This window comes from Roseofilum capinflatum BLCC-M114 (assembly GCF_030068505.1).
Taxonomy (GTDB): Bacteria; Cyanobacteriota; Cyanobacteriia; order Cyanobacteriales; family Desertifilaceae; genus Roseofilum; species Roseofilum capinflatum.
Window position 1 is genome coordinate 1 of sequence record NZ_JAQOSO010000020.1, and the last position, 53821, is coordinate 53821.

Consider the following 53821-nt stretch of genomic DNA (forward strand, 5'->3'; position numbering starts at 1 on the left):
ACTTTTCTTTTAAAGATTGCCCCGGACTTTGAAAACCCCCTGCTTAAAAAGGGGGGAATAAGAAAGTCCCCCTTTTTAAGGGGGATTTAGGGGGATCAAAACGTACCGCATAACATCGAAAACTGCTGTAATTGTTCATTGTTCATTATTAATTTTTAATTTTTAATTTTTAATTTTTAATTGATTCCAGCCAAGATTGCAGCGCCGAGACCAAGTTCTCCTGATCTGGGGGGAAGCCGCGCAGGGGAGCATCGAGGGGAGTATGGGTAATGCAGGCAATGGAGACGGTGGGAGCGAGGAACTGGCACAGATGCAGGAGGGACTCTTGGGGGTCGCCGTTGTGCAGAATTAGGGCAATGTGGGGGCGGGGTTGGGCGTTGATGAGTTCCGTTTCCAGGTCGCAACAGTCGCTAATTTTCGGCAGGGTTTGCCCAGGGAAGAGCTGCTTAAAGATGCGGTTACTCAAGGCTTTGGCGAGTTTATCCTCATCGGTAATTTTGGTTAAGTGTTGGATATCCACACAGACGGGAGTGGTGTGGGGGGTGGGGTGCAGTTGGTTGGGGAGGTCGAGGAGTTGGGCGTTGAGGGTGTCCGTGAGGGCGGTTTTGCCTACCGGGGTTTGGTCTGCGACTTCCGGATGGGGGGCAGTGTCGAGATGATGCCAAGCGCGGTAGAAGTCGGGGTAGGGGAGGTCTTGGGCAATGTTCCAGAGGAGTTCGTAGCATTTTTTGAAGAGGTCAAAGTTGTTTTCGTAGGTTTCATCGCTCAGGTGAGGTTGGAGAGCAAAAATTATTTCTTGCCGTTGTTTATGGGTAGTGAGAATATCGCCTAGACTCTTAGCTGCATAGTGAACACTTATATGATCAGTAGAAGTTTCTATGATTTTCAGCAAAGCCTGAATAACATCGGTATTTCCTTGTCCCAATTTCCCTAGCCACTGAATTACTTCATGATAATAAATACTATCTTTATGAATTTCTAGGAGTTGAAGAATACTAGATAGCACATATTCATTTCCTAGAGTTATTTTACATAAACTTTCCATTGCCACTCTAAAACTAGAGAACATATGTGGGTTGGCAAGATATTCAATAATTGCGCGGATTGCTTTACTATCATTTTTAGCTATTCTACCTAAACTATCAAAAACCGGTTGATCGCTAATATGGGGAATAGTTGTGGTCTTGAGTATTTTGATTAAACCTTCAATTACTGCGGGGTTTCCAGGATCTATTAATTGTAGCCTTTCACAGGCTTTCCGGCAAATTTCATCTTCTGTTGTTGTGTGTATTAGATTTTCCAATGAAATGATTGCCTGGGTATTTCTAGGATCAAGCTTGCCTAAGTTATAAGCCACCTGTAAACGAGAATCCTCATCTTGAACTGTTTCCATGATTTGCATTAATTTAGAAATTGCATCAGAATTGCCAGGATCAATCAGACCTAAACTAAAAGCTGCACGCCTACAAGTATCAGGATTTTGGTTACTTTTAGTTAATTGACTTAAGACTTCTATTGCATCAGTATGTCCTTTTGCCATATTTCCCAAACTAGATATTGCATAGTGGCGAGTCTTCTCTTGTGAAGTGGTTTTGAGAATATCAACTATTCTAGCGATGGCTATTTTATTTTGTATAGCCACTTTGCCCAAACAAGCAATAACTGTTTGGCGAGTTGTTTCATTTTGCGTTTGCTGCACTAGATCTAGTAATTCAGTAATGAGTTTCTTATTTCCTTGTCCTATATCAGCCAAGCCTAACATTATAGTCCAACGTCTATAATCATATTGAGTTGTTTTTAGTATAGTCATACAATGATCTATAACTTGTATATTTTGATTCGCAATTTTCTCTATAATTCTAAAGATTGTGTTCAATCTATCTGAATTAACACATTTGTCTATGAGATGGATCAGGCAGGTAATTACTTCCTGGTTGTTACTTCCAATCTTTTCAAGAGTATCGATTTTTTGAAAAGGAAGATGTTCAAAATCTTTATCTTCAATTTTTTTGATAAAAAAAGAAACAGCATAAGAATCATATGGAGATATTTGCGCTAAGTTTTCAGCAACCTCTAACTGTATGTCATCTGGAAGATCATTAGATTGAATTAGATCTATGAGTTTATGACTTATATACCTTTTATCTGTTGTCATTAATGTTTTTCTAGAACTTTCTCTGATTTCTTCATAAAAGGCTTGCCAATGCTTGATTTCAGGATTGAAAGCACCAAATGCAAAATGTATAACTTTTGATAAAATGTTGTCTTTCAAATAGCAAGTTTTAAATTCACTGATTCCAACGGCAGCTAAAAAGTAAGCACGATACCAATACAACTGGTAACACCCATCCTCAAAATTCACCAACGCCTTAATAAACTCCTCCTTCTTCTCATCCTCCACATCCTTACGCCCCAACCACAATAAAATGACCTCGCGCCAACGAGATTCAAAGATCCGATAGGGTTGGCTCGAAGGCTGTTCTGGCGAATGATCCGACGGGAGGAAAAAGTGCCCATCTGCCACAGCACAAGCGGCAAAATACTCCTGAAACGTCAAATGGAAAAAGGCATAAACCGGCTCATCGGTGCGAGTATCCCGATAAACCACATTCAACCATCCCACATTTTTCGCTAACTCCACCCATTCCCCCAACACCTGATGCACCAACGATTCGAGCAACGGCACATTCTCGCTCATCCCCCGGAGCGCCAACTCTGCCAACTGTTGATTTAACTGTTGTTGCTGCACAAACGTCGTCGGAAACCGATCCTGTTTCCAAGCATAAATATTGCGGCAAAACTTCTCATATAAATCTGCCTTCGTTTCCGGAATCTCCCCCGGATTCAATCGCCAACTCTGACACAACAAAGACAAGCGCAACGGATTCCTCACCAAATCCAAAATCCGGGCACTTTCTGCTTCCTGCAACCTCTGCGCCAACTGTTTCCCTAACTCCGGTTCCTCCTCCCGCTCAAACCAATCGGTGATAAACTTCTCCACCTGCTCCCGTTCAAAACATAACGTGCGATAGGTTTCAAAACCCTGTAATGTCGTCAGATTACTTTCCCAGACATTCAACCGACAACTCAACACCACCCGCGCTTGCTTCACCCATCCCGTCAACGACTCGCGAATCTCCACCACCGGATTAGCCGCAGACATTTCATCTGCACCATCCAACAATACCCACACCTTCTCTGTCTTAAACCACTCAATAAACTCCTGCTTCTGTTCCCCTGTCGGCTGCAAAACTTGCAAATTTTCCTTTAACCATTTCTCCAGTAAAAACGCCTCCAGCGTCATCCCCTGCAATCGCGCCAAGGGTATCCAAATCGGATAACGTTCTGTCTTAATCAACTCCTGCCCAATCTGGTCTAACCAGGTCGTTTTTCCCGCACCCGGCTCCCCAATAATCGCCAAATTTTTCCCCGCATTACCGATAACTTTCGCTAAAAATTTCTCGTATTCGTAGCGCTCTTCGATCTCCTTTTCCGTCAGTTGATACTGCTGCATCCCCTCTTCTGCTTTGGGTGCTTCCTCTGCTAGAACTTCTTCTCCTGTCTTCTGTTGTTGCACATCTCGTCGCGGTTGCTGCTGGCGCTTCACCAATCCCAAGGGCACATAAACCTGCACCTCGTGACCCTTCTCCGTGGCACGCTTGCGCCGGGTTTTCTCCTCCCAGAAGGCGCGGGTACAGAGGTCTTTCCAGTTGATTCCCTCTTCAGGGGGTTCATTGTCTTTTTCCCATTCCGGAAACTTGACCGTCCATAACCAGTTATAGGCTTTCTCCCAAGGACTTTCACCTCCTTGAGCGCGTCCATGCTTGCTGATAATATTACAGCCATTTTCATTGAAAGCTTTACAAATTTTTTTTAACTCATATTGGATCTTGGCTTCAGGGCGTGTTAACTCGTTTACCCAAGAGAACCTCAATTCATTATGGCGCTTATCCGCATTCGCTGGATCGAAGCGAACTAAAAATGCCTCACGAGTATCCAGATAAAACTTGTACTGGTCTCCGAGATATTCAAGAAACTGCTGTTGACGTTCCCTGTTCATTTTCCCAACAGTTGAGTTTTCTCCATTATATAGATTTTTCAATTCATTAACGAAGTTGTTGCCCTCTCCCTAAATCCCTCTCCCACGGGATTCTTGACTTTACCCCCTTCTCCTGCGGGAGAAGGGGGCTGGGGGATGAGGGGCAGCCATTACATAACTCATTTAGGTTTGCTATAGATTTTTCAATTCATTAACGAAGTTGTTGCCCTCTCCCTAAATCCCTCTCCCACGGGATTCTTGACTTTACCCCCTTCTCCTGCGGGAGAAGGGGGCTGGGGGATGAGGGGCAGCCATTACATAACTCATTTAGGTTTGCTATAGATTTTTCAATTCATTAACGAAGTTGTTGCCCTCTCCCTAAATCCCTCTCCCACGGGATTCTTGACTTTACCCCCTTCTCCTGTGGGAGAAGGGGGCTGGGGGATGAGGGCAAGATCTGGGCAACTCACCAGTCAATTAACAAGAACTACTGCGTTGGTTTTCACTCTGTTCAACCCAACCTAAAAATCTAAATAGAAAAATCCTATTTGAATCCTATTTCTGCCTAATTTTATTCCTATTTGGCTTCTCCTACCGTGATTTCAGCGCCAAAAAAACGTTGAAAAATCAGGAGAAGAACGCAATGGAAAGCCAACCTAAAAATTTCTTTATTAATCCCGAACAACTGGCTAAAAATCGACAACGGGAAGCTCTGGAAAACCTGGGAACCAATTTTGTTGACCCCCATATTCAGCAATGGGTGAGTGTTCCGAGTCACACCCCGCCCATGATTCCGGCTCCTCCGGGTGTTGGCTTCGGGTGTGCTGCGGTTTGGTTGCTGGTGACGTTTGTCTGTTGCTGGATGATTCGGTGTAAAGAGTTCAGAATTTGATCTCAGTAATTTTTACCCCTAACCCCGGCGCTCCTGCCATATATCGGTCATCATTATAGTCATTTCAAATAGCGATGAGACTCCGGTTGTAGGGGCGTTGTAGATAGATTGTGGTGTCTCACTGTTGTTAGGGGTCGAGAGAGATGTCACCATCTCCCCCTCCCATTCAAAACCGTGCTTGAGACTTTCACCTCACACGGCTCCTAGCAGGTGTGACCATTGTCATTGGCATCTTGGTATCCTTAAGATAATACTCTTAATTCCCCCTCGACTAAGTTTCTTGAGGTTCGTCCCTTTTGATCCCTGGTCGTAGTCTTAACCTTCACCGCCTTGATGGTTAACTTGTCGTTCGAGGTATAGCATTCCCCTTTCGTCTGGGCAGTTACAGACTCGACATTTCACCACTGTAGGCATGATGGTTAATTGGCTCGCTATGGGCGTGTTAGGATTAATTCCCACGAAAACTGCCAGCACCTGCTTCAGTTCGTCAGCATATCCGGCTCATTACAAGCAGGCATTGGCTTCTAACTGAATCCTGCCCCCATAGACCTTGCGCTTACATTTGTCACTACCCATTAATGGGAGAATCTATGGGGTTACCTTGTTCCCAGAGATGGGGCGATCTAACTTTAGGTGCTACCTCTCCCCCAAGGTACTTTTGGGACTCCTTTGTAGGTCGGTCGATTATCCGCCTACCTTTCCCTTTATCCTTTTGGATGCAGTGTATCAGCCAATTTTACTGCTTAGTCGTTATGAGGGTTCAAGCCGGTAGTTCGCTTTCACTCACCATTGCTAGTTGACTTGAGGAGATTCTTAACGCCTTGGCTGGTGTCGGTCTCCCCTTTATATCCCGCTTCAATCCTTTGATCATGAGTCTCAGAACTGGGGATATTGTCATCTCGTCTACTTCCTTAATTGGAAGTGGAGTCCAGACGCTCTCACCGATTGAGAACCATCTCTGAGTTATGGGACTATTAGTCCCACTGGATGTACGTTTTGGGTTTTACCCAAGACTTTCCATGCAAACAAATCGCACAATCAATTCAACTATACCAGTAAGGTGGGCAGGGTCTACTGGTAGGATTTGAATGATCTGTGGCCTTCTCCTACCCACCCTACGATAGTTGTCTCATCTATTCGAGAAAGGCTATACTACTTTTCTAAGGGCAAATCAAAATGCAAAATTTCTTGTTTCCTTCCAAGTTTTGTATAGAGATTGACAGCCGGTTTATCTACATACTCGGCTTGCACGAAAACCAGCCAAGCTCCACGAGATTGACCAATTAACTTCACTTTCTCTATGAGTGATGTAGCGATACCCTTTCTGCGATAGGGTTCAGCAACCGCTAATTCATAGAGATGTATTTCACTCCGTTTTTGTTCGATTTTTTTTAATTCATAAGCCGTTAAACCTCCGATTACTTTGTTGCCAACACAGGCAACTACAGCAATGAATGTATCGCTGCTTAATACATCCCGCATATACAGATTATCTGGCCTATTGCTCTGATAGAATTCTCTTTGGTTAAATTCTTCTGCAAAGCAATCGAGAAGACTATGCATCAGTTCCAGGTCATTGGGGCCGAGTTGCTTAAGTTGGTATTCCATTATTATTAAGATCGGTCTCGATTGAGAACAGCCTCACTATAGCGCAAAGAGAAAGGATAAAGGGGTAGAACTAAGGGGATTTATCACCTATCAGTTTCAGCAATAGCGATGTCATATTGCTGACATTGCGCTTTCAGTTCTTCAATATAGCGATCGCGCAGATTCTGCGGTGCAATAATCTCACAGTTTTTCCCATAGGGGCGAATATCGCGCATGAACCAGAAGCTACTATAGATTTGCCGTATTACTTGTCGAGTAGGTGGATCGCCTTCGAGGTTGCCAACGGAGCGATCGCCGGGTTTGCTGCGGTATCCAAAGGCTAATCCTCCAGATAGGCGCAATTCTACGGTGATGTATTCTAAGTCGGATTGCCATTTTTGATTGACAGAAACAACGGCTGCTTCTTGGATGCGCTCTAGCAGTAGGCTCCAATTGTGGCAGAGTTCTTTGATATCGTGATTCCCTTCAGTTTCTTGGCAACGACAGAGCAGATATTCTCGTTTTTCAATGGGGATAATGCGAGCATAAAGAACTGTGTAATGAAACAGGCGATCGGCGGCATCTCGGTAGGAGAGACGAAAGGGTTGTTGACGGTGGATGAAGGTTTCAATTTGTTGCCTCCATGGGGGAATCGGTGTATTGAGAAAGGTTTCGATTTCTTGTCTGAGGGGGATGGAGAGTTCGCCGCGATCGCCTAATATTTTGGCGATTTCTTTGGCTTCTGGCAGTTTTCCGTAATCAACCAGTAGATTTCTCACCCGGTTGAGCAGTTCGATCCGCTCCGGTAACCAGTCGTTGTTGGGAGCGATAGAGAGCTGTTTGCGGGCGATCGCCGTAATTAATTTGGAGATATTCGGCTTTTCTCCCCATGTCATGCCGAATTCTTCAGCCAGTTGCTCTAAATGGGCTTTGTCTCGTTCGGATACGGATAGGGTGATCGATTGTCCTTTACGACTCATATTTGTCCGTACACTTTTTCTGTGTAATTCTTGATTTTCTCTATTTTCAGAACTATTATGAAAGATATCAAGCAGTTACGGACACAAAAATATGGAAATCAAGGAAACGTTAGGCGATCGCCTCTTGCATCTAATGTCTGACGGCAACTGGCACTCCACCCAGGAACTGGTAGACAGAATCAGTCATCGCTTCTCAGCCACCATGCATAGCTTGAAGAAACGGGGGTATCAGTTCGATAAGCGCTATGTGGAAAAGAATCAGTACGAATATCGGCTAATTAAGTAGGAAGACAATAATGAATGAGTATTCCATTACCCTAAAATCCGTTTATTCTTGTCCCGCAACGGAATCAAGCGACAAGATTAAACTACCGGAAAATTGGCGATTATCTTGGCATCAGTTGGAGACGTGGAAAGCCCTACAAAATCCCGATATTAATGTGGTGTTTAATACGGCAATGACGGGAGATGGTAAGAGTTTAGCCGCCTATTTATCCAGTTTGCAAAGTAAAGAATATTGTATCGCCCTTTACCCGACTAATGAATTAGCACGAGATCAAGAGAAGCAGGTTCAAGACTATATCGCCACGTTCCAACCGCGCAACGATCCGCGTGTGGTACGGTTGAGCGGGGCAGATTTGGAGATTTATGCTGAAGAAGAGGGTTTGAAGAAAGCTGGGGCGATCGCCACCCGCATCGGGCAATCTGATATTATTTTAACCAACCCAGATATCTTTCACTATCTCCATCGAGGCGCATATCTCACCCCAAAAGATAGTCCCGATCAATTATGGCAAAGACTCGATAAAAACTTTGACTTATTTATCTTTGATGAATTCCATGTCTTTGCCGCTCCCCAAATTGCCAGCGTCATTAATACCTTACTTTTAATTCGTTGTACGAATCGTCGCAAAAAGTTTTTATTTCTTTCAGCCACACCCAATAAAGAACTGAAAGAGCGTTTAGAACAGGCTGAATTTCGCTGTTGTGAAATCAATCCGATCGCCGAGAACAAGTATCAATTTCCCGATACTCCAGAGCAAGCCCAAGCTCTATCAGGAGAAGGATGGCGCAGAGTTACGGGAGAAATATTGCTGAACTTTATCCCGTTGGAATCATCGGGCAATTCTTCAGAAACTTGGTTAAAAGAGAATAGGGAGTTAATTCTACGGCAATTTCAAGATAAACCAGGATCTAAAGGGGCGATTATCCTCAATTCCATTGCCGCAGTTAAGCGACTGACTCCATTTTTCAAAACCTTACTCTCTCCCTATGGCTTCGAGGTGGGCGAAAATACGGGATTATCGGGAAAAGAAGTGAAATCTCAGTCTCTCTCGGCGGATCTGGTGATTGGAACCAGTACCATTGATGTGGGGGTTGACTTTAAGATTAATTTCCTATTCTTTGAAGCCGCAGATGGGGGTAATTTTATCCAGCGCTTGGGACGTTTGGGACGGCATGAAGGTTATGACAAAGATGGAAACTCTATCCGGTTTGATGGCTTTACGGCTTATGCTTTGGTTCCCCAGTTTCTGGTAGAACGACTGTTTAGTGGAGAAACTGCACCGCTAGAAACTGGAATGTGTTGCGATCGCCCCTTTTTCCACCAGCAGATTACTGACAACTATCGCCAAATCAATGACTTTCGCGGTTACTATGCTCGGTGGGGTGCGGTGCAGTCGATGGTTTTGTGCAGCAAATTGAAGCATAAGACGATTCGATCGGTTTACAAGGATAGTGCGGAAGTGTTTGAAACGACAGCCGAAAGGATTTTTAAGGCACGACTGAAAACCATGTTTGGTGTGAGCAAACGATGGGAAAAAGAATGGCAAGAGTTATCCGGCAATACAACAGGTAATCCGATTTTAGAAGATGCGGCAAGTTTCCGGGGTTCGAGTAGCTTGCAATATGGTTTATACGATCTCACAGAAGCTCATGAGGCAGATCGGTTCAAAACCTATGAGTTACCGGGTATTTTGGCAAACTTGGAGGTGGAGGTGATGACGGAGAAGGCGTTTATGTATTTGCTTCGGGAAACGGGCGATCGCCTCAATACCGTGATTCCCAAAGGACAATTTCGCCATTGCTTGGGATTTATGAAACTGCACGCTTATCGAGAAGAGCGCCTTAATTGGCGGTTTACTTATCCCGGAGATCTGCAACCCGTGGCAGATGCATGGAAGGTTCAGGTATTGGTGGGTTTGGAAGTTTGGCAACCCGAAAATCCTTGGATCGATGGCATTAATCAGCGTCTGAAGCGTCAGGGGTTGGTGAGTTATGTGTTGCGGTTTCCAGTGGGTGAAGTGCGATCGCGTCTACGTTTGCCGATGCACTTCCAGATTTACCCCATCAGCGATGCCAATAGTCTGCTCGATCCTAGCGCACCTTATTCTATTGCCTTCGGACAATCGGCACTCCTGATTGATACTCTCGCGTACACCTTAAAGAGCAAAGGAGATGAACTATGGATAGCTTAGAGTCTTTATCCCTCATAGGGATTAGGCTACTTGGAAGAGTAGGGGGAGGGAAACGATCGCCAGCACGTAGACAAGGCATTTTTTCAATCCCTAATAGGTATTTATACTACTTAAGTGTAAATAAGTATTTGCACTTAAGCATTGTCCATCCCAGTGTAGATCTTAGGGGAAAAGCCGATACAATGGCAAGAGTGTCCCCAAAAAATGGTCAATGCATTGTCAAACGTGATAGACACTTAGCAAAAAAACATCTATACTCAAGATGTAGGGTGAAGACGTTCAACCAATCTATGGGAAACGAACGCGAACAGGTAGATAAAGCTACAATCCTCGCTCTCCTCAGATGGGTGTTAATCTGGCACGAATACTGCAAATCCTTTCGAGATGGACGGTTTGTAGAAAGAGGTCGATTCCAATTCAATCTGTCAGGACAGTTGGGTCAGCTATACAGTAGTCCTCTAAACCAGAGGACTAACCTTGCAAGTTGTCTTATAGCAAGGGTTGAACTTCTTCACCTATAGACCTCACTATGGAGCATCTTCACATGAAGAAAGCACAAGAGTCTGAGCAACCTCGATTATTTATTCCTTATTGTCGGCAGCCATTCTTAGAATACAAGAAGAAGACTCGCGGAAAAAATAGGGAAGGGTTCAAACTGATTGAAGAAGCTGTGAGTTTGTTTGAAGTACAACTTCAGAGAAATGACATCCAGTCTCCGGAAGTTCAAGCGGCAGTTCATGAGTTTGTTCAGTTTGTTCAAGGCAAGTAGGCTTACTCTAAGAAGGGATAAAATCACCCTAATTTAGATAGCGCAGAATACTTGCAAACTCAAATGTTCATTTGTGGATAGATTCTTAGCTTTATTGGCTGAGGATCTGTCCCAGCATGGAAAAAATATTGAAATTTGATTTTAGTAGAGATTAAGATATGGATGCAGAAATACAAAGTTCTCTCCAAAGTCTTCATGAAAGTTCCCAACAAATACTAGCTAAAATGCCCTATCTTAAAATGCTGGTTTTGTTTGGTTCTCGCGCTAGGGGAGACAATCAAGAAAATAGTGATTGGGATTTTGCCGTACTCTATGATGAAGAACTCAGAGAACCCATCCTAAAACAAAATGCCTGGAGATGGTTAGAAGCCTTTCACATTCTCGGAGAAATCTTTGGATTAAATGACGATAATATGGATATTGTCGAACTCAATCACTGTTCTCGCTTAATTGCTCATTATGTGGCACGAGATGGAAAAGTCATCTATGAGCAAACACCAGGAGAGTTTGAAAACTTCCAGCGTAATTATCTGATGAGTGATACAGAATTAAAACAAATGCGTCGTGATCTTCGGCAAAAACTAGAACGTTCTTTACAGAGGAAAGGAGTATGACTGAAGTCGATCCTAATATTGTTTTAAGGAAGCTGGATTTTCTGGATGATTACCTTAATCGACTAGAGCCTTTTTGTGCCATCTCGTTCACAGACTATCTTGCTGATTCCAATACTCAATTAATTGTTGAGCGATTATTACAGCTTTCCTTTCAAGTCGCGATCGATGTTAATCGCTATTTGTTGAAGACTCTCAATATACCCCAACCAGAGAAGAATTTTGATACATTTGAGGAAATGAGTCGCTGCGGTATTCTTACTCCAGAATTGGCGAAAATATTAGCACCATCCGGTAGCTTAAGAAATCGATTAGTCCATATGTACGATGAAATCGATCCGGTAAAAATCCACGAGTGTATTCAACTCGCTCTACAGGAATATCCCAAGTATCAAAGACAACTGATCCAATATTTAGATACCCTAGAGGACGATCATGGCTAAAAAACGGAAATCTGAATCTGAAACACATCAACTTTCCTTATTTGATACGCTCCCTAATCCAGAAATAGAGGAAAATCTAGAAATAGACGAAGATCTAGAAGAGGGATGGGAATCAGAAGAAATCGATCTCAGTTTAGACAAAACGACTCGCGAAACAGCCTCACCCCCTGCCGAACTGCTGACGCTGAAGCTACTCAAACAAGCCATTTCAGCCGAAAATCCAGGCGATCGCATTATGGCTGATTTTGCCGAGTATGTGCTTCCCAATTTACTCAAATATACGATTGGCGTAACGGCTAAAGGGGGGAAATATTTCGATCGCCTAGATGAAGAGCGCGAAGAAGGGTATAATCGCCGCAATGCTGCCGATCAATCCTTAAACACCCATCTACTCAACGGCTTATTCCCCGCAAACTTAGTAGAACGAGAACTGCAAAAACTGAATACCACCGTGCGCCGGGAAATTGACGAGCCAGAGCGCCGCTTACTCATTGCTGGCTTTATTCTCCATGACTTTGAGAAATTTGCCGATGTGCCAGGAGACTGCCGGGATCTGGAGAAAGAAGAACATCGCCAGATTATTGCCGATAAAATCATCCAATTGGGATTAGATCGGTTTTTAGATCCCGAAAATTCCCAGGGTTATCAAGACTATATTGATGATTTACTCTGTGTTGCCTACAACGCTCAGAGACGATGGGGAACAAACTGGAATTTTTCCGAATTTGGACTTAATCCGACTTTACGCGATCGCACTCTCATTTGCCTAGCCGAGCTTGCCTGTTTAGCCGACTCCCTTTCCTCCATCATCAAACATCCCCAAGATGCAGAAACTCCGCGCCTACAACAACTCATTCATAACCTCAGCGATGGACAACTAAAATTTACTTATCACAGCATTTCTGAAAACCGAGGCGTGCTAACCAATGTTGTCAACAACGCCTTAATGGAAGCCCACACAGCTCTAAATGCCCCCTCTCCCGTGGGAGTTGACGGAGAAGGCAACGCAGCTCTAAATGCCCCCTCTCCCGTGGGAGAGGGGGTTGGGGGAGAGGGCAACACATCTCCCGTGGGAGAGGGCAACTATTACAAACCCTTACTCTACCTTCCCACAGGCGTAATTTACCTCGCTCGTCGAGATGCTCCCCCCATTTCCAGGGAAAACTTACCCAACCGAGTCGTAAACAAAATTAAAGCCTTATGTCGAAATCAATTAGTGCTGCGACAAACCGGATTTAGTCGCGATGGCAAAGGCATGAAATATGCCGACTACTACGAACAATTCTTTGATATCGCCGGTTTAATGCAAGTCGCACTAAAGGCAACCTTACGGATTTTACATGATAAAAAACCTTCCGTTGCCAAAAGCCGCAGCGATAACTTAATCAAGTTTCAGCACAAACAGGTACTCTCAGCCGACTATGACTTTAACTTCAGCGATGATATCAGATGCGATCGCCTCGCAGAATTTGGAGATGCCCTCACCCGCAAGATTTGGGGCGAGCAAGTGGGCAAAATTGAAGCTACTCGCAAAAAAGATAAGACATTACCCCCATTACCCAATCTCGATCTAGTGCATGAAGTCGCCAAATTCTGGCAACTGGAACAATACTTACCCCAAATTCGCGAAATTCAGCAGATTAACCAGAGCTTAAAAGCCTTAAAACTCAAAGGAAATACCGGAGGCGTTCCCTATGAATGGTACTTTCTCGCAGCTAAATATCTCCAACATCATCCCGGTATCGAAGACGTGCGAGAAACCTGTGAAAAGCTAATTTCCCATATCGCCAAACTGATTAATCCCATTGTAGAGCAATATTCCCTAGCCGATGGTTGGGAAGATGTGCGCTCATGGGTAGAACAAGTGGTGATGTTACCCGATAATCAACCCCAAGAATTGGCAAAAGCTGACATCTTTTTCAAAGAATTGGAGCATTACCAACTGGCGAAAAAACCTGGACGCGGAAAACAGCTCATTTGCTCCATTTCCCATTCCCCCTATAGTGTCAGCGAACAAATGGAGTCAGCCGTTTTATTTACTCCCCAAGTCTACACCAATAAACAGATGTTAGGCGGCTCTAATGCCAAGCGCAATATCTCCAGTATTTCCGGTACAGAGATGATGCTCAGGCAAATTTTGATGAATCAAACCCAAGCCGTGGGTAAACGTTTTGAGGATGGCAAATATCGCTATCTCTACTTTTATCCCACCTACTACTTCACCCCAGAAACCAACACATTTTTGCATCAAGCTTACCGGAATATTGCCCAAACTCGCTTTAATACGAGTCTGCGTAACCATTTTATCAATGATGACTTACAAGCCGATTTTAGCCGAGAGAACTACCAAAGCGCCGATATTTTTCTGATCGAGGAAGATTTAGACATCAAAAAAGCCTTACCCGAAGATGATAAAAATCGCAAATTTGACCGCACGTTTAAGCTCTCCTATCCCGAAAATCAACCCCTCACCTTCTACTTTATGGCACTCCCCCCAGGGCGAGATCCCACCGATACCGAATCTTGGGTAATGCCAACTTGGTTAGCCTTCGCGTTTCCCCTAATTTTAGATGTGAAAACCGTTGTTTCTGAATCTCCCATTCCCCCGTTCAAAGATGGGGCAGAATTCGAGCAAACCGTGTTCCTCGATAGCGCCCCCCAAGCCTTTCAATCCTTAGTTCAAGCCAATTATTTTCGCCTCGACTATATCCTCGAAGGCTGGAAAGAAAAGCACGGAACCAAACTTTATCCTGCACCGCTTAAAGTTCTCACTGCTGCCTATGCTATTCACCTTGATGTTAACGCCAAACAAGTCAAAGGAAAATATGATGCCAACTGGGGCAAACTCTCGGAACTGGCGCGAGATTTACAAACCAGTCCTCTGACGGTTTTTCATTCACTCAATGCCTGGATACGCCGTCAAAGTATAGAGAATATTCCCCTGAAAAAAGTCCGTCTCTATGCCTATGCCTTTTATCCCTGTTTCGATCCCTATTGTACCTATGAAAATCAGGAGTTAATTGTGTCTGAAGAATCTCCGTTAAACCATCCCAAAAAACTGACCGAACTCTATCGCCAATTTTATCGCGCCAAGCAGCGATATAATCCCAAAGCTAATGCAGTATTGAAACCCATTGATATTGCGGCTGATACCATTCTCAATGCTGAATCAATTGTTTTTCAAGGAGAAGCCCTAGTTGAGGCTGTTGCAGCTAAAGTTTTTAAACTTATGGATCGAGTACATGGCTCGACAGCAGACGGTTATCCTCCATTGAAAAACAGAGAAGAAGAACGACAGAAAATATTGGAGTTTGCCCAATATTTTGTCGTGGAAGTTTTCGAGAAGTCTTTTTCGGGCGATCGCGCCCGTTTAGCCGGACGACAAATTAACTTGATTCGCGATACCTGCGAATTCCTCTATCGCCTCGAAAATGACCAAGAAAATCAAAAAGATCGGGAAAGCAAAGAAGACTCATAGGGGCGGGTTTTATATCAAGTCCGAACTTCTTTCTTTTTACATGGACATTCAGATCCCCCCGAACCCCCCTTAAAAAGGGGGGCAGTAGAGAAAGTCCCCTTTTCTAAGGGGGATTTAGGGGGATCAACCCACCCAAACTAACCCATTTACACATTTATCAGGAGACCAAAATTATGTCTTTTCTAACCACTGTCGATAGCAAATTTTTCCATGATGCTATTCCCTATAAACCCATGGGAAAATATGCCCATTTTCTCACCCTCCGCGTGACTGAATCCTATCCTCTCTTTCAAACGGATGGCGAGTTAAATAAATCACGAGTCCGTGCCGGGATTCAAGATAAAACTCCCATTAGTCGCCTGGCAATGTTCAAGCGCAAACAGTCTACCCCAGAGCGTTTGGTGGGACGGGAACTCCTGCGGAACTACGGATTGATGACGGCTGAGGAGTGCGAATACAATGTTAAATTTGCTATGGATAACCCGGACTGTATTATCTATGGATTTGCGATCGGAGATTCTGGTTCAGAGAAATCAAAAGTTGTGGTTGATACTGCCTTTTCCATCACCGATTTTGCCGAATCCCATGAATCTTTTACCCTCAATGCTCCCTATGAAAATGGAACTATGGCTTCTAAGGGAGAAGGAGATAGCAACAAGGGAGAAGTTACCAGTCGAATTAATCAGCAAGATCACATTAAACCGCAAGTCTTTTTCCCCAGTATCGTCACCCTAAAAGATCCCACAGAAGCGGGTTTTCTCTATGTCTTCAACAACATTTTACGCACCCGCCATTATGGAGCGCAAACCACTCGCACCGGACGGGTTCGGAATCACTGTATTGGTGTGGTTTTTGCGGATGGCGAAATTACCAGCAATCTGCGCTGGACTCAGGCGATTTATGATGTTTTAAAACAAGGGGATAAACTAGGAGGATATGACCCCTTGAATGAAGATGATGTGATTGAAGCAGCGCAAACTACTATGGTGGATTTGATGAGAGATGAATATCTGGTACATCAGGATTATATTGGCGATACTTTTGTGCCCTTGTTAACTGAAGTCAAGGAGATTATCGGTAATGAGGAGAAGTTGAAAGAGTTGTTGACAACCGCAGATGGTGAAGCCAAGACCTATGCTTCAGCTCATATTAAAAAACCGAAGAAACCTGCTGCTGCCAAATAATATCAAATCCGTTTAAACCGTTGTCATTGCGACCGCAGGGAAGCAATCTCTAAAATATCGCTAATCTTGGCGATTGCTTCATTCCACTGCGTTTCATTCGCAATGACTTACCATCACTTATTTTCCGGATTTGATAGAACAACAATTATGGCTTTTATTTATCACCTGCAACTGGAACTTCATGATAGTCTCTATTTCGCTACTCGTGAAATCGGAAGACTGTATGAAACTGAACCGATTATTCACAATTATGCCCTCTGTTATGCCTTGGGATTGGTGGATAATCCCCAATATGCAACAACGGTTAATGAAACCGAGTCTTATCGCTACTTTTGCCGCAATCAAGTCCCCCAGTATGAGGAACATCTCACTCCATTGAATCAACAGGGAATTTATGTGACTCCTGCTAGAGCAGTGCATTATCAAACTGTCCTCACGACTTGGAAATATGCTAATAACAACTACCATGTGGAGATGGAAAAAACAGCGAAAAACTGGCCGAGTTTTGGACGCAATAAGGAGGTTGCGCCAGAGAGCAAGTTTGAATGCTTTGTGATTAGTTCCAAAAAGATTAGTTTTCGGAAATGGGTTCGTTTGGGGAAATGGCTCAGTAAGGCAGAAGTTACTTGTACAAGTGTGCAAGAGGTGAAAGCTTCAGCTTCGGAACAGGAGTTTGTTTATTCCCACCCTCTTAATCCTTTAGATGTGATGTTTTCCCATCAAGTGATTGGCTATGATGTGATTAACATGCCTCCAGTGAGTTTAATTCGCAATGTGCGCTTGCGGGGTTCTTATTATCAGATTGAGAGTGAGAAGATTAAGCTCCCTGCTGGTATGGCATACCAATTTGCTCCAAGATGAAGTATGGGGTTGAGAGAGCTAGTTTGAAAAATGTGAATCATACAGGATTGACTGGCTCTCTCTAAAATTCGTTAAGGATGATGAAAGAGGGATATATGAGCATCTTAAATCGCCTAGAATACACCATCAACCAGATCGACAAAATCCTCGGCATCCTCCTCCATCCCATCCAAACCTACCTCAGCAACCACTTGCCTGAATAAAGATCCCCCCTAGCCCCCCTTAAAAAAGGGGGGAATTAAGAAAGTCCCCCTTTTTAAGGGGGATTTAGGGGGATCGAAACGTACCGCAGTCAAAGTTTTAATTTTTAATTGAACCATGCCCTATAGCCTCGTTCTCAACCTCACTCCCCTCTCCCCCATCCCTCTCGGATACCTGAGTGGACGGCATCTGCACGCGCTTTTCCTCAACCTGGTTAGCTCCGTCGATCGCACCCTCGGCGATCGCCTGCACGACTCCCAAGCCGATAAACCTTTCACCCTCTCCCCCCTGCAAACCCGTCGCCACTTCAAAACCCTACAGTGTGAACATCAACACGCTATCCCGGCTGAAACCGGCTGCTGGTGGCGGATCTCCCTGCTCGATGATGCGCTCTTTGGAGAACTCACCCAACTTTGGCTCCATCTCAACCGGGATAAACCTTGGCATTTAGGCCCTGCGGATCTGATGATTACCAGTATCCTTGCCACTCCCCAGTCTACCCATCCCTGGGCGAACTCCTGTTCCTACAGCCAACTCTATGAGCAAGCCTCAGAGCGCGATAATAGCTTTCGCTTCTGCATTGCCACCCCCATGGCTTTCCGCCAAGGCAAATATGATACGGCGCTGCCCAGTGGCGATCGCCTCTTTGCCAGTTTGCGCCAACGGTGGAACAAGTATAGCGGTATTGAGATTCCCGAACTGGCTCTAGATACCGTATTTCCCAGTTTTTTCGACATCCAAACGGCGATCGTTGCCGATAAACGCAGTAAATTTATTGGCTCTATTGGCGAAATTACCTTCCGATTTCTCGGCGATGCCCCCCCTACCACTCTCAAACACCTGAACACCCTCGCTAACTATGCCCTCTACTGCGGCATTGGACGCAAAACTACCATGGGAATGGGCATGGCAAGACGGATCAATTAACAATGAACAATGAACAATGAACAATTTTCATGTTGGCAATAGCCCAAACAATTGATTCTACTCTCCCTATTCCCCATTCCCTATTCCCTATTCCCCATTCCCCATTCCCTATTCCCCATCACCATGAACACCGAAGTTCCTATTTCTGCCCTCAATCAATATGCTTATTGTCCCCATCGCTGTTGGCGGATGTTTTGTACTGGAGAATTTGAAGACAATGCCTACACCATTGAAGGGACAACCATTCACGATCGCGTCCACACACTCAGTCAAGAGATGCGCGATGATACCTGGCAAGTGCGATCCATTTGGCTCAAATCCGAACAGTATCACCTGATTGGTAAATCCGATTTAATTGAAGCCCAAAATGGCCAACTTTATCCCGTCGAGTATAAGCGAGGCAAAGTTGGCGACCATGAAAATGATGCCCTGCAAGTCTGCGCTCAAGCCCTGTGTCTCGAAGAAATGACCGGCACTGCGGTGACTGAAGGCTTTGTCTATTATGCCCAATCTCACCAACGGCATCCTGTGAAGATCGATGAGGGGTTGCGGCAAGAGGCGATCGCCACCATCCAAGCCATTCAAAAACTTTTTTCAGGAGACCTCATACCCCCACCCAAATATAGCCCCAGATGCCGTGGATGTAGCCTCTACGCCGCCTGTTTGCCCCAAGCCACCAAAAAACTCAAAAATTACCAAGAAGTGAGCTAATAAAGCCTTTGTAAGTCTATAGCATTTTCCCCTCATCCCCCGACCCCTTCTCCCGCAGGAGAAGGGGAGAAGAAGTCCCTCTCCCGTGGGAGAGGGATTTAGGGAGAGGGCATCCCCCTCTCAAACCACCACCACTACAACGGAGAAACCACCATGGGAACCCTTTATGTCACCCAAGAAAACGCCTTCATCGGTAAAGTCGATGAACGCATTCATGTCAAAGTTGAAAAACAAAAAATTGCCGACGTTCCTCTGATTAAAGTTGATGGAGTCGTCGCTTTTGGAGCCGTCAACTTTTCCCCTGACCTAGCTGAAGAATTACTCAACCGTCGCATTCCCTTTTCCTTGGTCACCTCTACCGGAAGATATCGAGGAACTCTAGAACCAGAACTGAGAAAAAATATCTTTCTGCGCCAACATCAATGGGCCGCTGATGGCAATACGCCCCAAGCCATTCACCTGGTGCAAGCCTTTGTACGGGGGAAACTGAAAAACTACCGCACCACCTTACAGCGCAGAGGGCGACGAGCAGACATTGATCTGAGCGAAGAGATTGAACAATTGAAAGGTATTATAGGGGCGATCTCCACCACCGATGCTATCAACTCCCTACGCGGACTCGAAGGAGCCGGAAGTGCCACCTACTTCCGCAGCTTCAACCAACTCATCCAAAACCCCAACTTCACCTTCACCACCCGCAACCGTCGCCCCCCTACCGACCCCGTAAACTCCTTACTCAGTCTCGGTTACGCCCTCCTGCGCCACGACATCCAAAGCGCCGTAAATATTGTCGGTTTCGACCCCTATCTCGGCTATCTCCATGTCAAACACTACGGCCGTCCTGCCCTTGCGCTCGACCTAATGGAAGAATTTCGCCCCTTAGTCGTCGATAGCATGGTTCTCGAAACCCTCAACCGTCAAGTCCTCAGCCCCAACGACTTCATCCAACAACCCATCAGTAAGGAAACCTCCCTTACCCGCGAAGCTCTGAAAACCTTTCTGCGCTGTTATCAAGAGAAAAAACAGTCCTCTTTCAAACACCCGGTGATGAAAACCCAATGCACCTACCAAGAGGCTTTTGAAATTCAAGCTCGTCTTCTGGGCAAATACCTGATGGGCGAAACGGAACAATATCCTCCTCTAGTCCTGCAATAACTTCACCCTATCGATTGGGTTAAATCGGATGAGTTGGAAAACGACTAGAAACCCGGTTTTCAAGAAACCGGGTTTCTGAACACCCTACCAATTGGGTTAAAACCGTTGGTACAGTCCTTGAGGGATAATTGGCTCTAGAGCAACTTGTCAGCGTGCAGGTTAATAGGGAAATGATATTACAATGTCGAGTGTGGAAAGCTATTAGAGTAGGCGACAGGGCATGAGCCAACTGGCGACCAGCCCAGATCAATGGTTAATTGTTTCGACTGTCGCCGACATGAAAATTATGAATTGTTCATTGATATAAGATCCAATTATGGCACTGACTCAAATTACTCCTTCTGGGGAAATTGTTCTACCTCCAGAAATTATCAACTGGTTGCAACTCAAACCCGGTGACTCCATCTATGTTGCCATTTCTCCGGATGGTAAAGTGTATTTAGAACCGGCTAAAATTGATGTTCGCACCTTATCGGGTATCCTCTATCAAGAAGGGCGCACACCGGTTTCGTTAGAAGAGATGGATAGGGCAATCTCAGATTGTGCAGGAGAGTCAGTTTGAAGGGATTAGATACTAACGTTATTGTGCGTTTTTTAGTCCGAGATGATGAACGGCAATGGCAGATTGCCAATCAGTATATTGAGCAAGCATTACAAGAAAATGAACCCTGCTTGATTAATAACATTGTGCTGTGTGAAGTCGCTTGGGTTTTACGCAGTCGCTATAAAGTCAACCGAGAAACCCTGATTACAACCCTAGAAAATCTTATCAACGCTAATCTTTTTGTTTTTGAAAATCGAGAAGCTATCGCATGGTCAATTCAACAAATGAAGCTAGGAAATGCTGATTTTTCTGACTATCTGATTACCCGTATTAATCAATTATCTAGTTGCCATGAAACTGCTTCATTTGATGTAAAACTGGGTCAGTCGGAAGGAGTCAAGCTACTTGATTAACGGAACAATATCCTCCCCTAGTCCTGCAATAACTTCACCCTACCGATTGGGTTAAATCGGATGAGTTGGAAAACGACTAGAAACCCGGTTTTCAAGAAACCGGGTTTCTGAACACCCTACCAATTGGGTTAAAACAGATAGTTTAAATGCAATCATCCCACCTATGTTTATCGTCATCAGTTACGACATCCCGGAAGACAAGCGCCGCACCCGCATCCACAAGATTCTCAAATCCTACGGCCAATGGATGCAATATTCGGTCTTCGAGTGCGATCTTACGCCTACTCAGTACACCAAACTGCGCCAGCGACTGAGTAAGGTGATTAAACCGGACACGGATAGCATTCGGTTTTACTTCCTCTGCGCCTGTTGCCAAGGTAAAGTAGAACGTATCGGTGGCGAAATGCCCCGCGACGAGTCCATCTTTTTCGCCTAAAATCCGACGCTAGGGGGGTGTGGAAATCGCCCTTGAGTCCAAAATCGCTGTATCGCTTACTCAGTCTGCCTTACAGCGATTTTAATTTTAAAGGTAGCGTCGGACTATACGGGGCAAGGGTTTCAGCGATTTGGACTTGCTTTTTAGTCTCTGGTGAGCTATGATTAGGGGTGTGCGTCGGAAATGTACCTTGAAAACCAAATATCGTAAGGGTCTCAGGAGCCAGCAGTTGAAATCAACATAAATCCCTATTAGGGATTGAAACGCCTATAAAAGGGGTGTTAGTCGAGCTACGTTCACCGTTGAAATCAACATAAATCCCTATTAGGGATTGAAACATCTTTAAACTCAACCTCAAACCGGAGAGAATGGTTGAAATCAACATAAATCCCTATTAGGGATTGAAACGTACGTCCCATTGTTTATCGGGTGATAGATCGCTAAATGTCGTGTTGAAATCAACATAAATCCCTATTAGGGATTGAAACTGAATGTGATCCTGCCTTGTAGTCTTCTCTGGATCTGTTGAAATCAACATAAATCCCTATTAGGGATTGAAACTAGCTCAAGAAGAGCCTGTTGAGTTGCTTTTATTTTTGTTGAAATCAACATAAATCCCTATTAGGGATTGAAACGAGGATTCCCATTTTGTAGAATCGTCTCCATCCGTTGAAATCAACATAAATCCCTATTAGGGATTGAAACTAGGGCCTCCCGGTTTTTTGGGTAGTTCTAACTTCGGGTTGAAATCAACATAAATCCCTATTAGGGATTGAAACTTCCCATTTTGGTTTTTAAAAATGACTCAAACCTTTATTGTTGAAATCAACATAAATCCCTATTAGGGATTGAAACGCCATAAGGAGCGCGGCGGGCGGTTCCCTCCTGTTGAAATCAACATAAATCCCTATTAGGGATTGAAACATGAGTGAATAAGTGCCCACTAACTCCCTCTTTGCAGTGGTTGAAATCAACATAAATCCCTATTAGGGATTGAAACAAAAGAAGCTGAACAAGCCGCTACAGATTACAATAGTTGAAACCAACATAAATCCCTATTAGGGATTGAAACTGGCGCGGGGTTTCCAAAAATCTAAGAATAAGGCTGTAATGTTGAAACCAACATAAATCCCTATTAGGGATTGAAACGAAATTAATCCCCCCTATCAGAAATTGGAGCGAAGGTTGAAACCAACATAAATCCCTATTAGGGATTGAAACTGTGCCCCACAAGAGAGTTTTACCCAGTACCTGGTTGAAACCAACATAAATCCCTATTAGGGATTGAAACACAAGAACCAAACACCGATAGAACCGGTGCTACATGGGCAGGAGAGGTTGAAACCAACATAAATCCCTATTAGGGATTGAAACTAACAAGTGGATTGAGTACAATAACCGGATCGATAGTTGAAACCAACATAAATCCCTATTAGGGATTGAAACGCCTGTCCAGACGGCGATCTAAGTGACCAAAGATCGTTGAAACCAACATAAATCCCTATTAGGGATTGAAACTCATTGATGAAACCTTTGGGAAGTTTTTTTACCGATTACCCATTACCGATTACGCATCACCACGCGAAGCGCTATAATTAATTGCTCACTCTTACCTAGGACTGTTTTCAACGGCTTACTCATTACTCATTACTTCTGACCCATTGCGAATGTCCAACATTACCGTTATCAATCATCCCCTCATTGCCCATAAACTAACCCTGATGCGTCGTGAGGAAACCAGTACAGCCAAATTTCGCTCTTTGCTCAAAGAAATCAGCCTATTGCTGGCCTATGAAGTCACGAGAGATTTACCGTTAAAATCAGAAAAAATACAGACTCCTTTAGGGGTTATGCAAGCGCCGGTTTTAGCGCCAGAAAAGAAAATGGTCGTGATTTCCATTATGCGAGCTGGACAAGGAATTTTAGATGGCATGTTAGAATTAATTCCTTCTGCACGGGTAGGACATATTGGCTTATATCGCGACCCTAGAACCTTAATTCCGATTGAGTATTATTTGAAGGTTCCCCATGATGTAGAAGAGCGAGATATGTTTATTGTTGATCCCATGTTAGCGACCGGTAATACGGCTGTTGCTGCTATTGGTCGTTTAAAAGAACTTAACCCAACATCGATTAAATTTGTGTGCTTGTTAGCCGCTCCGGAAGGATTAGATCATGTTCAAGAAGAACATCCGGATATTCCAATTTATACAGCCGCTATTGATGAAGGCTTGGACGAGCAGGGTTATATTTTACCTGGCTTAGGAGATGCGGGCGATCGCCTCTTCGGAACCAAGTAGATATGGAGGATTCAGGAGCAGAACGCTTGAAATTACAAGGATATTTTTCCTTAACGTTATAGTCTATAGAACAAAAAACAGGGGTGGCTCCAACCCCAAATAAAAAAGATAGGCTAGAATAGGCTCGTTAAGTTGCGAGTCTTTTGTATCCTATCTTACAATTATTTTTCAACTGAGTTAGTGTTTTTATCTTTTCCTCAGCCTATTGTTGCTGGTTCAAAAAGCTTAATCATGCCTTAAACTTAAAACACGGATTGTCCAGATCATCCTTCAGGTTTATGTTGAAAACCTCCTTACCCATTACTCATCGGCCTAAACTGCCCTTACGGTGGGTTCTGGTCATTCCCTTCACGATCCAACTCTTTGCGGTTGTTGGATTCACCAGTTGGTTAAGTCTACGCAATGGAGAGCAGGCTGTGAACAACTTAGCCCGTCAGCTCCGCAACGAAGTGGTGGCTCGCATTGAGCAGAAATTGCTAGTTTTGATTGAAACCCCCATTCGAGTGAGTCAAAATAATGTGGACTCTATTGAGCTAAATTTACTCGATCTGGAGGATATTCCCACCCTAGAGGTGTATTTCTGGAACCAACTGTATCAGTTTGAGGAGTTGGCCTTCATTGGACTAGAAACGGCAGATGGTCATTTAGTCAGTGCTGAACGGCAGGTGAACGGAGAGATTACCCTAACGGTGGCTACTGCTGAAACGGGTTTTCTGGCCGAACAGTGGCAAACCAATGACAAGGGAGAGAGAATAGACAAGTTGCGATCGCTCCCCAATTTTCATTTACATCTTCCCTATCAGCTCCCCCCGACCAAGCCCACAGAATCTCCTACCTGGAACGATATCCATATTCTGCAAACCAGTCAACGGCCGGTTCTTTCCACCTATCATCCCCTGTATGACTCCCAAAATCGGCTCCTAGGCACGATCAGCGTCGATCTAGCTCTAGACCAAATTAATGATTTTCTGAGCGACATCAAAATTGGCCAAACCGGACAAACTTTTATCCTCGATCTCTCTGGAGCATTGATCGCATCCTCAACGGATCGCCCCTTCTCTGAGCCAAATACCCCTCTCACCTCTCTGAGTGTAAATAAAGCCATCCATAGCCGTTCTGCCCTAGTTCGAGAAACCACTCAATATTTAATCGACCATTTTGGCTCCCTAGCAGACATCGACCGTACCCATCAACTGCATTTTTCCCTAGAATCTCACAAGCAATTTGTACAAGTCACCCCCCTTAATAATGAGTTTGGGATTAATTTACTGATTGTGGTGGTGCTTCCAGAATCCGATGTTATGGGCCAGATCTACACCAATACCCAACAAACCATTATCCTCTGTCTACTAGCGTTAGGCGTAACCACAGGATTTGGAGTCCTTACCGCCCAATGGATCGCCCAACCCATCCTTCGTCTGTCCAGAGCATCCGAGGCGATCGCCAACGGCAATTTCGATCGCCAAGTCCACTTCAAAAATATTAAAGAATTAGATATCGTTTCTTCTTCCTTTAACCAAATGGCCGGAGAAGTAAAAGCCTTGGTTAATTCTTTACAGCAGGAAAACGACAAACTAGAGAAAAAAGTCCAGCAACGGACGCAAGAACTTGAGCATCAAAAAACCTTTCTACGTCTAATCATTGACACCGATCCCAATATCATTTATGTCAAAGACTGGGAAGGACATCTCGTTTTAGTCAATCAAGCCCTAGCCAATTTATTTAATACTCCTATTGCAGAAATTATTGGCAAAAATCAAGCGCAATTCATTCATAACTTAGAAGATTTAGAGCAATACCGACGACATGCCCGTGAAGTCATGATGCAACAAGTGCCCAAAGTCTTTGAAGAAAGATTCACAAAACCGACAGGAGAAAAAATTTATTTTGAAAGTATTAAGCTGCCTTTAGGAAGTCGAGAAAATGGTCTCCCCCTCATGTTAGTAGTGAGCATCGATATTACCAATCATAAATCAATCGAGGAAAACCTAAAAATGGCCAAAGAAGCGGCTGATGCTGCTAATCAAGCCAAAAGTGATTTTCTGGCCAATATCAGCCATGAATTACGCACGCCTCTCAATGGTATTTTAGGCTATGCCCAAATTCTACAACGGGCCCATGATTTGAATCAATATCGGAAAGGAGTCAATGTTATTCAACAAGCTGGCTCCCATCTTTTGAACTTAATTAATGATATTTTAGATTTGGCTAAAATTGAGGCCCGTAAACTAGAATTATTTCCCCACAACTTCCATTTAAACTCATTTTTGTTAAGTGTGTCCGAAATCATTCGGATTCGGGCAGAAAATCAGGGGATTGAATTTTATTATATGCCGGGTAAAAATTTACCTGGTAGTATTGTAGCGGATGAAAAGCGGCTGCGCCAAGTCTTAATTAATTTATTGGGAAATGCAGTTAAGTTTACGGAAAAGGGATCGGTTACTTTTTTGGTCGAGAGTACATTCTCCTCTGATTCTAAGACAGTGAATCTAAAATTTGAAATTCAAGATACAGGGGTAGGCATGACACCAGAAGAATCGGAAAAAATTTTCATGCCTTTTGAACAAGTGGGTAGTCACTCTAAACGTTCTGAAGGCACAGGATTGGGGTTATCTATTTGTCACCAAATTTTACAGATGATGGGCAGTCAAATTCAGGTTGAGAGTGTTTTAGGACAAGGGAGTACCTTTAGGTTTGAGCTAGAAGTTCCGATCTCTGGGGACGCTTCAAAGTCGGGTGACTCTTCAAACTCTGGACAAATTGTGGGTTATCGGGGTCAACCCATAAAACTAATGATTGTTGACGATCATCAAGTCAATCGCTCTGTTTTAACTGACCTATTAAAGTCTTTAGGGTTTGAAATTATTGAGGCCCAAAATGGGCAAGCGGGTTTGATTTTACTGGAAGAATTAAAACCTGATTTGATTATTACGGACTTAATGATGCCGGAATTGAGCGGTTATGAAATGGCCGAGACTATCCGTAATTTACCTGGTTATCAATCTTTTCCCATTATTGGTTCATCGGCTAGTGTATCTCCAGAAGAGCAAGATCGGGCAATTATGGCAGGTTGTGATGAGTTTTTGCCTAAACCGATCGATCTGGAAAAGTTGTTGGCTTGCTTGCAAAAGTATTTAAAATTAGAGTGGAGGTATGAACCTATCCAAGATTCAGAAATAGTTTTAGAAGAACATAAGGTATCCGTTGTTTATCCATCGTCTGAAGAATTGAAAAATTTGTATCAAGCGTCTAGAATTGGAGATATTGAAGAGATTGAATATCAAGCGCAGTTATTGAAAGAGGCAAACGAAGAGTATACTTATTTCGCCGATCGCATCCTCAAACTGACTGAAGATTTTGACGATCGAGGGATTGTAAAAATTCTGGAACAATTGATGTAGATATAAAAAGAGAAGGGTAAACTAAGGCCGGTTAGCCGTAAATCGCAGAGGATTAGGAAACCGCCACAGTACAATATAATTGGGGTCAATGTCTGCTAAAAAGCTCCCCTTCGAGGTGGCAGCGATCGCTCCACAAAGCTGACCTTTGAATCCGTCGATCTGTTTACTGTTGTGTGCGTTTAACCACCGAGATAAGGTTTCACAAACCCGATCCGTTGGGCGATCGCTAACACTCCAGGGATCTTCAGCCAGATTAGAGCCTAAAAAATCACCAGTCAGGGGATTCCAAAAATGGACAACATCGCGATCGCGATAACGAGTGACCAGGACTCGACCATCTTCACTATAAGCAACTTCCACCTCTGACTGAATGGGCGTACTAAATTCTCGTCTTTTTTTACCCGTATTTAAGTTCCAAATCTCTACCGTACCATCCTCATTACCACTGGCAAAGGTTTGTCCGTGGGGACTCACCGCTAACGAATGAATTTCACGATCCGTATAAATGGTCATTTTTAGCCGTAACATGGCTAAATTCCAAATTTTAATCGTTTTATCCATACTGCTACTGACAAACGTGCGACCATTGGGACTAAACACCACAGAAGTCACTTTTGCCGTATGACTGTGCAAACTGCGAACCACTTGTTGCGCTCTGATATCCCATAAATGAACGATCGCCTCTTCGCTCCCCCCCACCACAAAATCTCCGGTTGGACTAATGTCTAGAGCAGTAATGGTTTGATCTTGCTTCGAGAGTCTTCTCCATACCATCGGTTCTGACATCACAGCATAGGATTGAGTCGCTGAGGTCAAATTCTCTTCCACTGTTGTAGAATGAGCGGGTTGCCCAGCCGCGAAGCTGGTCGAGAGACTTAAAAGAAGGGCAAAAATAGAGGAAGCTTTCATAAGATACAATCAAAACAGTTTTTCCAGGGGTTTCCGAAACCCCCGATCTATCTATTACGATAAAAGGGGACATCCTTAACGGTTCCGGAATCACTGACAGTATAAGTTTTGGCATAGTTTCCCGGACAGACCGTTTGGGCGAGTTGTTCCTAGCTCACTGTGCCGTCAGAGCTACCTTTCAGAGCAATAAGGGGCAGATCGGGAAAATTTCTCAAGTCTGCGTTGGTATAGGACAGTTTTAACGCTGGTATCGCATTCCGGGTAACTGGGAGACGAATCCGAGTAGCTCTAATTCAATTAAAGTAGAGGAGACTTCTGGGGCACTTAAGCCGCTTTGGGCTACGATCGCATCTAGGGAAGTAGGTTCCATGTTCACTGCCGCTAAAACTTTTTGTTGCAATGGGGGTAAGGAGGGCATCGGTGCAGGAGAGGGAGAGGGAGAGGGCGAAAACAAGGAGAGCTGTTGAGTGGGGGCTATCTCCCTAGGAATCGCCGGATCGAGTTCCGGAATCTGGGATAACAGTTCTAATAAATACCCTTCATGAATCAACACTTGTGCCCCTTTACTGATTAAAGCCAGACATCCTTTAGAATTGGAATCGTCAATGCGACCGGGCAATACATAGACATCCCGGCCAAATTCATTGGCTAATCGGGCTGTAATCAAGGCTCCTGACTGGGTAGGCGCTTCGGTAACTAATACCGCTCGACTCAAACCTGCCACGATCCGATTCCGTTGGGGAAAATGGGCGCGGTTGGGCTGGACTCCGGTGGGATATTCACTCACGGCTAACCCTTGTTCGAGGATCTGGTTATAAAGCGATTGATTTCCTGGAGGATAAATAATATCAACTCCAGTTCCCAAAACGGCGATCGTCCGTCCTCCCCCCTCTAAACAACCCCGATGGGCTTGAGTATCAATCCCTTGAGCCATGCCAGAAATAATCGTAAATCCCCGTTCTGCTAACTGTCTACTAAGGCGATACGTCCATCGTCTGCCATAGTCGGTGGGTTCGCGAGTGCCCACAATGGCTACTGCGGGCCGGAGTCCCTGATTGTCTTCTGGTTCGACTGTGCCCCGATAATATAATACGGGTGGCGGATTGGGGATTTCTAGTAATAATCGAGGATAAAGGCGATCGCTCGGAGTCCAAAACTGAGGATTGGTTTGTAAATGCTGCTCTAAAAAGGCGATCGGATCGATGGCTCGACGATGACGCACCAAGGATTCTGCGGTTTTGAGACCCACACCTTCCACCCCACTGAGGGCGATCGTATCTGCCTGCCAAGCTGCGGCCAAGCTCCCAAAACGCTCCTCAATCCGTTGTAACAAAATCGGCCCCATCTTTGGCAATTGTGACCAGGCCAACCAAAACGCACGTTCTGTCATCCAAAGTTGAGTTTAAAGCTTTTTTCTTCCGTAGTCCCTCTAGATTCTAGTCTAACATCTAGGCATGTGCTATAGTAAAGGATGGTAATTGCCGATGTAGCTCAGTGGTAGAGCAACCGATTCGTAATCGGTAGGTCGTGAGTTCAAATCTCATCATCGGCTTTTCTAGCAAGCTAGATCCTCCTGAATTGCCACTCTTTTCCTATCGGTACAACTCACTCATTACTCATTCACTGCTATCCCTTTAAGATTCAGCCTCTGATTTCCACAGGGGTTCGCGCAAATTTCCCTCTAAACCTCGCAATTTTTCATACAGTTCTCGTTGTTCTGGGGTTAATTCGGTGGGAAACTGAATCTCAATTTCCACCACCTGATCCCCCCGTCTTCCCCGGTTATCGGGATATCCCTTATTGGCTAATCGTAATTTTTGCCCACTTTTGACTCCTGGGGGTAAATTCATTTTCACCAATCCATCCAGGGTGAGGACTTCCACTTGTCCCGATAAAATCGCTTCGACGGGAGTAATAGGCAGTTTACAATAAATTTCATTGCCCTCAATCTTGAGAAAAGGGTGGGGGGCAACGGTAATTTTTAGGTATAAATCGCCGCCATTCATGCCCAACTTCCGCAGGCGCATTTTTTCCCCGCTCACCATACCGGGGGGCATTTCTACTTCTAAAGAGCGACCATCTTCTAGGCGGATACGCTCTTTTCCACCGCGATAGGCTTTTTCTAGGGGTAAGGTTAATAGGGCTTCGATATCCCGCTTCACGGGTCGGGATTCACTGCTCACCGTGTTATAAACTTTAGAGCGGCCGGGACTGTAGGCTTGGGCATTACGCTCTACAGGACGCGATCGCCTTCCCGTCGGTTCTCCCTGATTCACTTCTCGACGACGATTGAGCAAGCTATCGAGAAAACTATCGAAAGTAGGAAACTGACTAAAATACTCAATTTCTGCCGAAGAAAACTTCGAGCCACTATTACGTTTACGGTTATTTTGCCGCGCTCTTAAAAAGAAGCTCAGTTGATCGTATTCCGTCCGTTTCCCCGGATCGGAGAGGACTTCATAGGCTTCTAAAATATCCTTAAATCGTTCCTCGGCTTCCTTATCACCAGGATTGAGATCGGGATGATATTGACGAGCCAAGCGGCGATAAACCCGCTTGATCTCTTCAGTGGGGGTATCGGGGCTAACTCCCAGAATCTCATAATAGTTCCGAAAGTTTTGCATAGTCTTGTTCACTTAGGGTTCTGGGAGAATAGGGAATAGGAAATAGGGAAGAGGGAATAGGGAAAACTTACAGCCATTCATCATCATCTCCCCAATCTTCATCATCATAGGCATTATATTGATTATACCTGCCTCGGCTGGGCGGTTCTGACGGACGGCGAGAGTCTCGGATGGGTGGGCGGTTCGGTTCCCTTGACCGGGGGGGTGGATAGTCCCTTGTCGGGGGATAATCTCGCCCTGGCGGTTCATAGTCTCGTGGGGGTGGATAGTCCCTGGTGGGAGGATAATCTCGCCCTCGTGGAGCATTGCGTGCCGGGGGATAATCCCTTGGGGGCCCATAGTCTCGATCGCGTGGAGCATTGCGTGCCGGGGGATAATCCTGGGCGGGCGGATAATTTCTAGCGGGGGGATAATCTCGCGCTGCGGGGGGATAATTGCGTTCTCCCGGCCCATACTCCCGTCGAGTTTTATAGGCGGGGGTATTATAATCGTAGGCTTCACGGCGATCGAATTCATCCTCATCATCCCCCAAGAACGTGCGCCGCAGAGTTCCCAAAAAGCCATCATCCTCTTCTTCACTCATCCTTAAGCGCACTTCCCGATTGAGATCGTAGAGAATGTCTTGTAAATCGGCTCCCGCTTGGTCAATTCCTCGGTCATCCCCTCGGCGCAAATATTCCCGCAGTTCCTGGACAATGGGATCGATATCCCGGCGGTATTGGTTGGCAAACTGCATCCCAAAGTCTAGGGTGGCTTCCCGCAGTTGGCGCTCGGCTTGGGTAATGAGGGCTTCGGCGCGGTTGAGTTTTTCTACTCTTTCCCGACGCTCCCGGTCAACCTGGGCATAGCGTTCGGCATCCTGGATCATTTGATTGATTTCGTCGGAGGAGAGGGTGGAGGCTCCTTGAATGGTAAGGCCTTGTTCTCGGCCAGTGGTGCGGTCTAGGGCCGCGACTTGGAGAATGCCGTTGGCATCAATATCGAGGGAGACCTGAATTTGGGGGATTCCCCTAGGAGCGGGGGGAATGCCGGAGAGTCGGAAGCGACCGAGGGATTTGTTATCCTTGGACATTTCCCGCTCCCCTTGGAGAATGTGGACTTCGACGAAGGTTTGGTTGTCTTGGGAGGTGGAGAAAATATCCGATCGCCGCACGGGTATAGTCGTATTGCGGGGAATCAGTTTTTTCATCACGCCACTGGCGGTTTCGATACCGAGGGACAGGGGAGTTACATCCAGCAGCAGCACATCTTTGACAATACCGGAAAGAATACCGGCTTGAATGGCAGCGCCGACGGCAACCACTTCATCGGGGTTCACGTTTTGGTTGGGTTCTCTGTCGATGAAACTGCGAACCAGTTGCTGAACGATGGGAATGCGGGTAGAACCGCCCACGAGTACCACTTCATCGATTTGCACGGGGCTGAGTCCGGCATCATACATGGCGCGTTTGATGGGACGGCGCAGACGGGAGAGCAAGTCACCAGAAAGCTCTTCAAATTGCGATCGCGTCAATCGAGTTTCTAAATGTTTGGGCCCATCTTCCGTTGCCGTGATAAACGGTAGATTAATCTCCGTTACCGTCACCCCCGACAGCTCAATTTTGGCTTTTTCTGCTGCTTCGGTGAGTCGTTGCAGCGCTTGGCGATCGCGTCGTAAATCTACTCCTTCCGTCTCTAAAAACTGTTCCGCCAACCAGTCTACAATTTTTTGGTCAAAGTCATTGCCCCCCAACTGAGTATCCCCACTGGTAGACCGGACTTCAAACACCCCATCGCCCACTTCCAGGATCGAAACATCAAACGTTCCTCCCCCCAAGTCAAACACCAGGATCGTTTGCGCGGCTCCCCGCTCTAACCCATAAGCCAGGGACGCAGCCGTAGGTTCATTCAGAATCCGTTTCACCTCCAACCCGGCAATTTTCCCCGCATCCTTTGTCGCTTGCCGTTGGGAATCATTAAAATAAGCCGGAACCGTAATCACAGCCCCAGTCACCGGTTCCCCCAAGTAACGACTCGCATCATCGGCCAACTTCCGTAAGATCATCGCCGAGATCTCTTCTGGAGCAAAATCTTTCTTCAGCCGAGGACATTTAATCTTAATATTGTCCACTTCATCTCTACGGATGGTGTAGGGCACTCGTTTGGAGTCCGCGTTGAGTTCTCCATATCTGCGTCCCATGTACCGTTTTACGGCATAAAAGGTGTTTTGCGGGTTCAGGACAGATTGGCGACGGGCCATTTGCCCAACCACAAGTTCGCCATCTTTACTGAAGCCAACCACTGAAGGCGTAGTCCGCATCCCTTCTGCATTGGCGATCACCATTGGCTTACCGCCCTCCATAATGGCAACCACTGAGTTCGTTGTCCCCAAGTCAATGCCGACTACTCTACCCATGGATTCTGTCTCTTCCTCGTCTATCTGTTCCGATAATGATGACTCTATTTGCTCAGTTTATTCTATCGTGCTTCTGGAAGTGCAAGAGCAATAAGTAATGAGCGATCTCCCCATCTCCCCATCCCCCCATCTCCCTATCTCCCCATCTCCCTATCCCGGACTCCCTGTTGCAAAACTGCCAATACCTGGGCTAAATCTCCTGCCAGCAGTGCATCTTTTGCGAGCCACAAGCCAGGAAAAACAAGCGAACGGCAGATTCCATCAGCATCGGCATTTAATAGCACATACTCCCCATTTTGCCAGCAGAACCAGTCGAAGGCTCCATCATAGGTTCGCCAGACTAAATATTCTTGGACTTGGTTGCGACAGTAGATGTTGCGTTTTTGGTTGAGGTCAATGGAAGCGCTACTAGCGGCAATTTCCACAATGAGTTCCGGGGGGCCTTCTACATAGTCATCCTCGCTAATGGTACTTTGGCCGTCAGTTTCGATGCGAAGGAGAGCATCAGGTTGAGGTTCATTGTTGCGATCGAGACGAACTGTGGCATTATCCAAGAGTTCCACTCCAGGAGTCGCAGCCCAGTAAGCTCCCAGCCAAGCCATAATCTGGGCGTGGGGTTTTCCGTGGGATTTGGCACGTAGGGCAGATGCCATATAAACGGTTCCTTCGATGAGTTCGGCTTTTTTGAGGTGAGGCATGGTGGCGTAGCGGCGCTCAAATTCGCTGCGCGTTAGGCGATCGCCATTTTCCAAAGGCGGCAGGGTCAGAGTTGGGGATAGAGTCATCAGCAATTAATAATGAACAATTTAATCATCACTTTTTTGTAAGCAATTATTACAATATCCGCGATTTTGCATAAAATCGCCCCAAAAAAACTGACTAACTTATAGGAGGGTGGTTCAGTTTTCGGGAAAATCCGGGCGGGAAATTACCCAGAAACTGAACCCTAACGCTCTCCTATGTCCATCCAGAGAGGGATTCTACTTGACTTAACCCCCTGCTCTGGAACTGAAAACGATTAGGAGAATAAATCCATGTTAACGAACCAATCTGGGATTAGTGCAGTTTCTCGCACCGTTAAGCGCGTTGCTCTTGGGGTAACCTCTGTGGTTCTCTGTTGGAGCGGTTTGAACCTGGACTCGAAAGCGAACGCTGCTCAGTTTTCGGTCTTGTGGTGGGATACAACAACTCATCCCAATGCTCCAAGTCCACTGCGTCAAGAAATGTCTGATTTTCTAGACGCTTTTACCGTTGATGGCGAAGATCTCTTTGATAGCACTTATGTAGTTGATCGCACTCCTGGAGGACTCGCTACCCATTTAGACTCTCATACCTATGATGTCATTGTCTTGGATACTGACTATTTTAGGCGGGATATGGCTTTTCCATTTGGAACCGCAGACCAGGAAGCTTTAAAACAGCACTATAAAGACAAGTCCAATTTGATGTTGGATGGTTCGTTCCTGATTCGTAGTCTGAATTTTTTCCCCCAAGTCGATTTTCCTGGGCCAAACAATGCCTTTGGCAATTTTACAGCTAATCAAGTCTATACAATCGCCAACAGGGGAGGTGGCATCGTAATTGGTAATGATGACTTTAGCCATCAACTTGATGCTAACTTTATGTTAGGGGCAATCCTACCAGGTGCAGAATTTAGTGGAGCTAGTAATCCTTCTACTGATGGAGTGTTCTACGGTGCAGACTTGCTTAATAGCGCGGTAGCCGTTTCACCTAATGATATTTTCACTAATTGGAGTAGTATACCTAATCAAGGAGTTGCTCCCACGGGGGATTTTATCGACTTCTTGGGCAACCCGGTCACTCTTTACAGTCAAGTGGATGTTGCCAATAAACCCGGTGGTGGGCAAAAGTATTCCTATATTTCCACCAGTTGGAAACCGGATGAATGTACGACTGCCGTCACCGGGACAAGCCCTGCCTGTCATAAAAAAGTGCCCGAACCTTCCGCACTTTTGGCACTTTTGGCGGTTGGGGGTGTTGGTTCCCTGTTGAAGCGGCGTTAACATTCATACCGTAGGGGCAGGTTAGGTGATGATTGTATCGTTGACCCGATCGCCCCATCAGGGATTTGCCCGCTTCCCGGTGAGCATATAGGTGTCCATTTCTCCTTTGCCTTTAATGGTAATCTTGCCGCGATGCTGAAGATAGTAGTTTAACTTCAGATGCTCATAGGTGGCTTGGGTAACTTGGATTTGTCCAGGAATACCGTGGGATTCCATACGGCTGGCTGTGTTGACGGTATCCCCCCATAAATCGTAGCTAAATTTCTTTTTACCGATTACGCCAGCGACCACAGGGCCGGTATTGACACCAATGCGGATCTGGAAGTTGGTGTTCATTTCTTGGTTGAGTTCGGCCATGGCGGCTTGCATACTTAAGGCCATTTTGGCGATCGCCTCCGCATGATCCCGGCGCGGTGTTGGTAGTCCTCCCACCACCATATACGCATCGCCAATGGTTTTGATTTTCTCTAAGCGATAGTCTTCGGTTAATTGGTCGAATTTGGAGAAAATCAGGTTCAGCAAGGACACTAATTCAGAGGCAGATTTTTCTTCGGAGAGCTTGGTAAACCCGACAATATCGGCAAACAGAACGGTCACTTCCTCAAAATATTCAGCGATCGCCCCTGAAGTCTGTTTAAGCAATTCCGCAATTCTCGCAGGCAGAATATTATGCAGCAGCTTTTCCGTTTGTTTCTTCTGATAGAACAGAGAAATCTCAATTTTCTTGCGCTTAATAAATTGGCACAGTTGATTCCCAATTCCCGCCAGCATTTGCACCAACTCTTCATCCATCGGTTGGGGAGTTTGGCTAAACAGGGTAATCATGCCCAATTTCTCTTCATCACTCGACACCGGAAAACCCACGATCGCCGTAACATTCTCAATTAACCCTAATTCCTTCTGTAGCGTTTCTCTCTCCGATTCGACATGGGTAATCCATCTCGGTTGATTATCCCGATAAATTTGTCCTAACCATCCCTCCCCTGGCATGAGCTTCACTTCTCTGAGTTTAGATACCTTGGGAAACTCAGCGTCAGGCATTTTCCATAGGGTTTGTCGTAATAGTTTATTCGTCGAAACCGGGTTGCCATTGTGGTCTTTAATCTGCTTGGGAATCCAATAAATCCCCATATCCCACTCTAAATTTTCCACCAACACCCGCAGGATATTGGGTAAAGCTTCATCCAGCATCAGCGATCGCGACAACACCCGCGCCACACTATACTGAATATACAGTCGTTTCTGTGCCTGTTTGGTTTTCGTAATATCCCGACCCACATACAACACATCTTTCAAGCTCGGTACATCCGTATCTAAAGCAGCACAAGAAAAAGCAATTGACAGTTTCTCTCCCTGTTTATTGGCAATCACAACTTCAATATCCGTTAAAACTTTTCCCTGCAAAAAGGCTTCATCTGCAACCCACTCATGACTTAAGGGATGATCGCCCAAAAGATAACTAATCGGTTGACCAATTAGCTCCTCCTGACTATACTTAAGTAAATCATATACTGCCGGATTAATGGTCTTAATTTCTCCCAAATGATTCGTCACAATGAGTGCTTCCGCCATCGAGTGAATCAGTTGTTGGATATAGTTTTCTGATTTAGCTAAAGCATTAATAGCAATACTATTTTCATTCGTGGCTTGGACTAAACTTTGTTCTAGATTCATCCGGTCTGTCACATCTTCCAGGAATACGATCAACTCCTGACATTCAGAACCGTGAGAATTAGCCAAAAAATATAGATCCACATATAGAGAACTATGCACATCCGATGAACGAGAAATTGCCTTAATATCAAAGCTCTCTTGTTCCCCTAAAAAAATCAACTCTAAAATTTCTTCTATTCCATAAGTTTCCGGAAAATAAAATTGAAATGACTCCCCAACTCTGAGCGGTTCTTCACCACCAACCAATCGATCTGCATCGTCAGAGAACTCTAAAATCATTAGTTCTCGATCCAAGATTACATATTCAAGATGTTTAGGAACAATCATATCTGACATATTCTTAACTTGGGGGTCAAATCAATCCTAGTTTTCATTCGACTATCAACTCCAAATTCGGCAAAAACTTTTTTAAGTTCTTCAAAGATTTACTTTGCCAAGGCACATCGACGGAACCTTCTACAGTTAACTGAATATTCGGTTTTTTTCGCAAGCCAATCACAAATTTGGTAATCAAACTAATTCCTGAACTATTTAAAAAACTTAACTCTCTTAAGTTTAAAGTTAAATGGGAAGGCTCGGACTCAGCAATGCGATCGAGAAACTGCTTGATCGGATCGTACTCAGATGCTCCATTAAGACTGAGTTCACCCCTAAACTGAATGGTTGTTGATTCAGGATCGTAATCAATTTTATAATCTTTGGTTTCTATGTTCTGAAAATCCATGTTTATCGCTCTCCATTGGGTAATGAACTAACCATCAAACATCAAACATCAAACATCAAACTTTGACTTTAGCCATAGTCGTAATCGTTGCAAAATCAAGACCTGCGTTAGAATCAGTGATTTTCCACCCTAAAATCGCTCCATAATCTTTAATCATACTAATTAACCCTAGTCCAGATGCAGTGCTATCCTCTTCTAGGCTCTTTTCCACTTGATCGATATATAGCTCCTCTAAGTCTTCATTGAGTAACTGATCGATAAACACTTCCAAAGGCTTAATCTTTTGAGTCATTACTGTATTTGTGGCAAAAATAGCGGCAATAACACTTTCATTTTCTTGTCGAAGAAAATGAATGCCGAAAATTACTTTAGCACTCACCGATGTATCATGAAATTTGATCGCATTTTCCAGCAGTTCATTGGCAATATAACTGACTGAAGCTTTACTTTCTTCAACGCGACGCTGATCGTCATCTAAAGGTAAAAAACTGGAGAAATATTCCGCCAGAAAGTAAGCAGATAGTCGATTGTTCTTCCAGCGTTTTTTTAACGGTTGTGATGTAGGTGTAAAAGTTAACTCTAAGGAGTCGTGTTCTGGAGGAAATTCTTTAATAAAATCGCCTAAAATCTTTTCCATATGCTAATAAAAATATGTTATAGAGATCTCTATTTTGTGTAATCAATCACCATGAAATAAACTAGAAGATTCATTGAATAGATTATGCTGATAATTTTGCTTCAAGACAACTAAGGTAATATCATCCAATATTTTTTCAGCTCCGATAAACTGCTGTAAATCCTCTATAATCGCTGTTTTGATTGGCTCAGAAGTCTTTTGCCAGTTCTCGCTAATGATTTGACACAATCGTTCTATTCCATAGCGCTGGTTTCCTCCATTTCTTGCTTCTGTAATCCCATCCGTATAGAGTACCACACCGTCACCTGGATTTAAATCTATTCCAGTATAACTAATAAACTCGGCAATGTTGTCATCTAAACCAATGGGTAAACCTAAATCGAGGGTATCAATGCGTTCAATTGTGCCCCCTTGACGTACAACAATGATTTCTTCATGTTGGCCGCTTACCGTTAATTGACCTTCCGCATAATTCAAGATCGATAAAGTTAAATTTTTATCTATTCCCATGCTTTGCACATTTTTATAAATGGTGCGGTTAAGAATGTCTAAAAAGTGAATGGGGTCATGTTCTTTGGTTTCCTTTAGGGTACGAACGGCGGTTTGAGTCATGAGCATCAGAATACCACTTTCTAGCCCATGACCGGTCACATCACCAATGCCAATTGTAATTACCCCATCCATGGAAATGACATCATAATAATCTCCCCCCACTTCGTCGGCTGGTTGCATATATCCCGTAATATCAAGTTCTTGAATTCTGGCTAAATCTTCGGGTTTGGGAAGAATTAATTGCTGCATTTCCCGGAGAATTTCTAGCTCTGCTGACAGACGTATGTTTTCTGACTGAAGTTGTTGATTGAGGTGATCGATTTCTTGGTTAGCAGCCGCTAATTGTGTGGTTTTCTCTTGTAGGCGATGGATGACGATCGCGTTTTCATTGGTCGCTTGCACTAACCGTTGTTCGAGTTCCATCTGGGGAGTCACGTCTTCGAGAAACAAAATCAGACGTTGATTCTCCCTAGAGTGGGGATCGGGGATAAAATAGAGGTCGATATACAAGTGGGTGTCTGGATTGGGAGAACGGGCGATCGCCTTGAGATCGAAGCTATCGAGTTCTCCGCTCAACACTGACACTAAGATATCTTCTAGACCGACTGTTTCGGGGAAATACTCGTCTAACATTATCCCCGTCTTTAAGGGAATCTCTTCTCCAGTTAACCGTTGGGCCCCCACAGAATAGTCCTGAATGATTAAATCCGGGTCTAAAATTAAATATTCAATATGATGGGGGACAATCAGTTGGCACATGAATTACTTGATCGCCAGAATTGCCTGGGCTAAATCTTGGAAGAGTTGATTAACGTTGTCTCCACTTTTGGCTGAAGTGCCATAGGTTTTAATCACTGGATAATCTGAATCCGAATATTGATGGTGCTTTAAGAGTGCCTCTAGCTTTTGAGCGTCTACTAAGTCAGCTTTGTTGAGGGCGATCGCCATTCGACCCTTGGGGTTGACCTTACTGAACAACTCCAGATGATTGATGATGTTGCCCAAGGTTTCTTCCCGACTGACATCCGCCACAATGATGGCTCCTTTGGCTCCTTGCAGGTAACTGGGGGCGATCGCCTTAAATTTGGTCTGCCCTTCAATATCCCAGATCAACAATTGTAACTCTGAGCCTTCAGGAAGTGCCACATCTTTACGGGAGATTTTTACCCCCACCGTAGATAAATACTTGTCATCAAATTGACCATCGACAAACCGGCGGATCAGGCTAGTTTTACCTACGCTAAAGTCCCCAACCATACAAATTTTCTTAGAAACTTTACCCATGTTAATTTCCTACTTTAATCGGACGAAACAACTCAAACCGGACACAGCGACTTAAAGCCAGGGCATCCGTAGAGTTGATTCCTGGCGGGGGTTCAGTGCTTCCTCGGATTTTGAGGCGCTGGGATGGAATGCCTTGTTGTTGTAAGGTAACTTTTACCGCTTCTGCCCGTTGCCAAGAGAGTTTTTGATTTTCACCCCAGCCTCCTACTTTATCACTATGTCCGGTAATCATTAAATCAAACTCTGGATACTGGTTTAAAAATTGGGCAATTTTAGGAATTCCTTCAGCGAGATCGGCTGGATGCAGTTGGTCTGAGCCAGACTCAAAGTAAAACTTCATCTCTAAAGGAGAAGATTGCAGTTGAATCCGACTAAAGACACTACTGACTCCGGTCACTCCCTCCAAGGAATCTAATATTTTCTCTAAATCATCACCTTCAACTACTGTTCCGGAAACCGTAACATTTCCTTGGTTATAGGTCGCGCTAATGTCAACCCCATCGAGTTGATTTAGCACTTGAATAATTCGATTGACTTCTGTGGCGGCTGCATCTAAATCGGGAGGTAAGTTAACTGCTACAATGTCGTTATCTAAAGTTAAATCTGGGGCAACTTCGGAGGCTACTTTTCCAGCTTTGGCGCGTAAATATTCATTGGGAACTCGTCCTTTCAATTGGAGCGTTTCCCGATCGACATCGGGTTGAATGGCATACACGGACAGTTCTGGAGAAGAGAGTAGAGCTTGACGAGTTTGGACTTCTAGGCGATGTTCTTTGTGCCATTGGTGAGAAGTCCAAATCCAAGGAATAGCAATGACTCCAACTACTCCTAGAATGAGGAGAATTAAGGCCCAGGGAAATTCATCATCCTGTTTTTTCTCACTTTCGGCAAAGAGTTTTTCTAATGCATCTGGGATGGGTTCGGGGACTGTATCGGAGTCACCGTCAAATTCACTGATGGAGTCGCCAAATTTTTGTAGGAGGAAGGAGTAGGTGGTTTGGATTTCTTGTAAGAAGGCTTTTGAGGGTTCGCCTTTAACGACAACGGCCATATAGGAATAACCGGCTACTTCGAGGAGTATTTTACAATCATCATATTCAATTTCGTTGAGTTCTGAAGCGGCTTGATCGGAGGAAATACAGTCATTGACAAAACTGCGAATGGCGGTGAGCATTCCGGCCAGCATGTCTGATTCTAGACGTTCTACTTCTGAGGGTTGGTATTCGCTAATAACGAGACCAGAGGCTTTGTGAATCAGGAAAATGGCCCGCACACTAAAGGGCATGGATTCTTGAAAGATCAGTTCGGCCTCGGAAACGCCCCGAACTTTGGCTTTGATTTTCCGTTGAACTCCTTTTAAGGTGAGGGCGCTTTCGACTTTCTGGTTGATGGATTGAATCACATCGTTCATGTATTTGGCAATGGTGTTGCCAATGACGGGATAGAGAGCATCAACCATGGAGTCCCGTTCGCACTCGATTTGTTCTTTAATGGCGGGGCCCATTTCTGGGCCGAGGGCTTTGGCGATCGCATGGCGATCGATCCGAATTTGCTCTTCAATGGCTAAACTCACCTCTGGAGCGAGGGCTTTGGCGACTTGCCGGGGCGATCGCCGGATTTCTTCGGCAATAGCAGCCGGAATCAAATCTGCCAATACCCCACTCATGGCTTCCGCATCCTCTTGAGCGCGATTTTGAATGATTTTGTCAATGATGGGAGTCAGTACCCGAATACTTTGCTCGTGAGAAACGGTTAAATCAAATCCCAAGAGTTCAGACACTAAAGGCATGAGGGGATTAATCAGGGCCGTTTGTTGTTCGAGTTGGCTTAAGCGCTCTTCTAGACTCAGATCTGATGAACGATTCAAGGATGATAGATTAGAGGCTCGATCTGAAGGGGGAGATTGGGCTAAAGAGGAGCTAGAGTCTGGGGGTTCTGCGGGCAATAATAAATTTTGCAGAGAATTGAGAGACCCCTCTAGCTCTGGAGCCGTTTCAGGTTGGGGTTGAGGCGGTCGATCTTCCGGTTCAGATTTGGCTTGGATTGGAGGAATGGGGGTTTGAGGAGAATTGGAGGGAGATTGGTCTTCCTCCAATTCTGCTTGCAAGACTAAAGGGGGTAAATGTTCGTCTGAAATTTCAGACGAGGATCGCGATTCAGGTTGCGGATCGAGGAGCAGATCGGACAATAAATCTAGGGTACGCTCCAATCCCTGGGGGGAATCAGGGGATTGAGATGAAACGGAAGCCTTGGGTTTTCTTGGGCGTTCTACTTCTGTCATTGGCTGATCTCGATTCAACCAATTAAAGAGGTTCTCTTCCTCCAAAGTGGATTCTAATCTAGTCTCAGAAGAGGATTGAGAACGCTTTTCTTGTGAATGTCGATCTGATAAAACCATGATGCACCCCGATCGCTGATTCCTCGTTCACACTTAACTTAAGAGTGTTGTTCCGGTAACAATAAATCTGCCTTCATTTCCGATCCTTCAATTTCTTGAACGAAATCCGTTTTCTTGACTTTCATGCACAGGTCAAATAAGACTTCTGCGAATTCATCACGGGAAATCTTATTATCTTCGAGTCCATTGACATACTTATCCACTTCGGTCTGGATTTGCCCGGTGATAGCATGTAGCTCTTTTTGCAAAGATTCTTTAGTATGGCGAATGTTTTGCTCTAAACTTTCCGTCTGGTTATGTAAGGTTTTATCTAAACCTTTGATTTGTTCATTAAAGTTTTTCTGAGTCCGTTCTAGGTCTTGTTTAAATTCGGTGAAGTCTTCCGTATGGGTGACGGTCACATACTGAATTTTTTTCTCTAGGGCATAGGAATTGGATCGCAGTTCATTGGAGAACTGTTCATTCAGTCGATTCAGGCGATCGCCCATCTCTTGCTTGAGATCTTTAATCATGCTCTCCAATGCTTCTAGTCGGGTATCGAGTTCCCGTTGCTGTTCTCCAAAGAGCAAATCGCGGATCTGTTCGACATTTCCCAGGCGATCGCGCATATCCTTCTGTTGTCCTGGATCGTTCATCATCGTTTTCCTCTCACACTCGCGTGAAATAGATGCTTTATGAGCGCTTAAAACTCATAGCTTAGTGCTTCAACAAATCCCTTTGATTTTACTGGAATTTTTCGCCAATACAAGCTTAAATTGCAAATTTTAATCTCCCTGAGAACAAATGTGGCCATCTTGAACCCGTAGAATCTGGGAAGAGTGTAACCAGTTTTGCTCAAAGGCACTTAAGTGGGTGGTAGTAATCAGGGTTTGGAACCGGTCGGCGATCGCTTCTAAAAGCTGATTTTGGCGCATTAAGTCCAATTCTGCTAGTACATCATCGAGTAACAACAAGGGGGATTCTCCCACGACTTCAGAAATTAATTTTAATTCCGCTAATTTTAAAGATAACACTAGGGTTCTCTGTTGTCCTTGAGAGCCATATTGACGGGCGGGAGTCCCATTTATATAAAAGTCTACCTCATCTCGATGGGGGCCGACCAGGGTAGTGCCTTGAGCGTGTTCGGCGATCGCCCGATCCCTCAGTTTCTGGAAAAAGGCTCTCTCAATAGTTTCTACCGGCGATCGAGAATCTCCATCCCAAAATACACTGGGATTATAGGCGATCGACAATTTTTCCCTCGATCCACTAATACTGTCATGCCAAGCCTGGGCAATAGGTGCCAGGCGCTCTAACACCCTAGCGCGTCGGCGAATTAAACGCAGTCCCACTGACACCAACTGGGCATCCCAGAGGGCTAACTGTTGGGAAGCGTCCCGCCCCTCGACCTCTTGAAATTGCCGCAGTAGGGCATTGCGTTGGCGCAAAATTTGCTGATATTGACGCAACATCGGATCGTAAACCGGTTCCAACTGCGTCAGCAGCGTATCGAGCCACAAGCGCCGGTTTTCTGGAGATCCGCGCACCAAATCCAGATCCAAACTAGAAAACTGCACTACATTGAGCGCCCCTAGAAAATCCCGCCGTCGTCGCTGGGTTTCCTGATTTAACACCAATGTCCGGTTACCACTGGCTCGCAAAACCACTTTTAGGTCAATTTCCCCCGTTTGTCGCTCCAAAACGGCGCTCACTTGAGCCATAGAAGCTGAATACTCTGGTGATTGCAGTACCAAATCGCGATCGCTCTTAGCTCGATGCGATCGTAACGTAGACAATAGCTCCACCGCCTCCAATAAATTCGACTTCCCCTGAGCATTGTCTCCCACCAAAATAACCTTCGGAGCTAGAAAACTCACCGCTTGCTCCACATAATTGCGAAATTGCTTAAGATAGAGGTGCTTCAAATACATTCTTACTACATTACTGATTACTTAACAGCACCAAGCACTGTAAACCCATGCCCACCGATCTGATTCTGCTCCTTGCTGCCCTGATTATCTCCTGGCTCATATTTACCTGGCTCGTGAAAATTGTTAAACTAACCGTAGGCACAGCCCTAACCCTTGCCGGAATCGTCCTCATCCTGCAACTGCTCTTTGGCATCAACCCTAACCAACTTTGGCAACAAATCCTTAACTTACCCCAAATAGTCCTCAACTGGATCTCCAATTAACCCCTGCATCTCCCCTCAAGCCCCCCTAGTCCAGTTTATCAACCGCCCTCCAACTGTGACCTCCACAGGCACTGAACCCTCTCAATTATTCGACATCTACCCCAACCATTTGTACAATTGGCATTGATCCCCACGGTTTTCTCATCTCATCTGTGGCATTCTAAGAACAATTATCCCTTTTAACTTTAGATCGTGCGAGGCAACTCCCATGAACCCTAAGAAAAACTTCTCTAACATCCACCCCATTTGGAATTGGATTAACTGGTTTAGCTTTCCTATCCTCCTATTTATAGGGATTCATCTTCTACAAGTCCAAGACTCTGTGCCTCAATCGACCTTTTCCGTCCCACCCCAATCCCTAGAACTGCAAACTTCCTTATCTAAGCACTCGTGAGCGCTACCAATGGTAGGCTAAACCTATCGAAACTTCATCCATTGTCTTATGTCAGGGCATCAGTTACGCCACCTTCTTGACCAACCCGGAACCCTTATTGTGCCTGGAGTCTATGATTGTTTGGGAGCGAAGTTAGCCGCCCAAGTGGGCTTTGAAGCCGTGTTTACCAGTGGGTTTGGGATTTCTGCCTCTACCCTGGGATTACCCGATTATGGGTTATTGACAGCCACGGAAACGCTCCAGAGTGTAGGCAAAATGGCCCAATCGATTTCTATTCCTCTAGTGGCGGATCTCGATACCGGTTATGGCAATCCCCTCAATGTGATTCGCACGGTGACTGAGGCACTGCGGTGGGGGGTTTCTGGGATTATTTTGGAAGATCAGGTTTGGCCAAAAAAGTGCGGCCATTTTCAAGGAAAACAGGTCATTTCGGCTGCCGAACAGGTGGAGAAAATTAAGGCAGCAGTCCATGCTAGGGGCGAGAGTGGTTTGGTGATTGTGGGGCGCACGGATGCGAGAGCGCCTTTGGGGTTGGAGGAAGCGATTCGTCGGGGGCGGTTATATGCGGAAGTGGGAGCGGATATTGTGTTTATTGAAGCGCCCCAGTCTTTGCAGGAGTTGGTGGCTATCTCTAAGGCGTTTGCGCCCACAGGTGTCCATTTGTTTGCTAATTTAATTGAGGGCGGTAAAACCCCTTGTTTAAGTCGTCCTCAGTTAGAGGAGTTGGGGTTTAAGGTGGGGGTGTATGCCCTGTCGGGTTTGTTTGCGGCAACTCAGGCGATGCGGGAGTGCTTCGAGCGGTTGAGAGCTGAGGGGACGACGGGAAGGACGGATGGGGATCTCTCCTTCCCGGAATTTGAGCAAATTATAGATGTGGATCGATATCGAGATCTGGAACGGCGGTTTACAACTGCTGATCGATCCATTAACAATTAAATTAGCGATTACCGATTACCCACTCATGACTGAACCTTCTGCTGATCTGAATGTCCAATCTTCTATGGCAACGCGCATCCGTAATTTGGTGGTGGCATTAACGGCGATCGCCTTAAGCGCAGCGTTATTTTTAGGTCTACAAACCCAAAATCCGTCTACCTCTTTGTCTGAGTTAGCTGAAACCTCGACCCCCTTAGACGTGGCGCTAGAGAATAAGAAGCCTACATTAATGGAGTTTTATGCCAATTGGTGTTTAAGTTGCCAGGCTATGGTTCCCGATATGGTGACGTTGCGAGAAAGCTATGGGGAACAGGTCAATTTTGTGATGTTGAATGTGGATAATACTAAGTGGTTGCCAGAAATGGATGCCTATCGAGTGGATGGGATTCCCCATTTTGTGTTTTTGGATCGTCAGGGAGAGGCGATCGCCGAAAGTATTGGCGAAGTCCCCAAACCCATTCTACAAGATAAATTAGAGGCTCTAGTCGCAGGTGTCCCCATTCCCGATGCTGGCAAGATTGGCAAAGTATCGAGCCTAGAATCGGGTTCAGGAAGCCCAGTCCCCAGGGTTTCCGATCCCCGCAGTCATGGATCTCAGGTGGTACAGTAGATGGGGCGATCGGATTCTCAAGGGATATCAATTCTGTTTCCAGGAAACAGCTTGTATTTCGTTGCGTGTAGTTTCGGATAAGCGTGCAGCAGCTTCTCCAACAATAATCATTTTTGATAAATGGGTTGAGCAGTGTTCAAAATTGCCTCGCGGCGTAGTGGGTTGTTGCTGCTTTCAATAGCGCGTTTACTGACAAGATCAACTGGGCGGTTTAGAAGTTGAGCAAAGTCTTCATGCATTTGGGCAAAATCAAGTAATGTCCAATGGCTTTGTTCATCCCAGGTAATGAGTAAATCAACGTCACTATCGGGGCGGAAATCATCGCGCAGAACGGAACCAAACAGGGCAAGCTCGATAATTTGCCACTGCTGGCACAGTTCCCGCAAGCGATCGCGATCGATATCAAGGCTAGGATGAATCGTCATCATCTTGGATATAAAACATTATTCAATAATTTCATCATATTGTTGGGGATTGTCTGGGGTTTGTTGTCTCATAGTTTCAAAGATCTCTGGTAGAGTGTGTTGACTCAACCATCGATCGCGATCTTGAGTGTAATTTTCCTTACCAGGGTTAAGATATTGAATAAATCGGATCGCGTCTACGATGCCGAGGGAATCAATCAGAGCTTGATAGCCTTGGTTTACAATTTCTTGGTAGGTTTTAGTCATGATTGTTAGGGTCTGCTTGGGTCATTTCCATTAACCATTGAACAGGATTTTCAACGGAGATTTTAAGGATTTCGTGATAACGTTTTGCTTTGCGATCGCCAGAATCGCTTTAATGTTGTTAAGTTTTTCAAGGTTGGGCATTTGGGCAAGTTCCACTTCTAGAGCAGCACTGGCGATCAGTTGCCTTTGTCCAGTTTCGCATTGGTGAACAATGGTGAGGATTGCTTGAGCTTCCAGGGCAATGCGGGGCTGGCTAAGGTCATCAAAGGGACGATTGAGACAACAAGCATCCAGATAAATTCGGGAATTCAGGAAGTTTTCGCGATCGCAGCTCATTGTGGATAAAGAGGGTAAGTGTGGCTGAGGATGTTGTGGCGGCGGATGGGGTTAAGGTGATTTGGGCGCTTTCAGCAAATTGTACCAGTAGATCAACGTCACCCTACCAGTGAGCCATTCCTCTATCATGCTTTTGTCCACTCTGATGACGATCCACTAAAATTTAAACTATCCCTACTCTCTGAAGCCAACTAAGTTCATGTACGTTTATCGCACAGATCAAGTTAAGCACAAAGCCAAGCAACATAATCTGGAGAGCCACATTAATCGATTCTGTGATGAACTGTTGCCTCAGAGTGTCGATCAAGCTCAAGCTCATTTTAAGCGCCTGTATCCTTATCTCAAGCGCAAGGTTGACCATAATTATCGCCTGATTGCTCGCATGGTGCGGGTCGAGGGCCAGAGACAGGGGGAGGATGTTTTGGTGTTGTTGGATATCCTCAAACGGGGATCGAAGGACTATGAGCATTTTCTCAGAGACCGGGAGGGCTTTGGTCAACAGTATCTCGATCCTCAGATTCAGCCTGGGGAATTGGAAAGTTGGCTGTTGGGAGAACAGAGTTTAGATTCGGTTCCCCATCAGGTGCGACCGTTAATCCAGGAAAATCCGGATTTATTGCCTTGGTTGGAACCTCCGGGATGGAAACGAGAGAACCAGGGGGCGTTAATTTATGAAAGTGAGATTTGGTCTACAGAGTTAAATAGTGTAGCGATGCGATCGCACGCTTCCCAGTATACCCAATTGGTGGAGGTGATTCAGGCTCGGCAACCGACGGAACAGACAACGGAGTGGCCGGGGGTCTTGCTTTATGGAGAAGGCGATCGCTATATTCTCTTTAGCCGCATTCTCTCTTCGGATCAATCTCCGTCGATTCTGTTTCTACTCTGTCCGTTTTCCCATTATCCCACGCCAGAAGAAATCACGGCGATTGGCGATCGCACCTATCTCTATAATCAACAAGTTAATTATCTCAACGGCCATTTTAATGCCAACTCCATCACCGCTCTCGCTCGCCGAGCCTATCCCAACTACTTATTAGCTCATGAGGATTGGCTGATCCTTGAGGGGTCTCCCAAGGTCAATTTAGCCCTCTCTGCCGAAGAGGAAAGCCTGTTAAACTTTGTCTCTACACCGGGGAACCATGCACTCCCATTGTTCTTAAACGGACAAGCAGGAAGCGGAAAATCAACGCTCCTCTTCTATCTGTTCGCTGATTACTGCTATCGAAAATTCTATTATTATGGCGATCGCCTGTTACCCGGCAATCCTCTCTTTCTCACCTACAATGAGCGCCTGCTAGAAGTCGCCAAAGACCGGGTACAAAAACTCTTAAAATTTCATCATCGCTTTGTCTCCCAACAAACGAACGATGAGCCGATTCCCAATATCGGACACTTTTTCCGGCCCTTCCAGCGATTTTTGCTCAATCGTTTACCCCCAGAATATACAGAAAAGTTTGCCTTAGATCGCTATATTTCTTTTCATAAATTCAAGGTTTTATATCAACACTGTCCCCTGCCCCTTGCCCAGCATTATTCTCCCGAACGTTGTTGGCATGTAATTCGCACGTTTATCAAGGGATATGGGTTAGAAGAAATGACCTTAGAGGACTACGAGTTTGAAGTCCCACGTAAGGAAAGAACTGTTCCGATTCAGGAATTCAAAGATATTTATACGATTTGGCAACATTGGTATCAGAGAAAGGCTGAAGAATCTGGATATTGGGACGATCAAGACTTGATTAAACAGGTCTTGAAATTGCCCCTAGATTTAGCTCGTTATACAGCGATTTTTTGCGATGAATCCCAAGATTTTACCCGCATTGAACTACAACTGATTTTGAGGCTTTCGATTTTTTCGCGCTACGATCTTGGATATCAAACCTTAGACAACTTTCCCTTTGTCTTTGCGGGCGATCCGTTTCAAACCCTGAACCCTACAGGATTTCGTTGGGATAGTTTTAAGGCTGCTTTTTATAGTGAAGTGGTCATTCAACTCGATCCCACCCGCCAATTGGGATTAGAAATGAATTTCCAAGAATTAGAATGTAACTATCGCTCCTATGCGCCCATTGTTAAGTTTAATAACTTGATTCAATTTTGGCGCTATTTGCTGTTTAATCATCGAGACCTCAAACCGCAAAGAGTTTGGAAACAAGGCGACTTGTTACCAGAAAAATTTGTTTTAGAAGATAATTTACCCAGGGAAACCCTTAAGGAATATATCCAAAACACAATTATTATTATCCCTTGTGAAGAAGGGGGGGAAATCGCTTATATTCAAAAAGATGAAGTGTTATCCGAAGTCATTGAAGGATGGAGCGACGGGGAACCGCCCAAAAACGTCCTCAGTGCGATCGCCGCTAAAGGTCTCGAATTTAAGCGAGTGATCTTGTATAAATTTGGTGAAGCCTGTCATCATCGGTTTTGGACGCTCCTAGAAGCCGATCATCCCGAATTGAGCATCGAGGTGGAATACTTCTTTAATAAGCTCTATGTGGCAGCGAGTCGCGCCATTGAACGGTTATTTGTCGTCGATACCCCTTCAGGCGATCGCACCCTATGGCATCAGATTAATGATCCTCACCAAGTGGAAACCCATTGGGAGCGAGTAAAAAATATTCAGGACTGGCAACAACGGATGCAATTTTTGCAAACAGGAACTAATGAAAGTGCCAAAGAGTTGCAAGAAGACGATCTGCCCTCCATTGCTCTAGCCTTTCAAACCCAAGGCTTAAACGCTCAAGATCCCAAACTGTTGCGACGAGCCAAACAATATTATCAAACCATTGGCAATTTAGAAGAAGGCCACCTCTGTGAAGCTTGGGCGCTTAAATTTGAACAACAGTATCAAAAAGCCGGGTCAGAATTTTGGCAGCTCGGAGAAGAAGAAGAAGCCTGGGATTGTTTTTGGCAAGGCTCCTGTTGGGCAGATTTGTATCAATGGTATCAGGACGTGGCCGATCGCCCAGAACTCGGCGATCGCCATAGCCTCGAACAACCCCTAATTCACTTCATGGTCTCAGACTTTGCCCCAGAAGACCTACAAACCCTCACCCAAGCCCTACAGGTTTATCACCATAACCAGACCCAAGTTTTAGAGCAACATCGCTTTAGCCCCCAATGGACAACGGCGATCAAAACCTATCAGCAAAACATCGAACAAATCAGTGATGAAAACACCCTACAACCGGCCACTTGGTACAGTATGGGTGAAGTTCTACAAGCCTTATCCGATGCTGGATATCCCGGTCTCTTAACATCAGCCGGACTCTGTTTCTATCGAGGTCAAGCCTATCAAGAATCCGTAGATTGTTTCACCTGTGCCCAAGCAACCGGACAACGGGAATATTATCTCGCCAAAGCCCAATTGGTCGGACTCCCCGAAGGCTTAGAATATCTCAAACTCGCCTCCAATAGCGGATCGTCAACTCAAGCACAAATCCATAGTGATTTAGAACAGTTGATTTTTAAGGCTTGGGAGGAAGCGGGATCGCCCAAAGATCCCGCCTGGTTAAGGTATGTCGCTCCCATCTTAGAACACCAAAAATCCTACTATCATGCCTTTATGGCCTATCTGTATTTAGACGATACAGAAGCCCTGAATCGCTGTTTTGACCAAATTTCTGAGCCTCAAGAGCAGCGCCAACTTGTCTCCCTATGGCTACAATATTTAATCCGTCGGGAATCTTGGCCCGATCTGCCCACAATTTTTGAGCAATGCAGTCGCCAACTGTTAACTGATGAGATCGAAAAAACTCAAGTTTTAGCCTTACTCATTTATGAATTAGCCCATTCTAATCTACACCCCGATCGCCTCTCCATTCCCGATCGCCAGCGCTATGAGTATCTCATTAAAGACCAGTTTCTGGCTCAACCCAACTGGCAAACCTACCTGTTGATGGAACAGGTGGGTATTGCCCTAGAAAAAATCGGCGGCTTAGGCGTTACCCTAGAGTTTTATCAAACCTTCTGTGAGGGCAATTATCCACCCAATACCCAACAGTTTGCCCGCACGCGCTGGTTAGCTACCAAGAAAAAACAGGAAGACTATTACACCACCAAAGGCAAAACCAATCGCCTGATCCGCATTCGCTCTGAACTCGCACAAAAATCCCGCAGTTGGAAACTCGCCCTAGAGACAATTGCCGCGACTCCTCCTGCTCCTCCCCAACCCCGTCCCTCCCTTCCCCAACAGCAGCAAAAAAATCGCCCTCCTGCACCAGAGTTTACCGATATAGATACTGCACCTGAATCTGTCGATCCATCCCTAGATACGCCGGCGAGCGATGATCGGAATCTGCACGACGTGAATATTTTGGGATTACCTGATGATGTAGAGGTTCATCACATTAGCCATGGGGTGCAATGGTTCCGGTTTAAGAACCTCGTGATCAAGCTCGATCCCAAGGTGCAACAAGTCTTAATTGCCGATACCCTCAGTGGCGATCGCCTGCGGGTCGATTTAATCCACTCTAGCCTATTGTTCAAAAACATGGAAATTAAAGGCACAAGCAAGGAACCCCTAACCTTTAACTGTTTTAATGCCAGTTATGAAGGACGCTTAGAACCCGGTAATACTCCCCAATTATTTCTCAAAATTGCCGAGCATGAACTGTGCTTCACATTTTGATTAATGACTGCCTCGATAAAATCAGGAAACACTCAACACAATCGGAGTGTCATCCCTTAAAGAAGGATTGCCAACTCTGGGTAAACAACCATGATCCAACCAAAAACTTTATTCCTGTCCACCTTAGCAGCCGGGTTGATGCTTACTCCACCCGCTCTCAGTCTACCCGAAGCATCGATACTAGCTCAATTTAGTGGCGAAGAACAAACCCGGATTCAAGTCTATCGTCAGGCAAGTCCTGCGGTAGTAACGATTAAAGCGGGACGAGGGTCAGGTTCTGGGAGTATTATCCGCTCCGATGGTTTAGTCTTAACCAATGAGCATGTGGTGTCTGAAGCGAGACGGGGACGGGTGGAGGTGAGAACATCCCAAGGAAATCGCTATCAAGGGTATGTGATTGCTGTCGATCGCCGCAATGATTTAGCTTTAGTTCGTCTTGATACCAACGATAGCTTACCCACCCTTCCGATCGCCGATCGCCAGGGGGTACAAGTGGGTCAACAAGTCTACGCTATTGGTAGTCCCTTTGGTCTGTCCGGAACCATTACCACCGGTATCCTCAGTCGCATCGATCCGGAAAATGGAGACCTACAAACGGATGCAGCCCTGAATCCGGGGAACTCTGGCGGCCCCTTACTCAACTCCCGTGGGGAACTGATTGGGGTCAATAAAGCCATTTTAAGCCGGAATGGAACCAATAGCGGTATCGGCTTTGCTACTAATTCGGCTATTGCCCGTGAGTTTATCGTAGCCAATGGCAATCAACGCGATCCGGGTTTTCCCGACGATCGCCTAGCGCGACGCGATCCGACTTTTCCTGAAGATAACCGCAATAGCGGCGATCGCTTTTCTGACCGTCCCCGTTTAGGCGTAACTGTGGATCAGGACTTAATTGTATTAGAAGTCGAACGGGGGTCTCTAGCCGCAGATATCGGCTTTCGACCCGGCGATCGTCTGTTGGCCATTAATCACCGTCGCTTACGGGGAGTTAACGATCTGATCGGCTTCCTAGAAACCCGTCCCCGTTCCATGCTGCTCACCGTGCGGCGCAATCGCAGAATTGCCGAAGTCTTGATTGAATTTTAGTCATGGGTAATGGGGAATAGGGAATGGGTAATAGGCAATAGGCAATAGGGAATGGGTAATAGGTAATAGGCAATAGGGAATGGGTAATAGGTAATAGGCAATAGGCAATAGGCTATAGCAAACCTAAATGAGTTGTGTAATGGCTGCCCCTCATCCCCCTGCCCCCTTCTCCCGCAGGCGCTGTCCTGCTTGCCCTGAGCGAAGTCGAAGGGAGCGAAGTCGAAGGGAGAAGGGGGTAAAGTCCCTCTCCCAGTGGGAGAGGAATATAGGGAGAGGGCGGTAAAGTCCCTCTCCCACTGGGAGAGGGATATAGGGAGAGGGCATTTCCAATTGCACAACTCATTTAGACTAG

Annotated in this window: 43 protein-coding genes, 1 tRNA gene, 1 pseudogene and 1 CRISPR repeat array; of the genes and pseudogenes, 25 read left to right on the top strand and 20 right to left on the bottom strand. The window is 45.3% G+C overall.

The window, feature by feature from the left end:
• Nucleotides 1-169 precede the first annotated feature (169 nt).
• A complete protein-coding gene (locus PMG25_RS04530; protein ID WP_283765720.1) occupies nt 170-4060 on the bottom strand; it encodes a HEAT repeat domain-containing protein in 3891 nt (1296 codons plus the stop codon).
• A 622-nt stretch (nt 4061-4682) separates the two neighbouring features.
• On the opposite strand from PMG25_RS04530, the gene PMG25_RS04535 reads away from it, so the two are divergent.
• Nucleotides 4683-4931 carry a hypothetical protein gene (locus tag PMG25_RS04535; RefSeq protein WP_283765721.1) on the top strand — a complete coding sequence of 83 codons (249 nt, stop codon included), beginning with the start codon at nt 4683-4685 and terminating at the stop codon, nt 4929-4931.
• A 1152-nt stretch (nt 4932-6083) separates the two neighbouring features.
• Here PMG25_RS04535 and PMG25_RS04540 read toward each other — a convergent pair.
• Together PMG25_RS04540 and PMG25_RS04545 are read right to left on the bottom strand one after the other, a co-directional pair.
• On the bottom strand, nt 6084-6539 hold the full coding sequence (locus PMG25_RS04540; protein ID WP_283765722.1) for a GNAT family N-acetyltransferase: 456 nt from the start codon (nt 6537-6539) through the stop codon (nt 6084-6086).
• A gap of 83 nt (nt 6540-6622) precedes the next feature.
• On the bottom strand, nt 6623-7498 hold the full coding sequence (locus tag PMG25_RS04545; protein WP_283765723.1) for a WYL domain-containing protein: 876 nt from the start codon (nt 7496-7498) through the stop codon (nt 6623-6625).
• Nucleotides 7499-7589: 91 nt separating this feature from the next.
• On the opposite strand from PMG25_RS04545, the gene PMG25_RS04550 reads away from it, so the two are divergent.
• From PMG25_RS04550 to PMG25_RS04630, 17 genes are all read left to right on the top strand, one after another.
• Nucleotides 7590-7784 carry a hypothetical protein gene (locus PMG25_RS04550; RefSeq protein ID WP_283765724.1) on the top strand — a complete coding sequence of 65 codons (195 nt, stop codon included), beginning with the start codon at nt 7590-7592 and terminating at the stop codon, nt 7782-7784.
• A 10-nt stretch (nt 7785-7794) separates the two neighbouring features.
• Entirely contained in the window at nt 7795-9975 is a 2181-nt protein-coding gene (gene cas3 / locus PMG25_RS04555; RefSeq protein ID WP_283765725.1) for a type I-D CRISPR-associated helicase Cas3', read from the top strand.
• A 544-nt stretch (nt 9976-10519) separates the two neighbouring features.
• Nucleotides 10520-10744 (top strand): hypothetical protein, encoded by a 225-nt coding sequence (locus PMG25_RS04560; protein ID WP_283765726.1) that lies wholly within the window; start codon nt 10520-10522, stop codon nt 10742-10744.
• Between the two features lie 158 nt (nt 10745-10902).
• Nucleotides 10903-11358: a type VII toxin-antitoxin system MntA family adenylyltransferase antitoxin gene (gene mntA / locus PMG25_RS04565; protein ID WP_283765727.1), complete on the top strand. Its 456-nt coding sequence runs from the start codon at nt 10903-10905 to the stop codon at nt 11356-11358.
• Nucleotides 11355-11798 carry a type VII toxin-antitoxin system HepT family RNase toxin gene (hepT, locus tag PMG25_RS04570; protein WP_283765728.1) on the top strand — a complete coding sequence of 148 codons (444 nt, stop codon included), beginning with the start codon at nt 11355-11357 and terminating at the stop codon, nt 11796-11798. The genes mntA and hepT overlap by 4 nt, the downstream gene beginning before the upstream one ends.
• Nucleotides 11791-15276 (top strand): type I-D CRISPR-associated protein Cas10d/Csc3, encoded by a 3486-nt coding sequence (gene cas10d / locus PMG25_RS04575; protein ID WP_283765729.1) that lies wholly within the window; start codon nt 11791-11793, stop codon nt 15274-15276. Before hepT ends, cas10d begins: the two co-directional genes overlap by 8 nt.
• Before the next feature lie 173 nt (nt 15277-15449).
• Complete coding sequence (gene cas7d, locus PMG25_RS04580) at nt 15450-16460, top strand: type I-D CRISPR-associated protein Cas7/Csc2 (RefSeq protein ID WP_283765730.1); 1011 nt, start codon at nt 15450-15452, stop codon at nt 16458-16460.
• A gap of 147 nt (nt 16461-16607) precedes the next feature.
• Nucleotides 16608-17321: a type I-D CRISPR-associated protein Cas5/Csc1 gene (gene cas5d / locus PMG25_RS04585; RefSeq protein WP_283765731.1), complete on the top strand. Its 714-nt coding sequence runs from the start codon at nt 16608-16610 to the stop codon at nt 17319-17321.
• An 80-nt stretch (nt 17322-17401) separates the two neighbouring features.
• Nucleotides 17402-17524, top strand: coding sequence for a hypothetical protein (locus PMG25_RS04590; RefSeq protein WP_283765732.1), 123 nt, complete (start codon nt 17402-17404; stop codon nt 17522-17524).
• 115 nt (nt 17525-17639) lie between these two features.
• A complete protein-coding gene (gene cas6 / locus PMG25_RS04595) occupies nt 17640-18449 on the top strand; it encodes a CRISPR-associated endoribonuclease Cas6 (RefSeq protein ID WP_283765733.1) in 810 nt (269 codons plus the stop codon).
• 123 nt (nt 18450-18572) lie between these two features.
• The gene (cas4, locus tag PMG25_RS04600; RefSeq protein WP_347178743.1) at nt 18573-19160 is read left to right on the top strand and encodes a CRISPR-associated protein Cas4; all 588 of its coding nucleotides are present in this window, start codon (nt 18573-18575) and stop codon (nt 19158-19160) included.
• A gap of 153 nt (nt 19161-19313) precedes the next feature.
• Entirely contained in the window at nt 19314-20315 is a 1002-nt protein-coding gene (gene cas1d, locus PMG25_RS04605) for a type I-D CRISPR-associated endonuclease Cas1d (RefSeq protein WP_283765735.1), read from the top strand.
• A 316-nt stretch (nt 20316-20631) separates the two neighbouring features.
• Complete coding sequence (locus PMG25_RS04610) at nt 20632-20877, top strand: AbrB/MazE/SpoVT family DNA-binding domain-containing protein (RefSeq protein WP_283765736.1); 246 nt, start codon at nt 20632-20634, stop codon at nt 20875-20877.
• On the top strand, nt 20874-21272 hold the full coding sequence (locus PMG25_RS04615; protein ID WP_283765737.1) for a type II toxin-antitoxin system VapC family toxin: 399 nt from the start codon (nt 20874-20876) through the stop codon (nt 21270-21272). The genes PMG25_RS04610 and PMG25_RS04615 overlap by 4 nt, the downstream gene beginning before the upstream one ends.
• Before the next feature lie 163 nt (nt 21273-21435).
• Complete coding sequence (gene cas2, locus PMG25_RS04620) at nt 21436-21708, top strand: CRISPR-associated endonuclease Cas2 (RefSeq protein WP_283765738.1); 273 nt, start codon at nt 21436-21438, stop codon at nt 21706-21708.
• A gap of 228 nt (nt 21709-21936) precedes the next feature.
• A CRISPR array of direct repeats spans nt 21937-23226; the repeat unit is 37 nt; unit sequence GTTGAAATCAACATAAATCCCTATTAGGGATTGAAAC.
• A 149-nt stretch (nt 23227-23375) separates the two neighbouring features.
• Nucleotides 23376-24008, top strand: a complete 633-nt coding sequence (gene upp, locus PMG25_RS04625; protein ID WP_283765739.1) for a uracil phosphoribosyltransferase — start codon at nt 23376-23378, stop codon at nt 24006-24008.
• Between the two features lie 278 nt (nt 24009-24286).
• On the top strand, nt 24287-27409 hold the full coding sequence (locus PMG25_RS04630; RefSeq protein WP_283765740.1) for an ATP-binding protein: 3123 nt from the start codon (nt 24287-24289) through the stop codon (nt 27407-27409).
• Between the two features lie 21 nt (nt 27410-27430).
• On the opposite strand, the gene PMG25_RS04635 is transcribed toward PMG25_RS04630, so the two are convergent.
• Both PMG25_RS04635 and dprA read right to left on the bottom strand, forming a co-directional pair.
• Nucleotides 27431-28318, bottom strand: a complete 888-nt coding sequence (locus PMG25_RS04635) for a WD40 repeat domain-containing protein (protein ID WP_283765741.1) — start codon at nt 28316-28318, stop codon at nt 27431-27433.
• A 238-nt stretch (nt 28319-28556) separates the two neighbouring features.
• Nucleotides 28557-29708, bottom strand: coding sequence for a DNA-processing protein DprA (gene dprA, locus PMG25_RS04640; protein ID WP_283765742.1), 1152 nt, complete (start codon nt 29706-29708; stop codon nt 28557-28559).
• Nucleotides 29709-29798: 90 nt separating this feature from the next.
• Between dprA and PMG25_RS04645 the strand changes: the two genes are divergently transcribed.
• Nucleotides 29799-29870, top strand: a tRNA-Thr gene (locus tag PMG25_RS04645).
• 82 nt (nt 29871-29952) lie between these two features.
• Here PMG25_RS04645 and PMG25_RS04650 read toward each other — a convergent pair.
• The 3 genes from PMG25_RS04650 to PMG25_RS04660 form a co-directional block, all read right to left on the bottom strand.
• Entirely contained in the window at nt 29953-30942 is a 990-nt protein-coding gene (locus PMG25_RS04650) for a DnaJ C-terminal domain-containing protein (protein ID WP_283765743.1), read from the bottom strand.
• 67 nt (nt 30943-31009) lie between these two features.
• Nucleotides 31010-33337: a molecular chaperone DnaK gene (gene dnaK, locus PMG25_RS04655; protein WP_283765744.1), complete on the bottom strand. Its 2328-nt coding sequence runs from the start codon at nt 33335-33337 to the stop codon at nt 31010-31012.
• 134 nt (nt 33338-33471) lie between these two features.
• Nucleotides 33472-34122: a Uma2 family endonuclease gene (locus tag PMG25_RS04660; RefSeq protein WP_283765745.1), complete on the bottom strand. Its 651-nt coding sequence runs from the start codon at nt 34120-34122 to the stop codon at nt 33472-33474.
• Between the two features lie 249 nt (nt 34123-34371).
• On the opposite strand from PMG25_RS04660, the gene PMG25_RS04665 reads away from it, so the two are divergent.
• On the top strand, nt 34372-35361 hold the full coding sequence (locus tag PMG25_RS04665) for a PEP-CTERM sorting domain-containing protein (protein ID WP_283765746.1): 990 nt from the start codon (nt 34372-34374) through the stop codon (nt 35359-35361).
• A 57-nt stretch (nt 35362-35418) separates the two neighbouring features.
• Here the strand turns inward: PMG25_RS04665 and PMG25_RS04670 are convergent, their stop codons facing one another.
• The 8 genes from PMG25_RS04670 to recF form a co-directional block, all read right to left on the bottom strand.
• Nucleotides 35419-37314 carry an adenylate/guanylate cyclase domain-containing protein gene (locus PMG25_RS04670; protein WP_283765747.1) on the bottom strand — a complete coding sequence of 632 codons (1896 nt, stop codon included), beginning with the start codon at nt 37312-37314 and terminating at the stop codon, nt 35419-35421.
• A 91-nt stretch (nt 37315-37405) separates the two neighbouring features.
• Entirely contained in the window at nt 37406-37759 is a 354-nt protein-coding gene (locus PMG25_RS04675) for a slr1659 superfamily regulator (RefSeq protein ID WP_283765748.1), read from the bottom strand.
• Between the two features lie 55 nt (nt 37760-37814).
• Nucleotides 37815-38396 (bottom strand): slr1658 family protein, encoded by a 582-nt coding sequence (locus tag PMG25_RS04680; RefSeq protein ID WP_283765749.1) that lies wholly within the window; start codon nt 38394-38396, stop codon nt 37815-37817.
• A gap of 42 nt (nt 38397-38438) precedes the next feature.
• Nucleotides 38439-39707 carry a PP2C family protein-serine/threonine phosphatase gene (locus PMG25_RS04685; RefSeq protein ID WP_283765750.1) on the bottom strand — a complete coding sequence of 423 codons (1269 nt, stop codon included), beginning with the start codon at nt 39705-39707 and terminating at the stop codon, nt 38439-38441.
• 3 nt (nt 39708-39710) lie between these two features.
• Nucleotides 39711-40232, bottom strand: a complete 522-nt coding sequence (locus tag PMG25_RS04690; RefSeq protein ID WP_283765751.1) for a Rab family GTPase — start codon at nt 40230-40232, stop codon at nt 39711-39713.
• Between the two features lies 1 nt (nt 40233).
• Nucleotides 40234-42513 (bottom strand): OmpA family protein, encoded by a 2280-nt coding sequence (locus tag PMG25_RS04695; protein ID WP_283765752.1) that lies wholly within the window; start codon nt 42511-42513, stop codon nt 40234-40236.
• Nucleotides 42514-42668: 155 nt separating this feature from the next.
• Nucleotides 42669-43268 (bottom strand): hypothetical protein, encoded by a 600-nt coding sequence (locus PMG25_RS04700; RefSeq protein ID WP_283765753.1) that lies wholly within the window; start codon nt 43266-43268, stop codon nt 42669-42671.
• Nucleotides 43269-43394: 126 nt separating this feature from the next.
• Nucleotides 43395-44540: a DNA replication/repair protein RecF gene (gene recF, locus PMG25_RS04705; protein ID WP_283765754.1), complete on the bottom strand. Its 1146-nt coding sequence runs from the start codon at nt 44538-44540 to the stop codon at nt 43395-43397.
• Nucleotides 44541-44587: 47 nt separating this feature from the next.
• Between recF and PMG25_RS04710 the strand changes: the two genes are divergently transcribed.
• From PMG25_RS04710 to PMG25_RS04720, 3 genes are all read left to right on the top strand, one after another.
• On the top strand, nt 44588-44803 hold the full coding sequence (locus PMG25_RS04710; RefSeq protein ID WP_283765755.1) for a hypothetical protein: 216 nt from the start codon (nt 44588-44590) through the stop codon (nt 44801-44803).
• A 442-nt stretch (nt 44804-45245) separates the two neighbouring features.
• Nucleotides 45246-46133, top strand: coding sequence for an isocitrate lyase/PEP mutase family protein (locus PMG25_RS04715; protein ID WP_283765756.1), 888 nt, complete (start codon nt 45246-45248; stop codon nt 46131-46133).
• 25 nt (nt 46134-46158) lie between these two features.
• Nucleotides 46159-46743, top strand: a complete 585-nt coding sequence (locus tag PMG25_RS04720; protein ID WP_283765757.1) for a thioredoxin family protein — start codon at nt 46159-46161, stop codon at nt 46741-46743.
• A 107-nt stretch (nt 46744-46850) separates the two neighbouring features.
• Here the strand turns inward: PMG25_RS04720 and PMG25_RS04725 are convergent, their stop codons facing one another.
• The 3 genes from PMG25_RS04725 to PMG25_RS04735 are packed head-to-tail and all read right to left on the bottom strand — an operon-like array spanning nt 46851 to nt 47750.
• Nucleotides 46851-47171: a nucleotidyltransferase family protein gene (locus tag PMG25_RS04725; protein WP_283765758.1), complete on the bottom strand. Its 321-nt coding sequence runs from the start codon at nt 47169-47171 to the stop codon at nt 46851-46853.
• Between the two features lie 15 nt (nt 47172-47186).
• Nucleotides 47187-47414: a hypothetical protein gene (locus PMG25_RS04730; protein WP_283765759.1), complete on the bottom strand. Its 228-nt coding sequence runs from the start codon at nt 47412-47414 to the stop codon at nt 47187-47189.
• Nucleotides 47415-47444: 30 nt separating this feature from the next.
• Entirely contained in the window at nt 47445-47750 is a 306-nt protein-coding gene (locus tag PMG25_RS04735; RefSeq protein ID WP_283765760.1) for a hypothetical protein, read from the bottom strand.
• 199 nt (nt 47751-47949) lie between these two features.
• On the opposite strand from PMG25_RS04735, the gene PMG25_RS04740 reads away from it, so the two are divergent.
• Together PMG25_RS04740 and PMG25_RS04745 are read left to right on the top strand one after the other, a co-directional pair.
• Nucleotides 47950-52383: a hypothetical protein gene (locus tag PMG25_RS04740; RefSeq protein ID WP_283765761.1), complete on the top strand. Its 4434-nt coding sequence runs from the start codon at nt 47950-47952 to the stop codon at nt 52381-52383.
• A 90-nt stretch (nt 52384-52473) separates the two neighbouring features.
• Nucleotides 52474-53469: a S1C family serine protease gene (locus PMG25_RS04745; protein WP_283765762.1), complete on the top strand. Its 996-nt coding sequence runs from the start codon at nt 52474-52476 to the stop codon at nt 53467-53469.
• Here PMG25_RS04745 and PMG25_RS04750 read toward each other — a convergent pair.
• Nucleotides 53466-53821 (bottom strand): annotated as a pseudogene (locus PMG25_RS04750) (hypothetical protein); the annotation flags it as partial. The gene PMG25_RS04745 and the pseudogene PMG25_RS04750 sit on opposite strands and share 4 nt — an antisense overlap.

What these genes read in the sequence shown, in the direction of transcription:
- PMG25_RS04530 (WP_283765720.1), bottom strand. Translation starts at nt 4,060, where the DNA reads ATGAACAGGGAACGTCAACAGCAGTTTCTTGAATATCTCGGAGACCAG.
- PMG25_RS04535 (WP_283765721.1), top strand. Translation starts at nt 4,683, where the DNA reads ATGGAAAGCCAACCTAAAAATTTCTTTATTAATCCCGAACAACTGGCT.
- PMG25_RS04540 (WP_283765722.1), bottom strand. Translation starts at nt 6,539, where the DNA reads ATGGAATACCAACTTAAGCAACTCGGCCCCAATGACCTGGAACTGATG.
- PMG25_RS04545 (WP_283765723.1), bottom strand. Translation starts at nt 7,498, where the DNA reads ATGAGTCGTAAAGGACAATCGATCACCCTATCCGTATCCGAACGAGAC.
- PMG25_RS04550 (WP_283765724.1), top strand. Translation starts at nt 7,590, where the DNA reads ATGGAAATCAAGGAAACGTTAGGCGATCGCCTCTTGCATCTAATGTCT.
- cas3 (WP_283765725.1), top strand. Translation starts at nt 7,795, where the DNA reads ATGAATGAGTATTCCATTACCCTAAAATCCGTTTATTCTTGTCCCGCA.
- PMG25_RS04560 (WP_283765726.1), top strand. Translation starts at nt 10,520, where the DNA reads ATGAAGAAAGCACAAGAGTCTGAGCAACCTCGATTATTTATTCCTTAT.
- mntA (WP_283765727.1), top strand. Translation starts at nt 10,903, where the DNA reads ATGGATGCAGAAATACAAAGTTCTCTCCAAAGTCTTCATGAAAGTTCC.
- hepT (WP_283765728.1), top strand. Translation starts at nt 11,355, where the DNA reads ATGACTGAAGTCGATCCTAATATTGTTTTAAGGAAGCTGGATTTTCTG.
- cas10d (WP_283765729.1), top strand. Translation starts at nt 11,791, where the DNA reads ATGGCTAAAAAACGGAAATCTGAATCTGAAACACATCAACTTTCCTTA.
- cas7d (WP_283765730.1), top strand. Translation starts at nt 15,450, where the DNA reads ATGTCTTTTCTAACCACTGTCGATAGCAAATTTTTCCATGATGCTATT.
- cas5d (WP_283765731.1), top strand. Translation starts at nt 16,608, where the DNA reads ATGGCTTTTATTTATCACCTGCAACTGGAACTTCATGATAGTCTCTAT.
- PMG25_RS04590 (WP_283765732.1), top strand. Translation starts at nt 17,402, where the DNA reads ATGAAAGAGGGATATATGAGCATCTTAAATCGCCTAGAATACACCATC.
- cas6 (WP_283765733.1), top strand. Translation starts at nt 17,640, where the DNA reads ATGCCCTATAGCCTCGTTCTCAACCTCACTCCCCTCTCCCCCATCCCT.
- cas4 (WP_347178743.1), top strand. Translation starts at nt 18,573, where the DNA reads ATGAACACCGAAGTTCCTATTTCTGCCCTCAATCAATATGCTTATTGT.
- cas1d (WP_283765735.1), top strand. Translation starts at nt 19,314, where the DNA reads ATGGGAACCCTTTATGTCACCCAAGAAAACGCCTTCATCGGTAAAGTC.
- PMG25_RS04610 (WP_283765736.1), top strand. Translation starts at nt 20,632, where the DNA reads ATGGCACTGACTCAAATTACTCCTTCTGGGGAAATTGTTCTACCTCCA.
- cas2 (WP_283765738.1), top strand. Translation starts at nt 21,436, where the DNA reads ATGTTTATCGTCATCAGTTACGACATCCCGGAAGACAAGCGCCGCACC.
- upp (WP_283765739.1), top strand. Translation starts at nt 23,376, where the DNA reads ATGTCCAACATTACCGTTATCAATCATCCCCTCATTGCCCATAAACTA.
- PMG25_RS04630 (WP_283765740.1), top strand. Translation starts at nt 24,287, where the DNA reads ATGTTGAAAACCTCCTTACCCATTACTCATCGGCCTAAACTGCCCTTA.
- PMG25_RS04635 (WP_283765741.1), bottom strand. Translation starts at nt 28,318, where the DNA reads ATGAAAGCTTCCTCTATTTTTGCCCTTCTTTTAAGTCTCTCGACCAGC.
- dprA (WP_283765742.1), bottom strand. Translation starts at nt 29,708, where the DNA reads ATGACAGAACGTGCGTTTTGGTTGGCCTGGTCACAATTGCCAAAGATG.
- PMG25_RS04650 (WP_283765743.1), bottom strand. Translation starts at nt 30,942, where the DNA reads ATGCAAAACTTTCGGAACTATTATGAGATTCTGGGAGTTAGCCCCGAT.
- dnaK (WP_283765744.1), bottom strand. Translation starts at nt 33,337, where the DNA reads ATGGGTAGAGTAGTCGGCATTGACTTGGGGACAACGAACTCAGTGGTT.
- PMG25_RS04660 (WP_283765745.1), bottom strand. Translation starts at nt 34,122, where the DNA reads ATGACTCTATCCCCAACTCTGACCCTGCCGCCTTTGGAAAATGGCGAT.
- PMG25_RS04665 (WP_283765746.1), top strand. Translation starts at nt 34,372, where the DNA reads ATGTTAACGAACCAATCTGGGATTAGTGCAGTTTCTCGCACCGTTAAG.
- PMG25_RS04670 (WP_283765747.1), bottom strand. Translation starts at nt 37,314, where the DNA reads ATGATTTTAGAGTTCTCTGACGATGCAGATCGATTGGTTGGTGGTGAA.
- PMG25_RS04675 (WP_283765748.1), bottom strand. Translation starts at nt 37,759, where the DNA reads ATGGATTTTCAGAACATAGAAACCAAAGATTATAAAATTGATTACGAT.
- PMG25_RS04680 (WP_283765749.1), bottom strand. Translation starts at nt 38,396, where the DNA reads ATGGAAAAGATTTTAGGCGATTTTATTAAAGAATTTCCTCCAGAACAC.
- PMG25_RS04685 (WP_283765750.1), bottom strand. Translation starts at nt 39,707, where the DNA reads ATGTGCCAACTGATTGTCCCCCATCATATTGAATATTTAATTTTAGAC.
- PMG25_RS04690 (WP_283765751.1), bottom strand. Translation starts at nt 40,232, where the DNA reads ATGGGTAAAGTTTCTAAGAAAATTTGTATGGTTGGGGACTTTAGCGTA.
- PMG25_RS04695 (WP_283765752.1), bottom strand. Translation starts at nt 42,513, where the DNA reads ATGACAGAAGTAGAACGCCCAAGAAAACCCAAGGCTTCCGTTTCATCT.
- PMG25_RS04700 (WP_283765753.1), bottom strand. Translation starts at nt 43,268, where the DNA reads ATGATGAACGATCCAGGACAACAGAAGGATATGCGCGATCGCCTGGGA.
- recF (WP_283765754.1), bottom strand. Translation starts at nt 44,540, where the DNA reads ATGTATTTGAAGCACCTCTATCTTAAGCAATTTCGCAATTATGTGGAG.
- PMG25_RS04710 (WP_283765755.1), top strand. Translation starts at nt 44,588, where the DNA reads ATGCCCACCGATCTGATTCTGCTCCTTGCTGCCCTGATTATCTCCTGG.
- PMG25_RS04715 (WP_283765756.1), top strand. Translation starts at nt 45,246, where the DNA reads ATGTCAGGGCATCAGTTACGCCACCTTCTTGACCAACCCGGAACCCTT.
- PMG25_RS04720 (WP_283765757.1), top strand. Translation starts at nt 46,159, where the DNA reads ATGACTGAACCTTCTGCTGATCTGAATGTCCAATCTTCTATGGCAACG.
- PMG25_RS04725 (WP_283765758.1), bottom strand. Translation starts at nt 47,171, where the DNA reads ATGATGACGATTCATCCTAGCCTTGATATCGATCGCGATCGCTTGCGG.
- PMG25_RS04730 (WP_283765759.1), bottom strand. Translation starts at nt 47,414, where the DNA reads ATGACTAAAACCTACCAAGAAATTGTAAACCAAGGCTATCAAGCTCTG.
- PMG25_RS04735 (WP_283765760.1), bottom strand. Translation starts at nt 47,750, where the DNA reads ATGAGCTGCGATCGCGAAAACTTCCTGAATTCCCGAATTTATCTGGAT.
- PMG25_RS04740 (WP_283765761.1), top strand. Translation starts at nt 47,950, where the DNA reads ATGTACGTTTATCGCACAGATCAAGTTAAGCACAAAGCCAAGCAACAT.
- PMG25_RS04745 (WP_283765762.1), top strand. Translation starts at nt 52,474, where the DNA reads ATGATCCAACCAAAAACTTTATTCCTGTCCACCTTAGCAGCCGGGTTG.